The sequence below is a fragment of the Herbiconiux sp. 11R-BC genome (assembly GCF_049472555.1).
Lineage (GTDB): Bacteria > Actinomycetota > Actinomycetes > Actinomycetales > Microbacteriaceae > Herbiconiux.
Genome location: NZ_JBCEBO010000010.1, coordinates 1 through 56,700, shown reverse-complemented (window position 1 = coordinate 56,700; position 56,700 = coordinate 1). Strand labels below are relative to the sequence as shown.

The window sequence follows — 56,700 nt, the reverse complement described above, 5'->3', positions numbered from 1 at the left end:
CACCGGCGGCGCGACCAGCTCAACGAGTGGGGGGTGCGCATCCGCTGGGCCGGCCGCCGGCCGCGGCTCTGGGCCTCGGTGATCAAGGAGCTGCAGTTCGCCGAGCGGCTCACCGCGCACAACTCCACGCTCACCCTCACGATGTGCGTGAACTACGGCGGGCGCAACGAGATCACGGATGCGGTGCGCGCGATCGCCGACGAGGTCGCGGCCGGGCGCATCCGGCCCTCCGCGGTGTCGGAGAAGCTCATTCAGAAGCACCTCTACGTGCCCGAGCTGCCCGACGTCGACCTCTTCGTGCGGTCGTCGGGGGAGCAGCGCACCTCGAACTTCCTGCCTTGGCAGTCGGCCTACGCCGAGATGGTGTTCCTCGACCGGCTCTGGCCCGACTTCTCGCGCACCGACCTCTGGGAGGCGATCGAGTTCTACGCGGGGCGCAACCGGCGTTTCGGCGGGGCCGTCGATTCTCCGGCCGCGTCGGAATGAGCGGGCCCAGGCGTGCGTTGCACCTCGTGTGAGTGACGCCATCAAGATCGACATCTGGTCCGACATCGCCTGCCCCTGGTGCTACATCGGCAAGCGCAAACTCGAGAACGGCATCGCCGAGTTCTCGCTCGACGACGACGCGGTTCCGGTCGAGATCGAGTACCACAGCTTCGAGCTCTCGCCCGACACGCCGGTGGACTTCGCCGGGAGCCACGAGGAGTTCCTCGAGGCCAAGGGCTTTCCCGCCGAGCAGATCGGGCCCATGCTCGAGCGCGTCACGGGAATCGCCTCCTCCGTGGGCCTGGACTACGACTACCCGAACCTCAAGCACGCCAACACGGTGCTCGCGCACCAGCTCATCCACTACGCGAAGGCGCGCGGAAAGCAGCTCGAGGCCAAGGAGCGTCTGCTGAAGGCCTACTTCGTCGACGGCCGCTACGTGGGCCGCATCGAGGACCTCGCCGACCTCGGCGCAGAGCTCGGCTTCGACCGTTCGGACGTGGTGCGCTCGCTCACCGAGAACGAGTACCTGGCCGACGTTCGCGCCGACCAGCAGCAAGCGGTCGCCTATGGCATCCAGGGCGTGCCGTTCTTCGTGATCGAGGGCAAGTACGGGGTGTCCGGGGCTCAGGATGCGGCGACCTTCGCGCAGGTGCTGCGCCAGGTGGCCGACGAGCGGGTCGAGGTGGGGCAGTGAGCGGCGGCGTGGTGGCAACGGAAACCGACGGCGAGGGCGAGGGCGCCGGCGCGGTCTCGGCTTCACGGTCGGCGGAGCCCGTCGTGATCCTGCCCCGTAAGCCGCTCGTGCTGATCCCGGAGGCCGCCGCGGGCGCCGCCTGCGAGGGCGACTCCTGCGCGTTCTGAGCGTCGAGCCGCCCGTCCGTGCCGCTCCTCGGCGCGGAAGGCGGCTCGAGGTGACGGGTCGGGAGCCTGGCTCAGTCGCGCGGCGGGAGCGGGTCGCTGATGTCGGCGACCACCGCATCCAGGCCCCGCGCGAGGGCGTCGGCGTCGGCGAAAGCGCTGTGGCCGTGCTCCCCGGCGCCCATCGCGACCCGGCGGCCGCGGAACGACTCGTCGAGGTAGACGGGCCAGGCCGTCGTCGAGCCCAGCGGGGTGATCGTGCCGCGCTCGTAGCCGGTGGCCTCGAGCGCCACGTTCTGGTGGGGCATCGAGAGCCGGTTCACGCCCACGAGGGCGCGCAGCTTCGGCCAGCTGATCTGACGGTCGCCCGGGATGAGGGCGAAGAGGAAGCCGCCGTCGTGGCGCTTCACCACGAGGCTCTTCATGATGTCGGCGGGTTCGAGCCCGAGCGCCGCCGCTGCGGCCTCGAGGGAGCCCGCCGGGGGCCGCTCGACGATCTCGACCGGGATGCCGCGGGCGGCGGCATCCTCCTGCACCCGAGTGGTTCCGCTCTTGTCATTCACAGTGACGTCAACCTCCTTTCTCTCCACAGGATTCCCGCCGATGACCCGCCCTCTGCCCGCGTCTGGGAGAATTGACCCGATGTCCACTTCAACCCTCACCGCTCCCACCGCGGCCGCGACCGTGAAGAAGCTCGCGATCGGGCCCATCGAACTCGATGTGCCCGTCGTTCTCGCGCCCATGGCCGGCATCACGAACACGGCGTTCCGGCGGCTCTGCCGCGAGTTCGGCGCCGGGCTCTACGTGAGCGAGATGATCACGAGCCGGGCCCTGGTGGAGCGCACGCCCGAGACGATGCGGCTGATCGCCCACCACCCCTCCGAGACCCCGCGGTCGATCCAGCTCTACGGCGTCGACCCGGGCACGATGGCCCAGGCCGCACGAATCCTGGTGGAGGAAGACCGCACCGACCACATCGACATGAACTTCGGCTGCCCCGTGCCCAAGGTCACGAAGAAGGGCGGGGGAGCGGCGCTGCCGTGGAAGCTCGATCTCTTCCGCGAGATCGTGGAGCAGGTGGTGGAGGCCGCGGGCGACATCCCGGTGACCGTCAAGATGCGCAAGGGCATCGACACCGACCACCTCACTTACCTCGAGGCCGCCAAGGCGGCCGAGGGCGCCGGCGTCGCCGCCATCGCCCTGCACGCGCGCACGGCGGCCGACTTCTACAGCGGGCACGCCGACTGGTCGGCCATCGCGCGGCTGAAAGAAACCATCACGAGCGTGCCGGTGCTCGGCAACGGCGACATCTGGTCGGGTGAAGACGCGCTGCGCATGGTCGACGAGACGGGCTGCGACGGTGTCGTCGTGGGCCGGGGCTGCCTCGGCCGCCCGTGGCTGTTCGGCGACCTCGCGGCCGCGTTCCGGGCGCGCGACGGGCGCATCTCCGACGACGAGGCCGCTGCTCTCCGCGCCGCGCCCTCGCTCGGCGACGTGGCGCGCACCCTGCGCCGCCACACCGAGCTGCTCGCCGAGTTCTTCGGCGACGAAGACCGCGCGTGCCGCGACATCCGCAAGCACGTCGCCTGGTATCTCAAGGGCTACCCGGCCGGGCACGAGGTGCGCGCGGCGCTCAGCACCGTCACGAGCATCGCCGCGATGGACGAGATCCTCGCCACGCTCGACTGGTCGCAGCCCTACCCGGGCGCCGACGCCGAGGGCCCCCGTGGCCGCGCCGGCAGCCCGAAGAACCCCTCGCTGCCCGACGGCTGGCTGAATTCGCGCACCCTGGCGGGCGCGGGCCGTGCCGACCTGGCCGAGGCCGAACTGACGCACAGCGGTGGCTGAGGCGCTGCCCAACCTCTCGACCTTCACGCCCACCAAGGGCTACGCCGAGAGAGATGCTGAACGATACCTCCCCGAGGAGCACTACACGCGCCGCAGCGACTTCGCGCGCGACCGTGCGCGCATCCTGCACTCCTCGTCGCTGCGGCGGCTCGCCGCGAAGACCCAGGTGCTGAGCCCGGCCGTGGTGGCCGACTTCGCGCGCAACCGCCTCACGCACTCGCTCGAGGTGGCGCAGGTGGGGCGCGAGCTCGCGAACAGCCTCGACCTCGACCCCGACGTGGTCGACTCGGCGTGCCTCGCCCACGACCTGGGGCATCCGCCGTTCGGGCACAACGGCGAGCGCGCGCTCAACGAGTGGGCGGCCGACATCGGCGGCTTCGAGGGCAACGCGCAGAGCCTGCGCATCCTGACCCGGCTCGAGCCGAAGGTGATCGCCGAGAACGGCGACAGCCTCGGCCTGAACCTCACCCGGGCGAGTCTCGACGCGAGCTGCAAGTACCCGTGGTCGGCGGCCCAGCCGGTTCCGGATGCCAGTGGCCGGCTGAAATACGGCGTCTACGACGACGACGTGCCGGTGTTCGAGTGGTTCCGGGCGGGCGCGCCGGAGCGCACCCTCTGCGTCGAGGCCCAGGTGATGGACCTCTCCGACGACATCGCCTACTCGGTGCACGACTTCGAAGACGCCGTGCTGAACGGCTACATCGACGTGGCGGTGCTGGGCGACCGGGTCGACCACTCGGCGCTGATCGGGCGCATCCACGCGCGCGCCGGCGGCGACTTCGCGCTCGACGAGCTCACCGAGGCCTTCGAGCGGCTCGACTCGCTGAAGGTCTGGCTCTCGGAGTGGGACGACTCGCGGGGCGCCCATGCCCGGCTCAAGAACCTCACCAGCCAGCTCATCGGGCGCTTCGCCGGGGCGGCGACGCGCGCCACCCGCGAGGCGTTCCCCACGCCGAGCATCACGCGCTACGGCGCCGACGTGGTGGTTCCGCGCTGGGTGGAGGCCGAGATCGCCACGCTGAAGGGCATCGTGTCGGTCTTCGTGATGAGCAACGACGCCCGCCAGCCGCTCTACTCGACGCAGCGCGAGCTGCTCGGCGAGCTCGCCGATGCGCTCTGGGAATCCGACGGCCGAGCGCTCGACACGGCGTTCGCGAGCGACTGGCGCATCGCCTCCGACGACCGGGCGCGTAAGCGCATCGTGGTCGACCAGGTGGCGAGCCTGACCGATCAGACGGCGGCGGCCTGGCACGAACGGCTCTGCGCGAACGCCGGGCACGGGGCGCCTGTCGGCGCCCGGAACGTATCCTAGAGACATGGCAGGACTGATTCGCCGCGGCGACATCGACGAGGTCCGGTCGCGCACCAACATCGCCGACGTCGTGGGCGACTACGTCACCCTGAAGAGCGCCGGCGTGGGCTCGATGAAGGGTCTCTGCCCGTTCCACGACGAGAAGTCGCCGAGCTTCCACGTGCGCCCCCAGGTGGGCTACTACCACTGCTTCGGCTGTGGCGAGGGCGGCGACGTGTTCTCCTTCCTGCAGAAGATGGACCACGTCACTTTCTCCGAGGCCGTCGAGCGCCTGGCTGCGAAGATCGGCTTCCAGCTGCACTACGAAGACGGCGGAGCCGCCGCCGACCAGGGCAACCGGGCCCGGCTGCTCGCCGCGAACGAGGCCGCTCGCGAATACTTCGCCGAGCAGCTCACCATGCCCGGCGCCGACGCGGCCCGGGCCTTCCTCGGCCAGCGCGGCTTCGACGCCTCGGTGGCCGCGCACTTCGGCGTCGGCTACGCCCCCCAGGGCTGGGACAACCTCGGCAAGCACCTCAAGTCGAAGGGCTTCACCGAGGCCGAGCTCAGCGCGGCGGGGCTCCTGAGCTCCGGCGACCGCGGCACCTACGACCGCTTCCGCGGGCGGCTCATCTGGCCGATCCGCGACCAGACCGGCCAGACGGTCGGCTTCGGCGCCCGCCGGCTGTTCGACGACGACAAGGGCCCGAAGTACCTCAACACCCCCGAGACGATCGTCTACCACAAGGCGCAGGTGCTCTACGGGCTCGACCTCGCCAAGCGCGACATCGCGCGCGGCCGGCAGGTCGTGGTGGTGGAGGGCTACACCGACGTCATGGCCTGCCACCTCGCCGGCGTCACCACGGCCGTCGCCACCTGCGGCACCTCCTTCGGCGTCGACCACATCAAGATCATGCGGCGCGTGCTCTCCGACGACAGCGCCGGGCTCGGCGAGGTGGTCTTCACCTTCGATCCGGATGCGGCGGGCCAGAAGGCCGCGATGCGCGCGTTCAGCGAAGAGCACCGCTTCGCCGCGCAGACCTACGTGGCCGTGGCGCCCGACGGCCTCGACCCCTGCGACCTGCGCCTGGCCAAGGGCGACGACGCCGTGCGGCGGCTGATCAAGAGCAAGAAGCCGATGTTCGAGTTCGTCATCCGGCAGAAGCTCTCGGCCTACGACCTCGAGAGCGTCGAGGGGCGGGTGGCCGCCTTGCGCGACGCGGCGCCGATCGTGGCTGACATCCGCGACCCGGCCGTGCGCCCGGGGTACACCCGGCAGCTCGCGCGCATGCTCGGCATGGAGCTCGACGAGGTGCGGCGCGCGGTGGAGCGCAGCGGCCGGGCGTCGTCGGCCGGTGCCGGTGCAGCCGGCGCGAACGGCGCATCCGGTTCCCTGGCCGGCACACCGGCCGGTGGTCAGCCGGGTAGCCGATCCGGTTCGGGCCCGGACGGTACGCCCCAGCGCCCCGCGCACCAGCCCGCGACCCTCGGCGAGGGCGGTGGCACAGCCGTGCTCGAGGCGGCGCCCGCACCGCGCCCCCGGGTGTCGCTCACCCAGCTTCCCTCCACGACGGCCGTGCGCACCGAGCGCGACGCCCTGATGGCCATGCTGCAGGCTCCCACAGTGGTGGGTCGCGAGCTGCTCGTGCAGGCCAGCGGCTGCGGGTTCAACAACGGCGCGCTGGCCGCCATCCGCGACTCCATCGGCCGCAACGTCGAGCACTTCGACCGTCACGACTGGGCGAGCATCGTGCAGGCAGACGTTCCCGAGGAGTTCCGCTCGCTGGTGGAGCAGCTCGCGGTCGCGCCCCTGCCCGAGCGCCCCGAGAAGGCGCCCGAGATCTACCTGCGGCGCATCACCATCGCGCTCATCGACCGCCACCTGAGGCACCGCAAAGACGAGCTGCGCGGCCGGCTGCAGCGCACCGACGCCGTGGCGGATCCCGAGGGCTACCGCGAGGTGCAGCGCCAGCTCGTGCAACTCGAAGTCGACCGACGCGCCTTCCAGGCGGAATGACGGCGGGACACTTAGGCTCGAAGCCTATGGTTGATCGAAACGTACTCACCGCGTCGGACGTGACGATCGAATATCCGGCGCACAGTGTGAGCTCGGCCTACACGGCCGTCAAGGGCTTCACCCTCACCATCGAGCCGGGCGAGATCATCGGCCTCGTCGGTTCGAGCGGGTCGGGCAAGTCCACGCTCGCACAGGTGGCCTCGGGCCAGGCGGCGCTCCGCACCTCGCGGGAGAGCTCGCCGCGCATCATCGGGGGCAGCCTGGACGTGCTCGGTTTCGAGATGCGCGGCATCAAGCGCTCGAAGCTCGGCAAACTCACCCTCGGCGTGGGGTACGTGGCGCAGGACGCCGGCTCCAACCTCACCTCGAACATGACCGTGGCCGAGCTCGTGGCCGAGCCCCTGTTCCTGCGCGACAAGCGCTACGACCGGCACGCGGCCGGGCTCAAGGCGGCGACGCTGGTGGATGCTCTGCTGCTGCCGGTGGGCTCCATGCTGAAACTGCCGCACGAGCTCTCGAGCGGCCAACGCCAGCGTGTGGCGGTGGCGCGGGGCCTCATCCTCGACCCGGTGCTCCTGATCGCCGACGAGCCGACCGCCGGCGTCGACGTCTCGGTGCGCGGAACAGTGGTCGACGTCATCGCGGGTCTCCAGCGCTCGCGCGGGGCGAGCGCCCTGATCGTGAGCCACGACCTGGAGACGTTGCGACGCTCGGCCGACCGCATCGCGGTGGTGCACGAGGGCGTGGTGGTGGGTCTCGGATCGATCGACGACGTGCTCGGCGACCCGCGGCATCCCTATGTCGCCGGACTCGCCCGCGAGTTCTACGGGGCCGAGGCGGAGATCGATGAGGCGGACAGTGACGAGCCTCTGGGCGATGAGGCCGTGAGCGAAGAGACCGAGAGCGAAGGATTCGGAGACGCATGACCCCCCTGGATTTCACCGGCCGTCACCAAGCCGTGCTCGCCGTGCATCCGGTCGCCCTGCCGCTGGCGGAGCGCCCGACCCCGGGTCCGATCGCTGTGCTTCCCGACCCCGAGCCGCGCTTCGTGCAGGCGGTCGAGGAGGCCGGCGGCACGGTCGCGCCGCTCGGGCCGGACACAAGGGGCCTCGTGTGGCTCGAGTCGGGGCCGGCGGGGCAGTTCGCCCCGATCCTCGACGCCAACCCCCAGGTGCAGTGGGTGCAGCTGCCCTGGGCGGGCGTCGACGCCTTCGCCGAACAGCTGCGCACGGCGTCGCGGCCCGATCTCCTCTGGACCAGCGCGAAGGGCGCCTATGCGCAACCGGTGGCCGAACACGCGCTCGTGCTCACCCTGGCGCTGCTGCGCGAGCTGCCGATGCGGCTGCGGGCGCGCTCGTGGGGCCCGAAGTCGGGCCACACGCTCTACGGAGCCGAGGTGGTCGTCGTCGGCGCCGGAGGCATCGCTCTCGAGCTCCTGCGGCTGCTGGAGCCCTTCGGCTGCACCACCACCATCGTGCGACGCAGCGCCGAGCCCGTCGCGGGTGCCACCCGCACCGTCACGAGCGACCGGCTCGGCGAGGTGCTCCCGGCGGCCGACGTCGTGGTGGTCGCCGCCGCGCTCACCGGTGGCACCCGCGAGCTCTTCGGAGCGGCCGAGTTCGCCGCCATGAAGCCCACGTCCGTGCTCGTAAACATCGCCCGCGGCGGCCTGGTCGACACGGATGCGCTGGTCACCGCCCTGGAGGCCGGCGAGATCGCGGGCGCGGGCCTCGACGTCACCGCGCCGGAGCCCCTGCCCGACGGGCATCCGCTGTGGACGGCGCCGAACGTCATCGTCACCCCGCACTCGGCGGACACGCCCGAGATGATCGCCCCGCTGCTCGCGGAGCGCATCCGGCAGAATGTCCGTGCGTTCCTCGAGACCGGCGAATTCGCGGGGCGCGTCGACCCTGAGGCGGGCTATTGAACCCCCTCTCGGCGGTGGCGGCGGAGGTGCGTGTGACGGAACGCCTCCGAAATCAGTGATAGTGTATTGACGCTCATTCAGCAGCATTCCTCGATAGCTCAATTGGCAGAGCAGCCGGCTGTTAACCGGCAGGTTCTTGGTTCGAGTCCAAGTCGGGGAGCGAAGGCCTCGCGGCTCCACCCGCGGGGCCTTTTCTCGTCTCCGGGGCGTTTCCCGCCTCCGGCCGCCTTCCGGCCCGAACGCGACGAAGCCCGGTCGCGCGCGGGCACGACCGGGCTTCCTCTGCTCCGCGTGGCTCAGACCACGTCGACGAAGATGGGGTTCGCGTAGAACCAGAGGTCGACCCACGGGTTGCCGTCGCCCTTGGGGTGCGCCTGAGGGGCGTAAGCGTCGATCTGGGCGCCGAGCAGGCCGGTTCCGGTGCGCTTGCCGTCGCCCCCGCGCAGCCGGAGGTAGAACGACGACTGCACGTCGGTGATCGGGAAGGTGAGCGTGAAGGTGCCGCCCTTCGCCGAGACGTCCCGGTGCTCGACCACGCGGGTGTCGGGCGCCGTCCACTGCGTGCGGTCGGGGGCCGCTCCCGTGACGGCGCCGCGGATCAGGTCGACGTTCGCGAGCTTGGGCACGTCGCCGTTGAAGTTGGGGCGGGTCGCCGCCGTGATGGTGACCTGCAGCGTGATCGGCGTTCCCTTCGTCACGGTCAGGCGGCCGCCGAGAGTGACGCCTCGAGTGCTCTGGCCGTCGACGATCAGGCGTACATCGAGTGCATCGATCAGGTGCCCGTGGTCGACCCAGACCCGGCCGGTGCGCAGCGCGGCCATCACCTCGAGGTAGCCGAGCGACTCCACGCCGACGTGCGTGCGGCTGAACTGGCCGGGCCAGAAGTCGCTGCCGGGCTGGGGTGAATCGGTGAGCACGGGGTCGGCGAGACGACCGGCGGTGTCGAAGGTGAGCCCGGCAGGCATGGTGCCGTTGGCCCACTTGTCGAACACCACGCGGTGCACGTCGGAGTTGGACGTGATCCACCAGCCCTTGCCTTCGGAGAGCATCGCGTCCCACATGCCGCCGACCGTCGCGGTCATCCAGTCGAAGCCGCCGTAGGTCACGAAGGCCTCGCTCGGGAAGCCCGGCCAGGTCTGGGCGGTCGGGGAGTTCTCGTACTCTCCGCGCACACTGTTGCTGCCGCGCCAGCCCGGGATGGCGGCGCCCTGCGAGCCAGGAGCGCCCTCCATGCCGACCATGATGCCCGCCGCGGCGTCGCGCCAGTCGCGGATCTCTTCGGGGGAGTCGATGCCGAGGCGCGCGGGGTGATTCGCGAGCACGATCACGTCGTCGATCGTGCCATCGGCCTTGCGCGCCGCGAGCCACTGGAGCGCGGCCAGGGCGTGGGCGCGGTTGCGCGCGGTGTCGGGGTGACCCACGGAGCCCTCGGTGTAGCCGAGCAGCTTGCCGTCGAAGGCCAGCTCGAACGAGCGCAGGAGACGAGCCTCGCTGGGGCCTGGGGCCACGAGCACCGTGGCGTGCTCCGCGGCCGGGATGTACCACTCGAGCCCCTGGAACACGAGCATGCGCGGATTCTCGTTTCGAGCGGCCAGGATCTCGCGGTGCTCGTCGAGCGCACCGCCGGCGTTGGCGTGGCCCCAGTTGCTGTGCTCGGTGAAGGCGAGCCAGTCGAGTCCGTGGTCCTGGGCTGCCTTCGTGAGCTGGCTGAAGGAGTACTTCGCGTCGTGGCTGTAGACCGAGTGCACGTGATGGTCGCCCACCAGGTAGACGAGGGCAGGATCGTCGGTGGTGGAGCCCGCGGCCGCCGTTCCCGTGGATGCCGCGGCGAAGGCGGAACCGGCCCCGAACATCCCGGTGGCGCTGCCGGCGACCTGGAAGCCGACGCCGATGCCGAGCAGGCCCAGGCCCCGGAGAAGGCCACGGCGGGTCAGGTCTCGCGGTGAGAGCGATTCGTCGGCGACCGAGGGGTCGGCCCATTCGGGCGGCAGCTGATTCACAGGTGGCCTCTCTCACGGCCGGAAGGGGTGGGCCGTCGGATGATGCGGGACAGGATGACGCGTCGAACCTAGGTTCGGTTGGTTACCCGAATGTGGAGCGTGCGCGAACGGGCTGCGAACCCGTGGCGCCACGGGAGGTCTCACGGCCGCTTGCGCAGGAGCGCGTTGCAGGTGGTTCACGAAGTCGTCACCGGCCGTCTGATTCCGCGTCGGAAAGCGCCCATACGGTGACGCGTGCTGCCCTGCGGCAGTCCGCTCATCGCATCCCCTCGACGAAAGCCGCCTGTGAGAATCTCTTCGTTGCGTCGCCTCCTGATCCTCCCGGTCGTCGCACTGGCCGTGGCCGGGCCGGCGGTGCTGGCCCCGGCGGCGAACGCCGCGAGCGCGGGATCGCTGACCTTCCTCGACGGTCTCGGCCGGCTTTCCGAGCTTCTCGACGGCGGTGGCGTCGGCGGCCTGCCCGGTGGACTTCCACGACGCCACCCGCCTCGCTGTGGTGAACGGCGCTTCGACCATCGTGATCAGCAGCGTGCAGACGATCGCCGACGCGGCAGCGCCGGCCCGCGCGAGCCTCGACACACCATTGGCCGACTACTCGAGCGCCGGCGCCATCACTGTGCAGTTGCAGTGCCTGCGCTTCGAGAACGGCATCGGCGTCGCTTCGCCGAGCGCCTTCGAGTCGACCCTCTCACTGACGACCGGCACGAGCTACGCAGTGTCGCCCGCTCCGGTGATCACGAAGGTCACGGCCACCGCCGCGCTCACGGTGACACCGGCCGGCCCGGTGACCGAGGGCGACCCGGTCACTCTGACCGCGGCGGTGACCCCGGCCGCGGCCTCCGGTGAGGTCACCTTGACCGACGGGCCGATCATCCTGGCTCACGTTCCGGTGAGCAACGGAACCGCCGAGCTGGTGGTGAGCGATCTGCTGCGCGGGGACCATTCCTTCACCGCGAGCTACTTTCCCGCGGAGACGCTCTACTACGACCCCTCAGGGCCCAGCGCTCCGGTCGCCCTGACAGTGCTGGCGCCGATCGCCGTCACTCCGACGCCGACTCCCAGCGTGACGCCGACGCCGACGGCCGGAGCCACCGACTCCCCGACCGCCGAGCCCACCACGACGCCTTCGAGCACCGCGGTGGCCGCGGGACCCACCGGTGGGACGCCGGTCGAGCAGTTCCTCGCCAGCACGGGTTTCGCAGCAGGGGCGGTGGTGATCGGCGCACTGCTCGCCCTCGCCGCCGGAGTCGTGCTCGTGCAGGTTGTGCGGAGGCGCCGCGGCACGGCCGGTTAGCGCGATCGAACGGCGTCGTCCGTCGTCCGCCCGGCGGCGTTCTGCCATCATCGAGTGATGGCCGACGCAGCACCGGGTGACCCCGCCGACGAGCAGCCGGGGCGCGCAGTGCGCCCGATACGCCCGATACGCACCGGGCGGCGACCCCCGCGCACCCCGGCCGACACGGCCGCCCTGCGGGCCGGCCTCGCCGTCGGGCTCGCCACCACGGCCTACGGCATCTCCTTCGGCGCCCTGGCCACCCTCTCGGGCCTCGACATCTGGCAGACCTGCTTCCTCAGCCTCGTGATGTTCACCGGCGGCTCGCAGTTCGCCCTGATCGGCGTGCTCGCCTCGGGCGGCCTCTCGGCGGGCGGCGCGGCCATCACGAGCGCCGCGCTGCTCGGGACCCGAAACGTGTTCTACTCCATCCGCATGGCGCCGCTAATCGGACCCGGCTTCTGGCGGCGGGCCGCGGCGGCGCAGCTGACCATCGACGAGTCGGTGGCGGTCGCGACCGCGCAGCCCACGGCATCCGCTCAACGGCTGGGTTTCTGGGTGACCGGCGTCGTGATCTACCTCGGCTGGAACCTCACCACGCTGCTCGGCGCGCTCATCGGCGACCTGATCGGCGACGTCAGCGCCTACGGCCTGGATGCGGCCGCCGCAGCCGCCTTCCTCGGCCTGCTGTGGCCACGCCTCAAGGAACGCCAGACCCAGGCGGTGGCGGTGGGTGCGGCCTTCGTGGCGGCGCTGCTCACCCCGGTGCTCACGCCGGGGCTGCCCGTGCTCGTGGCCGCGCTCGTGGCGATCGTCGTGGGCGGCCTGAACCTCTTCGCGAAGAAGGCCGCATCGTGACGAGCTGGAACATCGTGATCGCCGCCTCGGTGATCTGCGTGGCCCTCAAGGCGGCCGGTTACCTGGTGCCCCCGCGCGCGTTCGAGCATCCGGTGGTGGCGCGCATCGCGAACCTGCTCACTGTGGCGCTTCTCTCGGCGCTCATCGCCGTGCAGACGCTCGGCGCGGGGCAGGGCGTGCAGCTCGACGCGCGGGTGCCCGCCGTGCTCGTGGCGGCCGGGCTCTACGCGCTCAAGGTGCCGTTCGTGGTGGTGGTGATCGCGGCGGCGGCGGTGGCGGCGCTGATCCGGCTGCTCACCTGAGGCGTGAGGCGCAACGGAGGAGATTCGGGGGTCACGTCTGCAATACGTCGACATGACCCCCGAATCTCCTCCGTTAGGGCGCCGTTCAGGCGTCGAGGTCGTCGACCCCGGGCAGCCAGGCGTTGCCCGGCACGCCCCAGCCCTTCTTGCGCTCGATCTTCGCGGCCGTGCGGGAGTAGGGCCGGTCGATGCGGTCGACGTAGAGCACCCCGTCGAGGTGGTCGAACTCGTGCTGGAAGATGCGCGCCAGCCAGCCGGACGCCTCGATCTCGTAGGGCTGCCCGTCGAGGTCGGTCGCGCGCAGGATCGCGGACTCGCCGCGGACGAGCGGGAAGCGCTCGCCCGGGAACGACAGGCATCCCTCGGACTCGGTGTCGGGGTCGGCCGGGTCGATCGAGGTCGGCGTGATGAACAGCGTGGGGTTGATGGCGACACCGCGGTGCGTCACCTCGTCGTCGTCGGTCCAGCCGAAGACGAACAGCCGCAGGCCCACGCCCACCTGCGGGGCGGCCAGGCCGACGCCGGGTGCGGCATCCATGGTCTCGAACATGTCGGCCACGAGCGAGCGCACCTCGTCGGTGATCTCGGCCACGGGCGCGGCGGGGGAGTGGAGAACGGGTTCTCCGGAGATGCGAATCGGGAGAACTGCCATTCGCTAAGCCTAACCGCGGCCGGGCGGGGGTAGGGTCGTCGGGTGCCTTCGGAACTGCTGCAACTCGGCGATCAGATCGCCCTCGATCCGAAGCAGTTCATCGGCATCCCGATCGCCCTCGTCGGCGCGGTGTTCCTGAGCTTCGGTGCGCAGTTCCAGCACCGGGGCGTCGCCAAGGTCGAGGCGAACACCCACGACGTGGAGAAGGGCCTGAGCGTGCGCCAGATGCTGGCGCTGCTCGGCCGGCCCTCCTGGGTCATCGGCACGCTGATGCTCGGGCTGGCGATCGTCTTCCAGCTCACGAGTCTCGGCTTCTCGCCCATCATCGTGGTGCAGCCGCTCGGAGCTGTCGCCCTCGTCATCACCGCGGTGCTCAACTCGCGGGTGAGCCACGTGAAGCTGAACCGCAGCTCGGTCGTGTCGGTCGTGCTCTGCGTCGGCGGCGTCGGAGCCTTCGTGCTGGTGGCGGCGTTCACCGCGGTCGACAAGCCGGTGACCACGCGCGACCTCGTCGTCATCCTGATCGTGCTGGCCGTCGTGCTCGCGCTCTTCGCGGTGGCGTTCGGTGTGCTCCGCAAGCGGTTCAAGGCCATCGCCTACATCGTCGGCGCCGGGGTGCTCTACGGCTTCGTGGCCACCCTCGCGAAGGTCGTCATCAGCCGTGTCTTCCAGGCCGAGATCGACTGGCTGGCCCTGCTCGCCCTGGCCGGGCTGCTCTCCGCCGCGGCGCTCGGCGGCTACTTCGTGCAGAACGCCTATGCCTCTGGCCCGCCCGACCTCGTGATCGCCGGACTCACCGTCATCGACCCCCTGGTCGCGGTGGCGATCGGCATCGTGGTGCTCGGCGAGGCCTCGCAGGCGCCGCCGTGGGCACTCGTGGCCTACCTCGCCTTCGGGGCTGTCGCGATCCTGGGCGTTTTCGGCCTGGCGCGTTACCACCCGCAGGCGCAGCGCTAAGGTAGGTTCTTCACAGGCGTCCCCGGCGAGAAGTGACGAACGCGGCGGATGCGCAGCGAACACAGAGAGAGCACGGTTTGACAGACCCCCGAGACGTGAACGGTCGAACGGATGCGACGGCTCAGGCCGACGCCGGAAGGCGACCTCTCCGGATCCTGATCGGCGCCGACACCTTCTCGCCCGATGTCAACGGCTCGGCGCGCTTCGCCGAGCACCTCGCCTCCGGACTCGCGTCCCGCGGTCATGACGTGCACGTGGTGGCACCCTCGGCGAAGCTGCCCGTCGGCACCCACGTCGAGGAGTTCGACGGCCAGAAGGTCACCGTGCACCGCCTCTACAGCTGGCGCTGGTACCCGCACGACTGGCTCACCTTCGCGCTGCCCTGGCGCATCAAGCAGAACAGCGCGCGCATCATCGACGAGGTGAAGCCCGACGTGGTGCACTTCCAGTCGCACATCATCGTGGGCCGCGGCGTGTCGACCGAGGCGCAGAAGCGCGGCATCCGCATCGTGGGCACCAACCACGTGATGCCCGAGAACATGCTCGCCTTCACCGGCATCCCGAAGTTCCTGCAGAACTGGGCGATCGGTCTCGCCTGGGCGGCGGCGCGGCGCTCGTTCATCCGGGCGGATGCGGTGACGGCCCCCACGCGCCGCGCTGCGGACTATTTCGAGAAGGCCACCGGCATCCACGACATCTATGCGATCTCGTGCGGCATCAACGCCGACCGCTACGTGCCCGACTTCAGCCCGAGAACCGAGAACCGCATCCTGTTCGTCGGCCGTGTGGCGGGCGAGAAGCACCTCGACGTGCTGCTGAAGGCGGTGCGGATGCTGCCCGCCGACCTCGACGTCAAGCTCGACATCGTGGGCGGCGGCGACCAGCTGCGCAACCTGCAGAACCAGGCGAACCAGCTCGGCATCGGCGACCGGGTGAACTTCACCGGCTACGTCACCGAGGAGGAGAAGACGCGGCTCTACACGCGCGCCTCGGTATTCGCGATGCCCTCCATCGCCGAGCTGCAGAGCATCGCCACCATGGAGGCCATGGCGAGCGGACTGCCGGTGGTGGCGGCCGACGCGATGGCGCTGCCGCACCTCGTGCACGACGGCGAGAACGGCTACCTCTTCACCCCGGGCAGCGCGGAGGACCTCGCGGCGAAGCTCGAGAAGGTGCTGCGCCTGCCTCAGGCCGAGTTCGACGCCATGAAGACGGAGTCGCTCTCGATCGTGGCGGCGCACGACATCACCCGCACGCTCAACACCTTCGAGCACCTCTACCGCGGCGAGCCCGTGACCGCGCCCGTCGTGGTGGTGCCCCCGGCCGAGCCGACCGAGGCGGAGTCCGAGGCGGCGGCGGAGGCGCGTGAGGATGCCACCGCCAAGGCCGACGAGGTCTCCTGACCGGCCGGGCGACGCCGAAGCGGTATCGTTGACCCGCGGTGGGCCCGGATTCCCGGGGCTGCCGCGCGATCGGGGCGGTAGCTCAGCTGGTTAGAGCATCGGACTCATAATCCGCCGGTCACGGGTTCAAGTCCCGTCCGCCCTACCATCTGTGTTTCACTCACTTCTTGGCCATGAGTCCGGCGCTGCCCCAGGCTTCCGCTGCGTTGCGCCTGGCTGGTAACCTGCCACGCAGGCGATAAGCCTTCGGGGAAGCGGCTGGAACCCGTGCCGTTCGCTCGACGATCGACGGCTCGACGACAACCGACTGTGATCCGTGCAAGGAGAACCTTGTGAGTGAGACCGCGCCCCGCAAGAAGAATGTCCTGCTGCCGGTGATCCTCGGCGCGATCGGAGTCCTGCTGCTCGCCGTGGTCGTGCTGCTGGCGTTGATTCTGTTCCGCCCGTCGACATCGTCCACGAGCGCGCCCGTGACCGCGTCGCCGACGAGCACGCGCACCTCCGCCTCGCCGACCGCGGTCACGACCGCGACGCCATCGCCGAGTGATCAGAACGATTCGGCATCCGGCTCGAGCTCGAGCTCAGGGTCCCACGATGCCGCGCCCAGCGACCCGACTCCGAGCTCGACCCCGGTGAAGAAGCCGTTGATGCAGGTGTTCAATACCCACGGAGTCCAGGTGGTCTGCGTTACGGGGACCGACGCCGTCCCCGCCCAACTGAATTTCGATCTCACCTTCGACTACTCGGCCCGAGACACCACGGCCGTCTATATCGGAATCGACACCACTGACCCCGTGGCCAACCCGTTCGAAGGTCCTCTGCCCGCGACCGGATCGGTCGTGGTGCCGTTCAGCTGCTATGGCCCGCACACCTACAGCTACGCGGCGATCGGCGCCGACGGCTCCCGCGACGAAGGCTCGGTCACATTCGTCAATCACGGTGACCCCGACCCCTACTCGAAGTAGCCAGCTGCCGGCGAACGGCGTGCGCAGCTTCTCAGGAGATTTCAAGCCGAGAGTACTTAGCACTCGGTCGGCAGGAGTGCTAAATTATCGGTAGTTGAGCGATGTGCGCTCAACTCCTCACTTCGGAAGGAGATTGATTCATTATGGCGATGTCTTTTGATCCTTTCAGCGAGCTGGACCGTCTCGCGTCCGGCCTGCTTCAGGCCCGCACGGGTCCGCGCGTGATGCCGGTGGATCTGTACCGCGATCAGGACCGCTACGTGCTGAACGCCGACCTGCCCGGAGTCGATCCGGGCTCGGTCGATATCGATGTCGACGGTCAGCTGCTCACCATCCGTGCGCAGCGGACGGTGGCCTCGGCGGAGGGTGCGAAGTGGCTGGCGCAGGAGCGCCCCGCGGGCAGCTACCTCCGCCAGTTCAGCATCGGCGAAGGTGTCGACACGGCGGGTATCTCGGCGTCCTACGACAACGGGGTGCTCAGTGTGATCATCCCGGTCAGCGAGAAGGCCAAGCCCCGCAAGATCCAGGTGCAGTCCCAGACGGCGACTGAGGGGCAGACGGCTCTGACCAGCTGACCCGGGTGCGGTCGTCGTCTCTGGTGGAGGTGATGATGGTGTCAGTGGCCTCTCCTCATCCACGAGGATGATCAGCGTGGGGCCCACCTGTGGGGCCCCACGCCTCTTCGCCACGAAGAGCCCTCCTGACTTATGAAGGTGTACCTGTGGCGACGCTCTCGGGAATCTCACCTGCGCGGTATTTGGGTAGCCGGCTGGCCGGGATGATGGCCAAGGCGCTGATGCCGGCCAGAGCGATCAGTCCGATCCGCAGTGCGCGGAGGCGCGCGTCTTCATTCAGGGCGATGGCGGCGTCGACTTGTGCCGGCGTGGCGTCCGTCTCGCTCAAGACGTCTCGGAGGCGGTCGTTGCTCACGAAATTCGTGTTGTCGAGGTCGACCTGGGACACGAGCGAGGGCGGGAGGTCGACGTTCGTGGCCAGGGCGGAGGCGACGTTCGCACTCAGGATCCCGACGAGGAGCGCACCGGCGATGGCGGTGCCGACAGCAGAAGCGAGGTTCTGGGTGGTTCCACGCACCGAACCGACATCGCCGGCAAGCTCCTTGGGCGAGGCCGTCACGAGCACGTTGAAGACCAGGGTCACGAGGGCGCCCTGGCCTACACCGAAGACGAACAGACCGAGGATGATCGGCACGGTCTCCCAGTTGTTGGTCACGACGAACGAAAGCCAGACCAGGGCGACGGTCGTCAGCACGAAGGAGAACATTCCGATGGTGCGGGGTGAGAATCGCCCGTAGAAGCGCACGACCAGTGTTGCGGTGACGAAGACGGTGAGGTTGAACGGCAGCATCGCCAGGGAGGTATCGAACGGGGTCCGGCCCTGCACGATTTGAATGTAGAGCGGCACAGTGAAGTTCAGGGCGGCCTCCATCAGGACCACGATGAACATCGCGTAGACCGCGGCTCGCTCCTTCGACGACCCGAAGACGCTCAGGCTCACGAGCGGCACCTTGCCCGCTTTGGTGCGGCGTCTCGTCCAGGCGAAGAAGAGCTGCACGAAGACGATACCCAGGACGATGAGCAGCGGTGCGGGCGAGAGCCCCGCAACATCGAACGGGGCGCCTGGCCCGGCTTGGAGCAGGCCCCAGCTGTTGAGATTGTTGACACCGAGCGTCAGCATGACGATTCCTGCGCCGATGATCACGGCCGCGACCACATCGATCTTGACGGCCGGATTTCCCTTCTCCGAGACCAGCCGGAAGCTCAGGATGAAGACCGCCACGGCGAGCACGAGCACGATGATGAACACCTGCCGCCATCCCACGAGGGTGGCAAGCGTTCCGCCGATGAGGAAGGCGCTGACTCCGGCCAGGGCTCGCGCTGATCCGAGGGAGCCGATCGCGGTCGCCTGCTGGGCGCCGCGGTAGTTCTCGGCGATCAGCGCCACGAGAGACGGGACGATGATGGCTGCGGACGCGCCGGCCAGGGCCTGCGCGACGATCACCCATCCGACCGAGGGGGCGAAGATCATCGTGAGGGCTGAGACGGCGAAGAGCGCCACCACCACCCGGAACACCGTGACCCAGCCGACCCGCTGCCCGATCTTCGCGCCGACCATGACGAGGGCGGCGACGACCAGACCATACGTCACGATGGCGGTGCTGACATCCGTGGGAGGGACACCGAAGTCGTGGACCATGCCACCGAGCGACACAGGAAGGGCGGAGACGTTGAACGACATGAGGATCTGGGCGAGGAAGAGCCCCACCATGGGCACCCACGATGCACGAGTGGCGGGCGCGACTTCGGGAACGGTCATGATGTGAGCCCCTCGGCGTCGGTGATCATGGGTGCGGTCGGCTGGTCGATGGCGGGAGTGCGAGCCTGGGGTGCGGAAGCGAAGATGTTCAATCCGAGAGCGCGGGACAGATAGGCGGTGGCGATCTGACCCCGCACGCTGTTCCCCGCGGAGTCGAGGCGTGGTGCATACGTCCCGACGCCGACCTTCCCGGGTGCGATCGTGACGAGGCCGCCCGCCACACCCGACTTGCCGGGTAGGCCGATCTCGAAGAGCCACTCTCCCGATCTCTCGTAGAGCCCGTTCGCGGCCAACACCGCAAGAGTGTCCCGGCACACGTCTTGGGAGACCACCCGTTCACCGCTCACCGGGTTGACGCCTCCGTCGGCGAGCGTCGCTGCCATCACGGCGAGGTCGGCGGCATCGACCGAGAGCGCGCATTGCCGAGTGTAGACATCGACGACATCGGCCGGATCGCGGTCAATGCGACCGTAGCTCTGGAGCAGCTGTGCGATCGCACGATTTCGCTGGTTCGAGTCCGATTCGGAACGGTAGACCTCGGCGTCGAGCTCCAGTCGTCGCCCGGCGAAGCGGGACAGCCCCTCCCGCACGGCCTCCCACTGAGCCTCGGCACTCCGCCCCGGCATCAGCGCGGTGGTGGCGATGGCCCCGGCATTGACCATGGGGTTCATCGGATGCCCGTCGTTCAACTCGATGGCGACGACCGAGTTGAAGGCGAGCCCGGTGTTGTTCACCCCGACCACGTCCAGAACACGCTGGTGGCCGAGCTGCTCCACGACGAGGGCGTAGACGAACGCTTTCGAGATCGACTGGATCGAGAAGCGAACCCCGGTGTCGCCGATCGAGTGACGCACGCCGTCGACGCCGGCCACGCAGACGCCGAATGCGTCAGGATCTGCCGCCGCGAGCACGGGGATGTAGTCCGCTACGCGCCCCTCGTGGTGGCGCTCAGCGCGCTCGTACGCTTGCTGGAGGATGTCGTCGACCTGGGGCGCCGGAGGCATCCGTCCGGTACTGACGGACTGAATCACATCGTCAGCATCCACGTCCATATCGGCCCCCTGATCTGTCTCTGCTCACCATAATGCGCCGGGTGCGGATGGCGAGCGGGCTGCTGGCGCCTTCTGGCGTGTGGGTGGCGCACAGTGAACTCTCCCGGTGCACCGAAACTTCCCTCGCCGATGACGTCTCGTTAACCTGCCGGCCGCGGCTGCTTCCGCTCCGAGCACCTGGGGTCGATAGCTTCTCTCGCGGCCCGCCAGACGACGCGTGGCCATCGAGAGGACACGAAGACCCGGATGAAGTACTCCACCAGAAGAACACTGCGACACCTGACCGCCGCCGCCGGAGCCGCCGCCCTGCTGCTGGGGCTTTCCGCCGCCCTGCCGACCGCATCCGCGGATGCCGCCCCCGAGGGCAGCACGGCGGCCGCGCCCGAGCGCTTCCTCGTGGAGAACGTCTGGGCCGCCGGAAAGGTGCTCGAGATCGGCAACCCGAAGGCGCAGACGACAGGACCCGGCGCCGCCTGGACTGCCGCCGCAGCGATCTTCGCCCGCGGCACGAACCCCGCCGACATCGCCGAGCAGGTCGTGCTGGCGTACCCGGTGGCCGGCAAGGCCTCCACCTACGTGTTCGCCAACGCGGCCGGCCAGGTGCTCGCCCGGCGTGCGAACGACGACAGCAACTACCGCTACCTCACGCTCTCGGCGAAGACCGTCGACGAGGCGGCATCCGACCCCTACGCCCAGTGGACAGCGGTCGACGCCGGCAGCGGGGCCGTCTTCCTGCAGAACGTGCAGCGCGACGGCAACGGCCGTACGGCGGCGCTCGACATGTACAACTGGATGACCGCCGACGGCTCCGAGATCCAGAGCTACGACGCCGGAACCGCGGATGTGCAGCGCTGGTACCTGCGCCCGCTCGCCCCCGAGATCCCGGCCTACTCCGGCCGCACCGACACCGGCGTCGCGCCGGCCCTTCCGGCCAGTCGCTCCGCTCGCTACAGCTGGGGCACCACCGTGACGGTGTCGCCCATCACCTGGAACCTGCCCGACGCGGCCGCGTGGAACACCGACGGCACCGTCACCGTGACCGGAACCGGCAAGGGCTACTTCGGCGAGGATCTCACCGTGACCGCCGAGATCGTGGTCGGCTCGCTCGGCGATGGCGCGGATGCGAGCCTGTCGACCTTCGCGGGCGTCACCCTGAAGCAGCTGCAGATGCTCGCGCCGGCCCGCGTCGAGCGGTCGGTCTCCGGATCCACGTCCACCGTGAGCGCGCCCGTCACCTGGGACTGGTCGGCCGTCACCGACGCCACCGCCTCGCAGCCCGGCATCTTCACGGTTCCGGCCGCCGCGAGCACGGGATTCGCGGCGAAGCTCGTGGTGACCGTCATCCCGGCGGACACGGTCAACATCGCGACCGGGTCGGGCATCCACACCGGCGCCCTGGGCGGTGACCCCGCGGGGCTGCGCGACGGCAACCGCAACGTCGTCGCTCTCTCCGACTGGCGCAGCGGCGGGGCCACCAACCGGGTGAACCCGAACCAGGCCATGTACTACTTCGATCAGCCGCGCCAGATCACCGGCGCCGCGGTGTTCGATCTCGGCACCGACGCGAAGCTCAACATCGGCACCGTCACCGTCCAGTACCGCGACCTGCTCGGCGGCTGGGTGAACCTGCCGGCCAAGAACCTCTCCTGGCCCTACACGAACAGCGGCGCCGAGCTGCGGCTGACCGTCGACAGCGACCCGGTTCTCGCCACCGGCGCGCGTGTGCAGTTCTCGAACAAGTCGAACGCCACCTGGATGACGCTGTCCGAGTTCGAGGTCTACGGGCCCGACGCCGCGACCCCGGTGCGCTGACCCCATGTTCCCCCACGCCGACAACTCCCGACCCTCGCAAGGAACCCCCATGCCTCCGCACTCTTCCCGGCGCACCGCGCGCCGGGTGCTCTCCGCCGCGGTCACCGCGGCACTGGCCCTCGGCATCACGGCCGGCGGCGCCGGCGTGGCCGTGGCCGCGACTCCGGCCGCGCCTGCCGCGCCTGCCGCGCCTGCTGCTCCGGCTGCGCCGGCAGCCCCCGCCGACACCACTCCCGCGCCCGCGGCGGACCGCTCGAGCTTCATCGTCCCGGTGCTGCCCGACACCCAGTTCTACTCCCGCTACAGCGCCTCTCAGTTCTACCCGAAGTACGGGACCAATCCCTTCGAGGTGCAGAACAACTGGATCATCGACAACAAGACCGAGCTCAACATCCCGTTCACCGTGCAGGTGGGAGACGTCGTCGACCAGCAAGGCGTGACCGGCGAATGGGACGCGGCCGAGAAGGCGATGGACATCCTCACGACCGGCGGGATGCCGTACTCGGTGCTCCCCGGCAACCACGATGTCTCCGACATGAACGCCCGTTCGTCGACCGCGATCTCGGGCAACTACCGCGCCCGCTTCGGCGCGGCGCAGATGGCCGACCAGGCTCAGAAGACCGGAAGCACGCTGCTGGGCACGTTCCAGGACGGCCTGTCGTCGGCCTACCTCTTCGAAGCGGAGGGGCACCAGTGGATGTCGCTCGCGCTCGCCTGGAACGCCTCCGACGACACCTTCGGCTGGGCCCAGGGCATCCTCGACCAGCACAAGAACGTGCCCGTGATCCTCTCGTCGCACTCCATCATCAACATCGCGCAGGACCAGATGTCCCCGACCTCCTGGTGGTGGGGCGAGACGCTGTGGGACAAGCTGATCACGAAGAACGACCAGATCATCCTCACCGTGAACGGCCACTTCCACGGCGCCACCCAGCAGACCCGCCTGAACGACTTCGGTCACCCGGTGACGCAGGTGCTCACCGACTACCAGATGGCGGCCGACGGGGGGAACGGCATCATGACGCTGTTCGAATTCGACCTCACGAACCAGAAGATCGACGTGGCGACGGTCTCGCCGTGGGTGACGGTGAAGAAGAAGGAGCTGCGAGCCTCGTCCGACACTCCGGTGCTCACCGGCCCGAACCAGTCCTTCAGCTATGCCTTCGACTTCAACGGCCGCTTCGGCTGGACCACGGATGCCGCGAAGGAGACCAAGCCCGACCTCGACGCGCTCGCGAAGCAGATCGTCTCGGTGGGCTGGGACGGCAGCACCGGCGGCGGAAGCGCCGCGGTGCCCGCCGGCTCGCAGGACGACTACCTCCCGGTCAGCGGAACCGTGGCGCACTGGCGCTTCGGCGAGGTGACCCCGGGTGTCTTCGACCAGAACTCGGTCGTGCCCGATATCGCCGGCGGCAGCCCGATGTACCGCAGTGCGATCGACAAGACGGATGCGCCGGAGCAGGTGGAGGACGTCAACGTCACCCACGAGAACGTGCCGCTGTACTCCGCCGACCAGGGTGCCGTCTGCTTCACCGGCACCGGCCCGACCGCGAACGGTGAGCGACTCTCCTACCTCACCACCGAGTACGGCGCGCCGGCGACCTTCGCCGACCTGAACTCCTCGAACGGGTACACCATCGAGACGTTCCTGCAGCTCGACGCGAACTGGACCGAGGCCGCGAACAAGTGGGGCGCGGCCCTGACCCGGGCCGGCACGCGCAGCTGGGTGGGCATCCACGACTCCTCCGATCCCGGTGCGGGCGTCTCGTGGCTCGGCATCTCGAGCTTGCGCGAATACCAGTACACGGCGGCAGACACGAAGACCGCGAACTCCTACACGCTCTGGTCGGGCGAGATCATGCCGAGCGCGTGGCATCACGTGGCCATCGTGAACGACCCGGTCGCGAACACGGTGATCATGTATGTCGACGGCGTTCCGGTGCTCCGCAACGCCTCCTCGGTCGGCGGAATGGTCGCTGCCGACTTCATGCCCTGGATCATCGGCGCGAACACCTGGAACAGCGAGCCGAACGGCGGATGGAACGGCTGCGTGGGCGAGACCCGCATCGTCGACCACGCCCTCAGCCCGAGCCAGTTCCTTTACAACCGCGTGAACATCGACGCGAACGGTGGGAGCTTCGCCGTCACGACCGACCTCGGAACGGTCCTCGCGCCGGACGCGGTCGTGTCGACGTTCAGCGGCACCGGTCACGCCGGCGCCTCGGTGCGCGTCGAGCGGGACGGCGTCGTGCTCGGCAGCACGGAGGTGGCGGCCGACGGAAGCTGGACGCTCGGACTCTCGTCGCCCCTCTCCGGTTCGGGTCACTACGCACTCTCGTTCGTGCAGTCGATCGGAGCCCGGGACGGCGCCCCGCTGGAGGCCGTGGTCGTCATCGGCGAGAAGACGGCCTGGACGCCGTCGGAGGCCGATCTCACCCCCGATCTCGAGGGCAAGGTGACCGTTCAGCCCAACCCGTTCCCCGCGGGCGACGACATCACGATCGGCCTTCCGGCCGGTCACGAGGGCCAGACGGCGTACGCCTTCGCGTTCTCGTCGCCGACGGCTCTCGGCACGGCCGTGGTGAGTGCGCGGTCTACGATCATGCTGACGACACCGTCGAGCCTCCCGGTGGGCGGCCACCGGATCGCGCTCTACACGGCTGAAGGCGCACTGCTCGGCTGGCAGAGTGTGACCGTCCTCGCGGCGCCCGGTGCCGGCGGGGGCGTCACCCCGGTCGTCGAGACGCCGGGCGCGGGCGACTCCGGCGGCTCCGACGGCTCGACAGGCGGGGACGCCGGGTCGACGCCGGCGGCCTCGGAGCAGACCGCTCTCGCCGTGACGGGCTTCTCCGTTCTCGCAGGCATCCTGCTCGCCGGAGCCCTGCTCATCGGAGGCCTGGTGCTCCGGGCGCGCCGCGCGCAGCGGTAGCGGAGCGCACCCTCAGGGGGCCTGGTGGGCTAGGGCCCGCCAGGCCCTCTGCCGTGCGCCGCCATCGCGAACGGCAAGCGGGCGAACTGCTCGGTTCCGCGGTTGGCCGTCTGATCACCGACGGAGCCCTCGAACTGCTGCTGGATCGGGTCGTCCCCGGGCCCGGTTGCCCGTCGCCCGTGACGCGCACGATAACGGGCAGATGTCGGGCATCCCCTCTTTTCCGTGGTTCCAGCACCGCCGTGTCCGAAGGGCCGGGCCCTAGCGTGAAGGGGTTGGTCACGGGGGACCACATCCCACCCGTGGGACTCTTCGGCCGGCATCGCGGACCGCGCAGCGAGTCGATCGCCGCGCGGTCCGTGAACCCCGTGTCCTCCTCCCGATATCCAGCCCGAATGCAGAGGGAGCCTCGATGACCGTGTCGCAATCCGAGTCCGTCACGCCGTACGCGGCCCGCAGGTTCGGCCGGCGCGCCCGGCCCCGGCTGGTGGGCGTCTACGCCGGAGCGGGCGGGTGGGCCGCCCCGCCGGAACCCGGCCGGCTGACGCGTGAGTCGGCCGTCGAGCTGATCGCGCTGGGGTACACCATGGTGCGCGTGCGCTGGCGCTGGCGCACCCACGAGATCATCCTTCGACGCTACCTGGGGAGATAGACGGCCGTGAGTGAGAAAGAGCCGCGCGCGAAGCGGCAGATCGACTACTTCTACCTGGCGAGCGGCGCCATCGGCATCGGGATGGTCGCCTTCCTGACCATCTGGACCATCCAGGCCACCGGCACCCACTGACCCTGCGGCGCCGAGCGCCGAACGCCGAACGCTTCAGGCCAGCTCGGCGGCGTAGCGCAGCAGCAGCGGCGCGAGCTGGTCGGGCCGGCTCAGGGCCGCCAGATGGCCCGTGTCGATGATGTCGGGCGCGATGCCGAGGCGCTCGCGCGAGAGCCGCTGCTCGAACTCCAGCGGGAAGAGCCGATCGTTCCGTCCCGCCACCACACGGATCGGCACGGCCGGCCACTCCTCGGCCTCCCAGACGGTCGCGAAGGCCGCCGCCGACGGCTGACCGGCGGGATGCCCGGCCCCGGCGGCCATCACCTCGGCGGGGATGTCGTGGAAGAACACGACGTCTTCGTCGAACGGCGCATCCGGATCGCGCCCCTCCGTCACGGCGAACGCCCGCATGGCCGCCTCCGCCCCGGTGGCCCCGAACCACTCGCCGGCCGACTCGCCGGGCCGCGGGATCATCGCCGCCACGAAGACGAGCATCGCCGCACCGAGCCGCTCGCAGGCCATCGCGGCCGGGAAGGCGCCCATCGACAGCGCGACCAGCACGATCGCATCCGTGGCTCCGGATGCGTTCCGCGACTCGGCGACGGCCCGCTCGATCTCGTCGACATGGCGTTCGAGCCCGGCCGCCGGGTCGCTCCACGGCAGGTCGACCGCGACCACGTGATCGCCGGCCGCCTCGAGCACCGGGATCACGCGATGCCACGACCAGGAGTCGGCACCGGCTCCCGGCAGCAGGACGAAGCTGGTCATACGCCCACCGTAACCCGCAGACGGCTCTCGCGGATGTCGGCAGGGGCACCTATCGTGGAGAGCACGCAACGATGCGACCACCATCCACGACCGCGAGGAGACGAGTGCGCGACACGACGAGCGAGCGGGAGTACGACTCCCGCTTCGACCCCGCCTTCCAGCCCGGTTTCGAACCCGCGGACGACGACTTCGCCGGCCTCTTCGCCGCGCCGGGCCCCGACGAGGCGCCCGAACTCGCGGTCGCCGAGGTGCGGCGCCGGCTCGTCGACCGCTTCGTGGTGGTGCTGTGGGTGGTGGGTGGCGTGCTCGCCGTGGGTGGGGGAGCGCTCCTGGTCAACTCCATGGGGGGCTTCCTCCGCGCGGATTCGTCCAGCTCGTTCACATTCGAATATCAAATGCTGGTGATGCTGTACCAGCTGTCGCCGTACCTGATCACGGTGGGCCTGGCGACCCTCGTCGGCACCCTGTTCCTTCTCGCCGTTCGTTGGGAGCGCCGTTCATGACCTCCGAATCCTCCCTCTCGCCCGCGCCGTCGGCCGGATCCGGCGGCACCGGGGCACCGCTCTCGCTGGCCGAGTTCCAGGAGCTCACGGGCGCCATCATGCAGAACCTCGAGAGCGTCATCGACGGCAAGACCGAAGCGGCGACCCTGGCGCTCGTCGTGCTGATCGCCGAGGGGCACCTCCTGGTCGAAGACGTGCCCGGGGTCGGCAAGACCACGCTCGCGAAGGCTCTCGCCACGAGCGTCGGATGCTCGGTGAGCCGCATCCAGTTCACTCCCGACCTGCTGCCCTCCGACGTGACGGGCGTGTCGATCTACAACCAGTCCGATCACGCCTTCGAGTTCAAGCGCGGCGCCGTGTTCGCCAACATCGTCATCGCCGACGAGATCAACCGCGCCTCGCCGAAGACCCAGTCGGCCCTGCTGGAGTGCATGGAGGAGGGCCAGGTCTCGCTCGACGGCACCACGCATCCGCTCGACCCGCCGTTCATCGTGGTGGCCACGCAGAACCCGATCGAGATGGAGGGCACCTACGCCCTGCCCGAGGCGCAGCGCGACCGCTTCATGGTGCGCATCTCGATGGGCTACCCGGATGCGGCGGCCGAGCTGCAGATGCTGCACCAGCGCGAGAGCGGCAGCCCCCTCGACAAGCTCACCGCCGTGGTCGACAAGCAGCAGCTCGCCGCCATGATCGAGACGGCGCGCGCGGTGTACGTCAGCCGGGCGGTGGAGTCGTACGTGGTGTCGATCGTGCAGGCCACCCGTGTGCATCCCGAGTTCCGGCTCGGCGCGAGCCCGCGCGGCACCTTGCACCTCGTGCGGGCCGCGAAGGTGCTCGCCGCGCTCAGCGGGCGCGAGTTCGTGGTTCCCGACGACATCAACGAACTCGTGGTCCCGGTTCTGGCGCACCGCATCGTGGCCACCCGGCGCGCGGCGAGCGATGCGCGCGGCGGCGGAACCCAGGCCATCGCCGACGCCCTGCGCGCGATCGTGGCGTCCACTCCGGTTCCCCTGAATCGTTCGCGGGCGGTCTGAGCGCCGCATGGCCGAACCCCGGGCCTCCCGCAACCTGCCCCGTCTCACGGTGCGCGGGTGGGGGCTGGTCGCGGCCTCGCTCGTCGCGTTCGTGCTCACGCAGGTCTTCCGGCGCCAGGAGATCGCCTACCTGGCCTGCTTCCTGCTCGCCGTTCCGGTCGCCGCGTTCGTCTGGGTGGCCGCGCGCCGGGTCGCGCTGAGCGTGCGCCGGCGGTTCACGCCGGAATCGGGCTCAGTGGGTCAGGCCATCACGGCGACGGTGTTCGTGCAGAACTGGGGCACCATGCGCACGCCCGCCGCGGTGTGGGTGGAGCGGGCGGATGCGCCGCTCCGGGCGAGCGAACCGGCTCCGCTTCCGCCCCTGCCGGGCTATTCCTCGTCGACCATCGATGAGCCGGCGCTGAGCCTGCTGCGCTACCGGCTCGACACGCGATTCCGCGGGGCGCACCCGATCGGCCCGTTCGAAGTCACTCTCACCGACCCGTTCGGCTGCGCCGTGCGCCGGCTGCGGTTCGGCGACCTGGAGACCGTGCTGATCACCCCCACGGTCTACGAGCTCGCCCGCATCGACCTGCGCCTGTCGACGGGCGACGGCGCCGAGCAGATGTCCCGCCGGCTCGTCGGGGCGGGGGAGCAGGACGTCATCGCCCGCAAGTATCTGCCCGGCGACTCGATCCGGCGCGTGCACTGGCCGGCCACGGCGAAGCACGGCGAGCTCATGGTTCGGCAGGACGACCAGCGCAACGATCAAGACGCCGTGATCCTGCTCGACGCGAGTTCGTTCGCGGCCGCCGCCGAGGCTGCGGGCGCTGCGGGCGCTGCGGGCGGGCATGCCGCGAACGCGGAGTACGACCCGGCGTTCGAGTGGGCCGTGAGCGCCGTCGGCTCCGTCGCCGTGCACCTCATGAACGAGGGCTACGGCGTGCGACTCGTGGGCCACAGCGCGGTGGGGGAGCACGACGACGAGACGGTGTTCACGGCGCCGCACGGCGCATCCCTCGTGCTCCGCTCGCTCGCCTTCGCCCGGAGCGACGCACTGCACGATCCGCTCGACTTCCGCGCGGCGGTCGAGCAGGCCTCCCTGACGTCACCGGATGCCCCGCCCGTCTTCGCCTTCGTCGCCGCCATTCCCGGGGCGGCGGAGAGGGTGCGGGAGCTCGCGGGCATGTCGTCGCATCCGGTGGCGTTCGTGGTCTCCGAGCCGAGACGATCGGGTGGTCGTGAGGGAGGGCGTGCGAAGGCCGCCGCCGCCTCGGCGGTCGCCGCGGAGCTCCGGGCCTCCGGCTGGACGGCACTCGAGTGCGGCGCCGACGACGCCCTTCCTGCGCTCTGGAAGGCGTTGGGCGACGCACGGGGCATCTCATGAGCGCCCCCACGGCCCTGCGCCCACCCGCTGCGCCGCCGCCGGCGCGCGGCGGGCGCCCGCCATCCGCAGGCCGGACGCCGGATGGCAGCCGCCCCGCCCTCAGCTCCTTCGCCCGCCGCCGCGCGGTGAGGACAGGGGCCTGGAAGAGCACCCTCGCAGTCGCGGTGAGCCTCGGCGTCGCGCTGGCGGGCCTCGCGCCGCTGCTGCAGGGCGGCGCCTGGTGGCTCGCCACCATGTCCATGGTCGTCGTCGTGCTCGCCGTCGGCGCCGTGCTTCGCGGCCGGGGTGCCCCGGAGGTCGTGGTGGTGTCGGTGTCGGCCTTCGTCTGGGGCGGCCTCGTGGTGCTGCTCTACGCCGGCAGCACGCTGTGGTTCCTGCTGCCCACGCTCTCCACGCTCACCGACATCTCGGGCGATCTCGCGGCCGCGCGCCAGGCCATCGCGGAGCAGGAGATCCCCGCCGATGCCGGCGGGGCCATCACCCAGCTCATCGTGATGTCCGTCGGGCTCATCGCCATCGTGAGCGACGAGCTCGCCACGGGCCTGCGCACCCCGGTGCTGAGCGGGGCCGGCCCGCTCGCCGTCCTGGCCATCGCTCCGCTCGTGAACCGCACCGATCCGGATGTGCCCGTCTACGTCCTCGCCGCCGCCGCGTTCCTGCTCGTGGTCTGGTGCAGCTCGCGCATCGGCGCGGAATCCGGCCGGGAGCGGCCGTGGTCGCATCCGGGGCGCAGCCGCGTGCGCGGAGGCCGCAATCCCGGGCTCGCCGTCGGCATCGCCGCCCTCGCCGTCGCCGCGATGGTCGCCTTGCCGGCGGTGACCCCCGGCCTCACGGCGCAATCGCTCGCCGACGATTCGGCGTCCAGCCCGTTCTCCTCGGTCTACGGTGCGGGCATCGATCCCACCATCCAGCTCGGGCGCGATCTGCGGCGCAACGATCCGCTGCTCTCGCTCTCGTACACCACCTCGGCGTCGCACGGCCTCTATCTCAAGATGGTGAACCTCAGCGACTTCTCCACGGGCATCTGGCAGCCCGAGACCCCGCAGGGGGCCGAGAGTTACGTCGGGCAGGATTTCGGCACGCCGCAGGGCCTGGCGGCCGACGTGTCCACCGCCGAGGTCACCACCTCGATCTCCATCGCCACGCTGCGCGCCGACTGGTTGCCGCTGCCCTATCCCACCCAGAGAGTGGCCGGCCTCAGCACCCCCTGGGTGCTCACTCCCTCCTCGCTGACCGTCACCAGCGACCAGGCCGCCACCCAGGGCCAGAACTACGAGGTCACCGGTCTCTCGGTGGAGCCGACCGCGGAGCAGCTGGCGGCAGCGGGCTCAGTGATCCCGGATGCACTGAGCGGCTTCCTCTCGCTGCCCGCCGATCTGCCGGCCGTCATCTCCGACACCGCACGGCAGGTGGCGGGTGCGGCGGCGACCCCCTACGACAACGCGGTGGCACTGCAGCAGTACTTCCGCTCGGGCCAGTTCAGCTATTCGCTCAACGCCCCCGACTCCTCCAGCTACAGCGGTGACAACACGCAGATGATCGCCGCGTTCCTGCAGGACAAGACCGGATACTGCGTGCACTTCTCCGCGGCGATGGCCGTGATGGCTCGCAGCCTCGGCATCCCGTCCCGGATCGCCGTCGGCTATGCGCCAGGCCAGGGCGCGAACAGCGTGTCGAACGGCGCAGCGGTCTACGACGTCTACACGAACCAGCTGCACGCCTGGCCGGAGCTCTACTTCGAGGGCATCGGCTGGCTGCCCTTCGAACCCACGCCGGGACTCGATTTCACCCCGCCCGACTACAGCCTGCCCGACTACGCGCAGGCCGGTGTCTCGGGCACCACCGGATCGACCCGGGCGGCGAGCACCCCGTCGGCCGACCCGAACGCCGCCCGCGATCCCGGCCAGAGCGTCTCGGGCACACAGACGCCGGAGCAGGCGGCGCTGGGACAGGTTCGCGGCTGGGGGACCGCGGCGGCCGTGCTCGGCGGCATCGCGGCGATCGTCCTGCTGCCCTGGATGCTGCGCGCTCTGCGCCGTCGTTCCCGGGTGCGCCGGATCGCCGCCGACGAGCGGCCGGCCACCCTCGCCTGGACGGAGTTCGAAGACACTCTCGACGACCATCGGGTGCAGCGCTCGGCAGGCGACACGCTGCTCGATCTCGAACAGCGTGTGCACGAGTCCGTGACGCTGCCGGCGGCAGTGGTCGACCGCCTCCGGCGCGAGGTGGAGTTCGAGCAGTACGCCGCGCCCGGCTCGGCCAGCGCGCAGACGCGCGCGAGCATCCGGGGCGATCTGCTCGAGCTGCTGGCGGCGCTCAGCTCCGGGGCGAGCTCGCAGCGGCTGTGGCTCTCGCGGCTGTTGCCGGTGTCACTGCTGCGCCGGCGCCGGGCGGCGGCCCCGACGCGGACGCTCGTTCCGTAGCGGCACCGCGAGAGCGCGCAACCCGCCCGGTGCTGCCCCGAGCTCGTCGAGCCAGGCGAGCGCGGCCTCCGCCAGAAGACGACGGGCACGGGTCGCGGGTGCCGCCGCCGACGCCTCACCATCGTGCGCCGACCGGCTCCAGGCCGCGCGGTGCGCCGCCAGGAGCGCCGGGGTGGCGGCGCCGAGGCTGGTGGCCAGCAGCAGCTTGAAGGTGAATTCGCTCCAGGCCGAGGGGGAGTCCACCTCGGCGTCGGCCAGCCACTCGGCCGCCGTGCGACGGCCCTCTTCGGTGACGTCGTAGAGCGGCAGGCCGTCATCCGTGGTCCCGGATGCCTGCACGAGGCCCGCGGCCTGGAGCCGGTCGAGCGTGGAGTAGATCTGGCCCACATTGATGCGACGATCGGTGCGCTCTTCGAGTTCGCCGTGCAGCTGCAGGCCGTAGGCCTCGCCTTCGGCGAGCACGAGGAGGATGCCCGAGCGAATCGACATCGGCAGCCGCCCTTCCGCTGGAAATTACTCACTCAGTATAGGTCTGAGAGTTCCCGAACCGCGGATGACACCGTTGTGATTCCGCGGGACCGTGCGGCATAATGTGATCACAACTGCATAACGTCATGGCAATCCATTCACAGGTCGTTGGGGAAGACGTACCTCACGAATGGAGAGAAAAATGGCGGCAACCGTTGCACGCGGAGTGGTCTACGTCCACTCCGCTCCCCGCGCGCTCTGCCCCCACGTCGAGTGGGCCGCAGGTCGCGCTCTTGGTCGTGCAGTGAACTTCGACTGGATCGATCAGCCCGTGCTGCGCGGCGCTCAGCGCGCCGACTACTTCTGGGAGGGCGCGCCCGGCACGGGCGCCGCCATCGCTTCGGCTCTGCGCGGCTGGGAGCACCTGCGCTACGAGGTCACCGAAGACGCGAGCGAGGGCACCGACGGCGGCCGCTGGATGCACACGCCCGATCTCGGCATCTTCTACGCCCAGGTCGACAACGCGGGCAACACGGTGATCCCGGAAGACCGCATCCGCAACGCCATGGAGGCGGCCGGCACCAACGCGCTCGAGCTCCACCGCGAACTCCGCCTCGCCCTCGGCCAGGCCTGGGACGACGAGCTCGAGCCCTTCCGCTACGCCTCGGACATGTCCCCCGTCATCTACCTCCACCGCGGCGTCGGCTGACGCGCTGTTCGCGACTCGCCAAAAAACGCCCCAAAACCAGCGGTTTGGGGCGTTTTTTGGCGAGTCGCGACGAGGTCAGTACGTCTTGAAGGCGACGACGGCGTTGTGGCCGCCGAAGCCGAAGGAGTTCGAGATGGCCAGGAGCTCACCGGCGGGGAGGGCCCGCGGTTCGCGCACCACGTCGAGGGGGATGTCCGGGTCCTGCTCCTGGAGGTTGATCGTCGGGGGAGCGGTGCGCTCGTGCAGGGCGAGGATCGTGAAGATCGCCTCGATGCCCCCGGCCGCGCCCAGAAGGTGACCGGTCGACGCCTTGGTGGCCGACACCGGGATGTCGTGCAGCCGGTCGCCGAAGACGTGCAGCAGAGCCTTGTACTCGGCGATGTCGCCCACCGGGGTGGAGGTGGCGTGCGCATTGATGTGGGCCACGTCGTCGAGCGAGTAGCCGGCGTTCGCCACGGCCGCGAGCATCGCCCGCGCCGCCGCGGAGCCCTCGGGGTCGGGAGCGGTGATGTGATACGCGTCGCTCGTGACGGCGCCGCCGAGCAGTTCGGCATAGATCTTGGCGCCGCGCGCCAGGGCGTGCTCCTCGGTCTCGAGCACGATCGCCGCGCCGCCCTCGCCGAGCACGAAGCCGTCGCGGGTGAGGTCGTAGGGGCGGGATGCCGTGGCCGGGTCGTCGTTGCGCTTCGACAGCGCCTGCATGGCCGCGAAGGCGGCGAGGGGCAACGGGTGGATGGCCGCCTCCGAGCCGCCGGCGACGATGATGTCGGCGTAGCCGGCCTGCAGGTGGTCGTAGGCGTTCACGATCGACTCGGTGCTCGAGGCGCAGGCCGACACCACGGTGCGGGCACCGGCGCGGGCGCCGAGCGCCATCTCGACGGCGGCGGCCGGGCCGTTGGGCATGAGCATCGGGACGGTCATCGGCAGCACACGGCGCGGGCCGCGCTCGCGCAGGGTGTCCCAGGCGTCGAGCAGTGTCCAGACGCCGCCGATGCCGGTGGCCCAGTCGACGCCGAAGCGCTCCGGGACCACGTCGGGGGAGCCGGCATCCGCCCAGGCCTCGCGGGCCGCGATGAGCGCGAATTGGCTGCCCGGGTCGAGGCGCTTGGTCTCGATGCGCTCGAGCACCTCTGAGGCGGGGACGCGGGCCTGAGCCGCGAAGGTGATGGGCAGGTCTCGCTCCGCCACCCAGTCCTGCTCGAGGGTGCTGGCCCCGGACTCCCCGGCGAGGAGGTTCTTCCAGGACTCGGCCGCCGTGCCGCCGAGGGGGGAGGTCGCGCCGATACCGGTGACGACGATCTTCTTCGTGCTCATGGTGAAACTTTCTGTGGGTGGTCAGTCCAGGCGCCGGGATGGCGCAGTGCGGCCGACAGGATCACGCGCGTGGTGCGAGATCCTGTCGACCAGCCGCAGGGGTGTTGCCAGGTGGAGCGGGGTGCTGCAGCAGGCGTCAGGCCTGAGCCGCGACGATGAAGGTGACGGCGTCGCCGACGGTCTTGAGGTTCTTGACCTCTTCGTCGGGGATCTTGACGTCGAACTTCTCTTCGGCGTTCACGACGATCGTCATCATCGAGATCGAGTCGATGTCGAGGTCGTCGGTGAAGGACTTGTCCAGCTCGACAGTGTCGGTCGCGATGCCGGTCTCGTCGTTGATGAGCTCAGCCAGTCCGGCCAGTACTTCTTCGGTGGACAATGCCATTGTTCTTCTCCTTGGGGTGTCGTTTGACCGAGACTTAGTTTAGTCAGGCTGCGGGCCGCCCTACGGCAGCACCACGACCTGTGCTCCGAACACGAGGCCGGCGCCGAAGCCGATCTGCAGGGCGAGTCCGCCCGAGAGCTCCGGATGCTCGGCCAGCAGCCGGTGGGTCGCCAGCGGGATGGAGGCGGCCGAGGTGTTGCCCGTGGTGGCGATGTCGCGACCGATGAGCACCGACTCCGGCAGCTTCAGCTGCTTCGCGAACTCGTCGATGATGCGCATGTTCGCCTGGTGCGGAATGAAGGCGGCGAGGTCGTCGACCGTCACTCCGGCGGCCTCGAGGGCCTGGTTCGCAGCCTTGACCATCTCCCAGACGGCCCAGCGGAACACGGCCTGGCCGTTCTGGCGCAGCGTCGGCCACTCGGCCTCCTGGTCGCGGAACTCGATGCTGGTTCCGGTCATGTAGATCTCTTCGCGCTTCGTGGCGTCGGATCCCCAGATGGTAGGGCCGATGCCGGGCGTCGCGCTCGGGCCGACCACGGCGGCGCCGGCGCCGTCGCCGAGCAGGAACGAGATCGAGCGGTCGGCCGGGTCGACGTACTCCGAGAGCTTCTCGGCGCCCACCACGAGAACGTACTCGGCGAGGCCCGCGCGGATGAGCGCATCCGCCTGCCCGATGCCGTAGGCGTAGCCGGCGCAGGCCGCGCTGATGTCGTAGGCGGCGGCCGCGGGGGCGCCGATGCGCTGTGCGAGCAGGGTGGCCATCGACGGCGTGATCACGGGGTTCGAGATGGTGGAGATGAGGATGGCGCCGATCTGCGAGGGCAGGATGCCCGCACCCTCGATGGCCTCGAGCGAGGCCGACTCGGCGAGGTCGATGGCGAAGACGTCGTGCGAGGCGCGCTTGCGCTCGATGATGCCGGTGCGCTGGCGGATCCACTCGTCGGAGGAGTCGATCGGCCCGACGAGGTCGTCGTTCGGCACCGAGAGGTCGCCGCGCGCGGCGCCGATGGCGTGGATGCGCGTGAACTCGGGGCCGGTCTTCTGCTTGAGGGTGGGCTGCGTCATGACGGTTTTGAGGCCTTCCGGGCGGGTTCGGGTAGGGGCGAGTCGGGTGCGGTCGCTCAGGCGGCCTGGTCGAGGAGCTCGAAGGCGGCCGGCAGGTCGTCGGGGGTCTTCACGGCCACGGCCGGAACCCCCTTCAGCCCGCGCTTGGCGAGACCCGTGAGAGCGCCGGCGGGGGCGACCTCGATGAGGCCGGTGACGCCGGCGGCGGCGAAGGCCTCCATGTCGAGGTCCCAGCGCACCGGCGAGGAGACCTGGTCGACGAGGAGCTCGACGAAGCGCGAACCGCTGGCCACCAGGGCGCCGTCGTTGTTGGTCCAGATCGGCAGCGTCGGGTCGGCGGGTGTCAGCGTGGCGGCGACGCTAGCGAGGTGCTCGACGGCGGGAGCCATGTAGTGCGTGTGGAAGGCGCCGGCGACCTGCAGCGGGATGACCCGCACGCCACGCGGGGCGTTCTCGGCCAGGCGGCCCAGCGCATCCGGAGTTCCGGCGACGACGATCTGACCGCCGCCGTTGTAGTTGGCGGGGATGACCCCGAACTCGTCGAAGAGCGCGAGCAGCTCGGCCTCGACGCCGCCCACGACGGCGCTCATCCCGGTCTGGGTCTGAGCGGCGGCCGCGGCCATGGCCCGGCCGCGTTCGCCCACGAAGCGCATGGCGTCGGCGTTCGAGAGGATGCCCGCCCCGGCTGCCGCGGTGATCTCGCCCACCGAGTGGCCGGCGATGCCGCCGACGCGGTCGCGGCGCCCGTCGGCGAAGAGCGCGGAGAGGGTGAGGATGCCGGCGGCCACGATGAGCGGCTGCGCCACGGCGGTGTCGCGGATCGTCTCGGCGTCGCTCACGGTGCCGTGGGCCACGAGGTCGACGCCGGCGGCCTCGCCGAGCTCTCCGAGGGTGTCGCGGAACGCGGGCTCCGCGATCCAGGGCTCGAGGAAGCCGGGGGTCTGCGACCCCTGGCCGGGGCAAACGACGACGATCATTGCTTCAGTCTCCCAAGAGTTCGGTGATCCAGTGTGTCGAACGCGCGCAAGAGATTCGCGGAATCATTGTGCGTGTTCCATAAGAGCGTGCGTCAGCGGCGTGGTGCCGGGCTGTCATGGTCGTTCATCGAGCCGAGGATGAGGGCGGACTGCAGGATGAGCGCCTCCCGGGCTCCCGTGGCATCCCAGCCGATCACCTGGGTCACGCGCTTCAGCCGATAGCGCACGGTGTTCGGATGCACGAAGAGCTCGCGGGCCGTCGCCTCGAGCGAGCGGCCGTTGTCGAGGTAGCACCAGAGCGTGGTCATGAGCTCGGGGGACTGGTCCTGCAGCGGGCGGTAGACCCGGTTCACCAGCGTCGACCGGGCGAGCGGATCGCCCGCGAGGGCGCGCTCGGGCAGCAGGTCGTCGGCGAGCATCGGCCGCGGGGCGTTGCGCCAGGCGCGGGCGACGGCGAAGCCGGCGAGGGCCGCCTTGGCGCTCCGCGAGGCGTCGACCAGACTCGGCACCTCGTGCCCGAGCACCAGGTATCCCGGGCCGAAGCCGGGTTCGAGCTGGGTGGCGATGTCGAGGAAGGAGAGCAGCGGGCCGGCGGCCGCGAGGGCCTCCTCATCGGCGGGAGTGCCGTCGACGCCGTTGCCGTTGGCCGGATGTGCGCGGCCGATCACGAGAACGAGCCGCCCGCCTTGAACACCGATCAGCAGGTCGGCGTTCAAGTGCCGGGCGGTGCGGCGCAGCTGGTCGACGTCGAGCTGGCGCGGGGTCGTGCCCACGAGCACGCTGACCTCGCCGTGCCCGTGCCAGCCGAGGGCCGCGATGCGGCTCGGCAGCTCGTCGTCGTACTCTCCGCTGAGGATGCTGTCGACCACGAGGGCCTCCAGCCGGGCGTCCCACAGCCCGCGCGCCTCGGCGGCCCGGGCGTACACGTCGGCGGCGGCGAAGGCGATCTCGCGGGAGTAGAGCAGGATGGCCTCGCGGAGCGAGGCATCCGTTCCCGTCACGCGCTCCTCGACGACCTCCACCACCACGCGGATGAGCTGCAGTGTCTGCTGCAGGCTCACCGAGCGCAGCAGCTCCCGGGGAGCCGAGCCGAAGACGTCGGCGGCGATCCAGGTGGTGGTGGTCGGGTCGTCGTACCACTGGATGAACGACTTGATGCCCGCCTGCGCGACGAGCCCCACGGCCGAACGCCGGCCCGGGGGCATGTCGCCGTACCAGGGCAGCGTCTGGTCGAGACGCTTGATCGTCGCGGTCGAGAGCTCGCCCGAGATGGTGCGCAGCCACTGGAGCGTCTGCTCCTTGGTCTTAGGCACGGTGCTCCCTCGCTGATGCGCCCCCGACCGCGATCGATCGTTCGTTCATGCTGTGAAGTGTCGTCAGCTCTCGCCGCCCGCCGAACCGGAGGTCCCGGCCGTCACGTCGTAGAGACGGTACTTCTCGATCGCCCACGAGGGGGCGTTCTGGTCGACCTCGCCGCGGGCCGCGAGCTGCTCGAGCACGCGCACCACCACCGAGGGTCCGTCGATCTTGAAGAAGCGACGGGCCGCCGGGCGGGTGTCGGAGAAGCCGAAGTCGTCGGCGCCGAGGGTGGCGTACTCGCCGGGGACGAACTGGCGGATCTGGTCGGGCACCGCGTGCATGTAGTCGGTGACGGCGACGAACGGGCCCGGAGCATCCTGCAGCTTCGACGTGAGGTACGGCACGTGCCGCTCCTCGGTCGGGTGCAGGAAGTTGTGCTCCTCGGCGCGGAGTCCGTCGCGGCGCAGCTCCGTCCAGGACGTGACCGACCAGACGTCGGCCGAGACGCCCCAGTCGTTGGCCAGCAGCTCCTGGGCCTCCAGGGCCCACGGAACCGCGACGCCGGAGGAGAGGATCTGGGCCTTCGGCCCCTCGATCCAGCCCGACTTGAGGCGGTAGATGCCCTTGACGACGCCGTCGACGTCGAGCCCTTCGGGCTCGGCCGGCTGCACGTGCGGCTCGTTGTACACCGTGAGGTAGTACATGACGTTGGGGTTCGGGTGCGAACCGCCGTACATCTGCTCGAGGCCCGCCCGCACGATGTGGTTGAGCTCGTAGCCGTAGGCCGGGTCGTAGCTCTGCACGGCCGGGTTGGTCGACGCGAGCAGCAGCGAGTGGCCGTCGGCGTGCTGCAGGCCTTCACCCGTGAGGGTGGTGCGGCCGGCGGTGGCGCCGATCACGAAGCCGCGCGCCATCTGGTCGCCCGCCGCCCACAGGGCGTCGCCCGTGCGCTGGAAGCCGAACATCGAGTAGAACACGTAGATCGGGATGAGCGGCTCGCCCTGGGTGGAGTAGCTCGTGCCCACCGCGGTGAACGCCGCGAGGGCGCCCGCCTCGTTGATGCCGACGTGGATGATCTGGCCCTGGGGGCTCTCCTTGTAGGCCAGGAGGAGCTCCCGGTCGACGGAGGTGTAGGTCTGGCCCTTGGGGTTGTAGATCTTGTTCGACGGGAAGAAGGCGTCCATGCCGAAGGTGCGCGCCTCATCCGGGATGATCGGCACCACCCGGTTGCCGAAGTCTTTCGCCCGGGTGAGGTCTTTCAGCAGACGCACGAAGGCCATGGTGGTGGCGATCTCCTGCGTTCCGGAGCCCTTCTTGAGCGTCTGGTAGGCCGAGTCGTCGGGCATCGTGAAGGCCGTGTGCTTCGTGCGGCGCTCGGGGAGGTAGCCGCCGAGCGCGCGACGGCGCTCGTGCATGTACTGGATGGCCTCGTCGTTCTCGCCCGGGTTGTAGTACGGCGGGAGGTAGGGGTTCTCCTCGAGCTGCGCATCCGTGACCGGGATGTGCATCTGGTCGCGGAAGGTCTTGAGGTTGTCGAGCGTCATCTTCTTCATCTGGTGGGTCGCATTGCGGCCCTCGAACGCCGGACCCAGGCCGTAGCCCTTGATCGTGTGCGCCAGGATGACGGTGGGCTGGCCCTTGTGCTCCGATGCGGCCTTGAACGCCGCGTAGACCTTGCGGTAGTCGTGGCCACCGCGCTTGAGGTTCCAGATCTCGTCGTCGGAGTAGCTCTCGACGAGCTTCAGGGCGCGCGGGTCGCGGCCGAAGAAGTTCTCGCGCACGTAGGCGCCCGACTCGGCCTTGTAGGTCTGGAAGTCGCCATCCGGCACCGTGTTCATGAGGTTCAGCAGGGCGCCCTCGGTGTCGCGGGCGAGCAGGTCGTCCCACTCGCGCCCCCAGACCACCTTGATGACGTTCCAGCCGGCACCGCGGAAGAAGCTCTCGAGTTCCTGGATGATCTTGCCGTTGCCGCGCACCGGGCCGTCGAGGCGCTGCAGGTTGCAGTTGATGACGAAGTTCAGGTTGTCGAGGCCGTCGTTCGCCGCCACCTGGAGCTGGCCGCGGCTCTCGACTTCGTCCATCTCGCCGTCGCCGAGGAACGCCCAGACCTGCTGGTCGGAGGCGTCCTTGATGCCGCGGTTGGTCAGGTACTTGTTGAGCTGGGCCTGGTAGATCGCGTTGATCGGGCCGAGACCCATCGAGACCGTGGGGAACTGCCAGAACTCCGGCATCAGGCGCGGGTGCGGGTAGGAGCTCAGGCCGCCGCCGGCGTGCGACTTCTCCTGCCGGAAGCCGTCGAGCTGATTCGCGTCGAGACGGCCCTCGAGGAAGGCGCGTGCATAGGTGCCGGGGGAGGCGTGGCCCTGCACGAAGATCTGATCTCCGCCGCCCGGGTGGTCCTGGCCGCGGAAGAAGTGGTTGAAGCCGACCTCGTAGAGGGCGGCGCTCGAGGCGTAGGTGGAGATGTGGCCGCCCACCGCGATGCCGGGGCGCTGCGCCCGGTGCACGAGCATGGCCGCGTTCCAGCGGATCCAGGCGCGGTACTTGCGCTCGAGGTTCTCGTCGCCGGGGAATTCCGGCTCGTTCTCGGGAGCGATGGTGTTGATGTAGTCCGTCGTCGGAACCATCGGCACGTTCAGGTGCAGTTCTTTCGAGCGCTTCAGCAGGCTCAGCATGATGTCGCGTGCGCGCTCGTGCCCCTGGGCTGCGACGAGGGCGTCGAGGGATTCGTTCCACTCCGCGGTCTCGTCGGGATCGGAATCGATGTGGCCCGCCGAGTAGGGGTCCTGGTCGTTGACAGTCACCGTCGACCTTTCTGTTGATTACAGATCGTTTAGTGTCGGGCATGCACCCCCGGGATCGTGGGGACGGAACGCCACAGATCAGCCTAGTGAGTTTTGCCGGGTGCGCCGTTCTGGAGGCATTCACAGCCCGTTCCCACCCTCGTTTGGCCGAACGGATGCGCGGGTCTAGTATGGGGGCGCTTTTGCCGGTGAGACGCCCGGCTGTGAAAGGAAGCCTCATGGCTTTGGAGAACGACACGCTTGCACCCGACTTCGAACTGCCGAACCAGTACGGAGAGCGCATCCGACTCAGTCAGTTCCAGGGAAAGAAGCCCGTCGCGCTCGTCTTCTTCCCGCTCGCCTTCTCGGGCGTGTGCACGAGCGAGCTGTGCCAGCTCGAAGACAACCTCGCGCTGTTCAAGGATGCGAACGTCGAACTGATCGGCATCTCGGTCGACTCGAAGGCGACGCTGCGCGCCTGGGCCGAGAAGGAGGGCTACGACTTCACCCTCGTGGCCGATTTCTGGCCGCACGGCGACGTGGCGAAGGACTACGGCGTGTTCCTCGAGGAGAAGGGCTTCGCCAACCGGGCGACCTTCGTGATCGACGAGAACCGCATCATCCGGGCCTCCTTCATCACGGCGCCGGGGGAGGCGCGATCGATCGCGGCCTACCGTGCGGCGCTCGAAGACCTGGCGCCCGCGCGCGTCTGAGCCGGCCCGCGAAAGACTTCTGCATTTGTAGAAAGCTATGAGTCGGCCAAGAACGACCGATGACCAGGCTCTATTTCGGCTTTGCGCAGACTTTGCATTTGCCAGGAAAAATCGGAGAAATACCTTCGAAATGCCAATGTAACAATCGACTCCTACGGTGACCCGACGGGCAACGACTGCCCGCACCCGATCACGAGGAGTCGTCTTGAGAGCATCACGCTCGGCGCGTTGGCGCGCGCTTGCCGTTGTTCCACTGGTTCTAGCCTTACTCGTTCCTGCAGCTCCCGCGCTGGCGTCGTCCGCGCCCGGTGCCGCTGTCGGAGCCCCTGCCCCGGCGGCGCTTCCCGACCCGATGGAACGCGGGCCCTACACGATCACCACCGTGCAGGAGGCCAAGCTCGGCACCGTCGATCTGCAGGAGCCCAACTCCTCCGGCACCGCGCCGACGGCCGGCACCGCCCAGGCTCCGGAGACCTTCGAGATCCGGGGCAGTCTGACCTACCCGGCGAACCGCACGGTGCCCTCGCCCGTGGTCGTGTTCGTGCACGGCAACCACGGCTCCTGTGACAGCGGCCAAGACTCCACCACCGCCACCTGTGCGCAGTACAAGCGCAACGAGGCGGGTTACGCCTACCTCGCCGAGAACCTGGCGAGCTGGGGCTACACCACCTTCTCGGTCTCGCAGGACCAGCTGATGATGCGCCAGGACAACAGCACCGGCAAGGGCATGCATCAGCGCCGCCTGCTGATCGCGGCCTCGCTCGACGCGCTGACGGCGGCGACCACCACCGGCCTCACCCTCGACGCGCACACCACCATCGGCACCGAGCTCCTCGGCAAGCTCGACATGACGCGCATCGGCCTGATGGGCCACTCGCGCGGCGGTGACGCGGTGACGAACTTCATCGACTACAACCGCGAGCGCACCGACGGCACCCGCTACCCGCTCCGCGGCGTCGTGGCCCTCGCCCCGGTCGACTACGAGCGCAAGGCGCCCACGGGTGTGCCTTTCATGACCGTGCTTCCCTACTGCGACGGCGACGTGTCGAACCTGCAGGGTGCGCGCACCTTCGAGCGCAGCCAGTACGTCGACGGCTCCAACCCCTTCCCGTCGATCCAGGTGACCCACCAGGGCACGAACCACAACTGGTACAACTCCGTGTGGTTCGCCGACAAGGCGCAGGATGGAAACGCCAACGGAGATGCGGCGTGCGGTAACACCGACCCGACGACCCAGGCCAACCCTGCCCAGGCCAACATCGCGCCGAACAACATCCGTCTCACGGGTGCCGCGAGCTACGGTTCGCCGTGGTCGTACGTCGTCGACAACTCGGACACCTACAACCCCCTCGTCAACACCAAGATCTCGGGTGACCCGGCGCGCATGGGTGACCAGGAGAAGCTCGGTCTCGCCACCATGTCGGCGTTCATCCGGCGCTACGTCGGTGGTGAGGGTGCTTTCGAGCCCTACATGACCGGTGAGCTGTCGAACACCGACTCGCACCTGCAGGTTCCGGCGTCGGCCTGCCCCACGAGCGAGACCGGACTGCGCCTGCCGTGCTCCGCGCGCGTGGCGACGACCTACTTCGCGCCGTCGTCGGAGCGGGTGGACCTCATCCGTCCCGAGGTGGAGAACCCGCTGACGCTCAACGCCCTCGGCGGCGGCCTCGTCGGCACCGGTTTCACGAACCCCTACGTCGACAACGGCGCCGTCACCCCGCTGCCGGCCACGACGGCGCAGGGCTTCGACTGGTGCAACCCGGAGCCCGACGACTTCGCGACGAGCATCCTGGGCAAGTCCACCCAGCCGACCGGGGCCAAGGCCTGCCCGCTGCCGGCCAAGGCCGAGCTCGGAGGCCAGAACGCCACCCGTGAGAACTCGCCGATCAACCACTCCTACGGCCGTCAGCTCTCGCTGGCCTGGGAGCCCGGATCCTCGGCGTCGCTGACCGCGGACATCCCGGCGGCCTCGTCGGACCTGAGCGGCCTCAAGGCGCTCGCGCTCGATGCCGACGTCAACTTCTTCGACGCCCCCACCCCGGCGGTGGCCCGACCCGCACGGTCGACACGCCCACCGCCTACAACCCGCTCGCCTCGACGCAGGACTTCAAGATCGTGCTCACCGACACGGCCGGTCATTCGGCCTCGGTGAACGCGGGAGACCCGCGCTGGGGCAACGCACTGCACATGTCGACCGGTACCGTGACCCCCTCGACGCACATCGTGCTCGAGCAGATCCGCGTGCCGCTCACGGAGTTCGCCGGCGTCGACGTCTCGTCGCTCGCCTCGCTGCAGCTGCAGTTCGGCGTCGACGGCACCCCGGCATCCGGTTCCATCCAGGTGGCCGACGTGCGCTTCCAGGAGAAGGCGACGGATGCTCCGCTCATTCTCTCCGACGGAACCGCGCTCGACCAGGGCGCCGGCTACGGCCCCCCGGCCACCGGCCCGAACCCGGCCGACGTGCTCGCCGCGGTGAACGTCACCCCGGGTGAGTACCAGCTGGCGGACACGACGGCGAACCCGTGGTCGAACACGACCCTCGTGGTGGACGACGACAAGCAGCAGTGCCCGAACGCCGGGTACACGACCATCCAGTCGGCCGTGGACTTCGCGGCGCCGTGGGACACGATCGTGGTCTGCGACGGCACCTACCAGGAGCGTTCGACGCCGGTCAACAGCCCCCGCGTTCCGGTGGCTCCCGGGGCCCTGAACGGGCTGACCATCAACAAGCCGCTGAAGATCAAGGGCGTCGGGGCCGATCGCGTGACGATCATGCCCGACCAGACGCTCGCGACCCTCGCCGGCACCACGCCCTACCTGCGCGACGGCGGCGGCAACGTCATCACCGTCTCGCGGCAGTCGCTCGGCTCGACCGACACCAACGAGATGTTCCTCGACATCTCCGGCGTCACCGTCACCTCGGGCAGCACCTTCGCCGAAGCGGGCATCGCCTTCTTCAACACGGCAGGGCGCGTCTCGAACAGCGTCGTCGGACCGCTGCGCACCGCGCAGGACCCGACGGAGCTCGCGGCGAACCCGCACGGCTGGGGCATCGTGAAGGCGGGCTTCCTGCGCGGGGCGGGCAAGGGAACGGTCTCGACCGAGCTCACCGTTGCCAACAGCCAGGTGTCGGGCTACCAGTCCGGCGGCATCCTGTTCGACGGCGGGTACGGCGCCGACGGCGCGGCGGGCAACACCGACCGCGCCGGGCTGATCCAGCACGGCTACGTCTCCGGCAGCGTGATCGCGGGCTCCGCGAGCTCGCTGTTCCCGCAGGTGGGGGTCTCGTACACCGAGGGCTTCGACGGGTTCATCGCCGACAGCGCCATCACCGGCAACGTCTCGGCGGCGGCCCCGGCCTCCTCGGTGGGCGTCAAGCTCAGCGATGCGGCCACGGAGACGGCCAAGAGCGTGGAGATCCGCAGCTCGGCGATCACCGGCAACGGCATCGGCGTGGCGAACCTCGACAAGACGTCGACGGCGCCGCGTGAGGCCGCTCCGGTCACCGTTCGCGGCAGCTTCGTGAACGGCACCTCGTCTGCGTTCAGCGGCGTGGACAGCACGAGCACGCCCTCGGTGCGCACGCTCGACCCGGTGCTCTCGGCACCGGCCTCCGTGCCCTCCGCGGCCGGGTCGGTCACCGACGCGGCGCCGAGCTCTCAGGTGGTCGACCCGGGGGCAGGCCTCACCCTCGAGGTGGGCGACACGGTGAAGCCGCTGGTCAAGGCGCGTGACGACTTCGCGGTGAAGTCCGTGACGCTCCTGGCCGACGGGGTCGAGGTGGCCACCAACGCGGTGTCGCCGTACACCTTCGAGTGGGCTGCGGGCGAAGCGGATGCGGGCAAGACCGTCTCGCTGACGGCGGTCGTCACCGACGCTTCGGGTCAGACCACCGAGTCGGACCCGGTCGATGTCGCGGTCGCCGCGATCGACGTGCCGCCGACGACGCCGCCGACCACGGAGCCGACCGCGCCGGCCACCGTGGAGCCGACGACGCCGGCCACCACCGCTCCGGTGGCGACCGACGGTGCCGAGCCGCCGGCGGCCGCCGCATCCGGTGACCTCGCCAGGACCGGCGCGGCCATCACGAGCGTCGTGGTGATCGGTGCGCTGCTGCTGTTCGGTGGCGTGCTGCTCGTGGTGCTGCGACGGAGGAAGCAGCGGGCCTAGGCTGCAGGCCGGCCGGGGGCCGGATGCGACAGGGGGTGCTCCCCGTCGCATCCGGCCCTCGGCCTTTCCGGGGCGGGTCGTCTGTCACACGCCGGAGTCTTAGCCGGTATGCTCGTTCTCGCCCGTCAGGGCAGGGGGCCTTTAGCTCAGCTGGTAGAGCGCCACGTTTACACCGTGGATGTCATCGGTTCGATCCCGGTAGGGCCCACCGTCTGCGTGTCATCGTCTGCCCGGGGTGGTGCTGTGTCTGCCCGTTACCGGGACCAGAGGCAATAGTCCCTTTCGTGCCGGCTCAGCGGAGGGCCAGGCGGGTCTGCGTGTGGGTTGCTCCGCCGTCGTTCTTCAGGCTGCGCAGCAGTCGATCGAGGGCGGCGGTGTCGCCGACACGGATGCGCAAGAGGTAGTCGTATGCCCCCGTCACATGAACGGCATCGCTGATCTCCGGGATGCGCCGGGCCCACAGCAGGAATCCCTCCGAGTCGCGCGCCGGATCGAGTCGCACGTCGACGAACGCCTCCAGGCCCCCGGCCGGATCGGCGACGTCGGAGCTGAGGACCACGCGGTAGCCGAGGATCATGCCCGTCTTCTCGAGCCGGCGCACCCGAGCCGCCGTCGCGTTCGTGCTCAGCCCGACGCGGCGACCGATCTCGCTGAACGATGCCCGGCCATCTGCGCGGAGAACGTCGATGATCTCGCTGTCTGTCGCATCCATGCGGACGATTCTCTCAAACGACTGACCGATCGCACTGCCTTTCGGAGGCGATGCCCCAGAGTCGGGTCATGGACGCACTTTCCTCGTTGCTCTCCGGCGTTCTCGCGGGACTCGCTCTGGCCGTGCCGCTGGGAGCGATCGGCGTGCTCCTGATCCAGGAGGGGGTCACGCGCGGGCTGCGCCAGGGCCTTCCCGGCGCAGCTGCGGTGGTGACCGTGGACATCCTGTACTGCACTGCCGCCGTCGCCGTGGGCGCGCTCGTCGGCCCGATCGTCGGCGGATGGGCGCCCTGGCCGCAGATCATCGGCGGGTCGGCCCTCGTCGCGCTCGGGGCGCACGGATTCCTGACGAGCCGCGGCACGGGGCCCGGCGGCGACCCGACGCTGTCGCATTCGGGAACATCCCGCCGCCGCTATGCCCTCTTCCTCGGGCTGACGGCACTCAACCCGGCCACCCTGGTGTACTTCAGCGCCGTCCTCACCGGGCTCGGTCGGATCGCGGAGTCGCCGCCGTCGGCGATCGCGTTCATCACGGGCGTGGGCGTCGCGTCGCTCGCTTGGCAGGCCCTGCTCGTCGCGCTCGGAGCGGGACTCCGGCACACGACGGGACACCGGTTCCAGCGCTGGACCTCAGCCGTCGGAAACGGACTGGTCGCGTTGCTCGGCGCCGTTCTCGTCGCCCAGACGGTCATCGGCGAGTTCGTCATCGGCTGATCGAACGTCACAACACGTCATAGCTCGCCGGCGCGCGGCTCCGGGGAACAGAATCTGCGGATGGAGATCGAGCAGCTCGCGCACGAAGTCGAAGAGGTCTCGGCGGTCTACGCGGCGAACAACGGAATCGACCGCACCGACGACTGGCTGATCTTGAAGCTGAACGAAGAAGTGGGCGAACTCACTCAGGCGTATCTCGCTCGATCGGGGCAGGCCCGCGACAAGGGGCTAGCGGCCGCTGAGCTGGACGCCGACTTTCGGGCCGAGCTCGCCGACGTGCTGTCGCACGTCCTCCTCCTCGCACACCGTTTCGAGGTGGATGTGGTGCGCGAGGTCGAGAACAAATGGCTGGTCTGGAGACCGCGGTAGGAGCGACGGGCCTCGAGGACACGCGGACGAGGCCGTCGAACTCGGGCGTGCGCCCGTCAGGAGCCCGATCGAGGAGACTGCGGCAGAAGCGGAACCGGAACCGACTGCCGCCGACGGCTGAGCGCGAGCACGCAGACCGCGATCACGGCGGCGAGGACCAGGCTCACCAGACCGGTGCCGATGCCGAGGCCGCCGCGCTCGGGGCCGACGCCCAGCCAGTCGGCGAACGAGGCCCCGAGGGGGCGGGTGAGGATGTAGGCGGCCCAGAACGCGAGAACGGCGTTGAGGCCGAGGAACTGGTAGGCGACGGCCGGAATGCAGATCGCCGCGAGGAACAGCAGGCCCGAGGCGAAGTAGCCGAGCCCGAGGACGTGCGCGGTCCAGTCGCCGGTCGCGGTGCCGAGCGCGAACGTCGTCAGCACGGCGGCCCAGTAGAACGCCTCCCGGCGAGGGGTGTCGATGGCGTGGATCGACAGGGTGTGCTCGATCCGGTACCAGAGAAGGAACACGGCGGCCAGGATGACGGCGAACCCCGCCGTCGACACCTCGTAGGGCACTCCGAACTGCACGTGCACGACGTCGGCGGCCATCGTGCCGAACACGCTGACCAGCACGACCGTGAGCCAGTACACCCACGGCACGTACCGTCGGGTGCGGAACTGCAGCACGAGGGCGCCCGCGAGGAGTGCGAAGGCGATCGCCACGCCGATGACCGGCTCGATGGTCTGCACCACGAAGTCGGAGGTGGTCTCGCCCATCCCGGTGGTGAGGATCTTCGTCACCCAGAACAGGGCCGTGATCTCCGGTACCTTGCTCGCGAGGGATGCTCGCGAGACTCCGGCCGCGGTCGCGCTCACGGCTTTCCGGCCCGGATGATCCCGGCGCGGTGCGCTGGGGGATCGAGCAGGCCGCCGGATTGCCTCAGCACGCGGTGGAACTCCTTCGATATGTGGGCAAGAGATCTTCCTTCACGTTATGCGCACGACATCGCGCCACCATCACAAGCCGCAGCTCAGATGATGGGAGTGCTCTCAGAGTCGCGGAGAGGCCTGGGTGGCCCGTCATCCGCGCCGGCCGGGCCGCCTGGTCAGCGCCGCAACGCCTTGCGCGCCAGGAAGCTGCCGAGGAACTGCGCGGCCCGCACGATGAGGATGATGACGATCACGGCCGACCAGGTGACCACGGGGTTGAACTGCCGGCGGCGTCTTCGTGCGCGAGAGGGATGGCTCAGGCCTGTTCGCCTGCGTTCGCGCCCGCGCCCTCGTTATCGTTCTCGATGTCGAGAGCGAGGCGGTACACGAGAGGCGCCGGCGCATCCGGAGCATACGGCTCGACCGGCCGGTCGGTGAGACGGTCGAAGCCCGTGCGCTCATAGAGGCGCTGGGCCGCCGAGTTGAGCGAACCCGTGTCGAGCACGACGGCGTTCGCACCCCAGCGGCGCGCCTCGGCGATGCAGGCGCGCACGAGAGCGGCCCCGGCACCCGAGCGCTGCCTCGACGGATCGACCACCAGCAGCCGCAACTCGGCCTCGCCGGTGGTCGCCAGGCGGGACTCCGGCGTGCCGGGGCGCACCAGGGTCGCCGATCCGACGACGGCGCCGTCGGCGTCCACCGCGACGAGAAGCGCTCCGGAGCGGGCGCGCGCACCGGCGTCGCGCTCGAGGCGTTCCCGCTCGGGGGATCGGGCGAAGTGGCCGTAGGGCCCGGCGGCGAAGGACCGCTCCGTCAGCGCACCGACGAGCTCGTACTCGGTGGGGCGGGCGTGCCGCAGGATGAGGCCGGGCGCGCTGTCGGCGTCGGCTTCCGGACTCACGACCGCGCTGGTTCCGATCGAGGATCCAGCCGGCGGCTCGGTGTTCGCGTTCGTCTGGATGCCGGTCATCGATGTGTGCCTCGTTCCTCTCGGTGCCTCCACCGTACGAGGCGCGCTCGACCGTTCGCGAAACACGGCGTCATGATGTGACGCGAACGCGACGCGGCTGCGCCGGTCCGGACGGACACCGTCCACCGCACACCGGCAGGAGTGCCGACCGAGCTCCGTGCTGATCGCTAGTCTGGAAGGCTTCGCTGCGTCCGCGACCCTCGCGGAACGGAAAGGATCATCGTGGGCGAACCCCGGGCCCAGAGCGCCCTGCTGGCCGAACTGCTCCCGCGCGTCGCCGCGGATCCGCGCGTGCGAGGCGTCGCCGTGGGTGGTTCGCTCGCCGCCGGAACCGCCGACGAGCACTCCGACATCGACCTCGTGGTGGTGATCGAAGACGAGGACTATCCACAGGTGATGGCGGAGAAGCGGGAGCTCGTGGCGGCCTGGGCCCCCGTGCTCGTCTCGTTCACCGGGGAGCACGTGGGGGAGCCGCGGCTCATCATCGCCCTCACCGCGCCGCCGTTGCTGCACGTGGACCTCACCTTCATGCGGCTCGGCGACGTGGCCGGGCACTTCGCCGGACTCCGGGTGGCCTGGGATCGCACGGGAGCCGTGGCCGAGGCGCTCGACGGCCGCGCGCATCCGGACGACCACCCGGCATTCGACGCGCAGTGGGTCGAGGACCGGTTCTGGGTGTGGATCCACTACGCCGCCACGAAACTGGCCCGCGGCGAGCTCTACGAGGTGCTCGACATGCTCGCGTTCCTGCGGAGCACGGTTCTCGGACCGCTCGCGGCGCTGCGCGCGGGGCTCGAGCCCCGCGGCGTGCGCCGGCTCGAGCGCGCCGTGCCCGAAGCCGCTGCCGCCCTGGAGGCGACGGTGGCCCGATACGACGCGCGGGAGAGCGGAAAGGCACTCGTCGCCGCGGTGGAGTTGTACCGCCTCTGGATGCGCGCAGAGGCCGTCGAACGGCGCATCGCCGCGGAGGAGGCGGCGGTGGCCTTTCTCGAACAGACTCTCAGCCGATGACCCCCTCGGCGGTCGCGGCATACCTGCTCGGCCGGCGTCGCAACCCGAGGCGCTGAGCGAACCCGGCGCCCTCGGCCGCGCTCGCCCCTGGGAGGGAATCTCCTGTGCGGGCGAGCTCGTCGCCGAGTTCCTGGAGGACGCGGGGCAGGGAATCCGGCGACACGGCGAAAAGCAGCAGCAGGGTGTGCGCCCCCGAGCCCGACTGGAGCCGGAGTGCAGCCTCCCGCACCGTGCCGACGATCTGCGCTCCCTCGTTCACCTCCACGCGCTCGAGTGCCGTGCCGGCGAGCTGATGGCCGGGCACCCCTCCGGTGTCGGCGAGCCGGGCGGCCGAGGCACCGTCGCCATCCGCCACGAACACCGGCGGAGCGCCCTGGGGAGGGCGTGGTGTGATGAGCGGGCCTTTCACCCGGAACCAGCGACCGTCGTGGTCGATGTGATGCACGCGGCTGTTGTCGACGTAACGGCCTGAGGCCACTTCGCGCAGCTCGGCGCCGTCCTCCCAGGAGTCCCAGAGCTCCCCGACGACCGCCACGAACTCGGCCGCCTGCTCGGCGAGCTCGACGGCGTCGAGGGACGCGCTGGAGGGATGGAGCGCGTCTCCGAAGGAATCGGAGCCGGGTCGCACGAGGAGACCTGCGCGACCGGCGCTCACGAAGTCGAGCGTGGCGATCTCCTTCGCCACATGGAAGGGCTCGGCGTAGTGGCTGCGTGCCGTGGCCAGCAGCCCCACCCGGCGGGTTCGGCGTGCGAGGAAGGCGAGCGCGTCGACGGGGGAGAGCAGTGCTCCTCCGGCCGGCCGACGATCGGGGGAGTCGTCGAGCGAGACCACGTCGAACCCGAGGGTCTCTGCGCTCCGGGCGGCCGCCGAGAGCTCGTCGCCACCGCCGGACCCGGAGGCGCCCACGCCGTCGAGGGCGAGGCCGGCGAGCACGCGCGGCGGCACGGGCCCCGCCTCCGGTGCGCTCATACGGCCGGCTCCCGACCGGCGTCGACGCGCCCCCAGTGCGACTCGCCGATCCGCTGCAGCCGCGTGCGCACCTCGTCGCCGGCCACCTGACCGAGCACGCCCGCCTCGAAGAGTCGCCGCGGGTCGGCGCCGGCAGACCGGGCGAAGGCGTGCTCCCGGGCGAGGTCGGTGCCGAACATCGCCGGGTCGTCGGTGTTGATCGTGACCGGCAGGCCGAGCTCGAGCAGCCGGGGCAGAGGATGTGCCTCGAGGTGCGGCACCACCCTGGTGCGCACGTTGGAGGTCGGGCACACGTCGAGCACGATCGCGCGATCGAGCAGCTCCGCCACGAGCGCCGGGTCTTCGACGGCACGGAATCCGTGACGGATGCGCGCAGCCCCCAGCAGATCGATCGCCTCCCGCACGGAGCGTGCGCCGTCGTCCTCCCCGGCGTGCGGGACGGCCGCCAGCCCGCCGTCCCGCGCGCGGGCGAACAGTTCGGCGAACGCGTGGGTGGGCGCTGAACGCTCCCGACCGCCCAGGCCGACGCCGACGACACCGCGGTCGCGGAACCGGATGGACTCCTCGACGATCGCTCGACTGCTCTCCGGCGGCCGGTTGCGGTCGATGTCCGGCGTAAGGCGCACGATCACGCCCGTCTGCTCCCAGGCGTCCTGGATGCCGTCGGTGAAGCCCTCGAACAGCTCGCGGGCTTCGATGCCCCGGCTGAGATACTGCCCGGGCGAGAAGATGCCCTCGAGGTAGACGGCACCGAATCCGGAGGCCTCACGGGCGTAGTCGACCACCACCTGCCGGAAGTCGGGGGCGGTGAACAGCACGTCGGTGGTGACGTTCCACACGTCGATGAAGTGATCGAAGTCGCGGAAGTCGTAGAAGCGCTCGAGCTCCGGGAGCGTGTCGACCGGGAGCGCCACGCCGTTCTTGCGCGCGAGCGCGAACAGGGTGGCCGGGCGCACCGCCCCCTCGAGGTGCACGTGCAGCTCGATCTTCGGGTAGGGCGCCACGTCATCGTGGGCGCGCGCGCGGTCATCAGCGGCCATGGGTGCTCCCCTCCTGGAGGTGGTCGTGGATCGTGCGGCCGGCGTATTCCGTGCGGAACACGCCGAGCTCCTGCAGCTCCGGCACAACACGGTCGACGAACTCGGCCAGCCCGCTCGGCACCACCGAGGGGTTCACGACGAAGCCGTCGGCCGCTCCCGACTGCACCCAGTCGTTGATCTGGCCGGCCACCTGGGCCGGCGTGCCCACGAAGTCGCGGCGAGCACGCACCCGGCCGAGCAGCTGCCGGGCGGAGAGCCCTTCCTCGGCGGCGAGCGTGCGCCATCCGTGGATGAGCACCCGCGCATCCCGCTCGCCTCCCACCTGTCCGCGGGCGAACGCCTCGGCGTGCGCCCAGTCGGGATCGGCCTCCGGCAAGGGACCGTCGACGTCGAATCCCGTGAGGTCGATTCCCCACACCTCCTCGAGCAAGAAGACGGCCACGCGGGGTGAGAGCTCCATGGCCTGCCAGTCCCGGGCCCGTTCCTCGGCCTCGGCGGGCGTGTCGCCCAGCACGAACGCGGTGCTCGGCATGATCACGACCTCGCCCTCGCGCCCGAGCGCGCGGCGGCGCGAGCGGATGTCGGCGCAGAACGCCCGCGACTCGTCAAGGCTGCGACGGCCCGCGAACACGACGTCGGCGTGGGTCGCTGCGAGATCGCGCCCCTCGCCGGAGCCCCCCGCCTGCACGATCGCCGGGCGGGCTCCGATGATCGGCGCGAACGTCGCTCCGGGACGAACGCCGTGCCAGAGTCCGTCGACCTCGCGGATGAAGCCGTCGGCCTGGCGGTAGCGGTCGGCATGTGCCACCATCCGGCCCGGCCGGAAGTTGGCCGAGGCCCCGACCCCGAAGCTCGTGTGGGAGGTCACGACGTTCCAGCCCGCCCGCCCGCCGGAGAGGTGGTGGAGGGCGGCGAGCCGCCGTGCCACGTCGGGGGCATCGGTGAAGGTGGTGCCCACGGTCGCGACCAGCCCGATGGACTCCGTCTCGGCGGCGAGCCCGGCGAGCACCGTGAGGGGATCGGGCTTGTCGAGGATGGCGTGGTCGATCACCCGGCCGCGGTGCTCCTGCAGCCAGTTCGCCTCGGCCAGGAACACGAAGTCGAACAGGCCCCGTTCCGCGCTCTGCGCGAAGCTCCGGAACGCATCGAACTCGATCTGGCTCCCGGCCTCGGGATGCTGCCAGAGGGTGTGGTGGTGGTCGTTGGGGTAGAACGCCCCGAGGTGCACCTGGCGAAGACCGTCGTTCATGTCGGTACCCGAGCCTAGGAGGCGCGGGCGCCAGGGCGATCGATCGTGTCCCCGTGTGACGGGGTATGACGTGCCAGGCGGATGCGGAGGGCCGGTCGGCCAGGATGGAGACGTGTCGAGACGAGCAGCATGAGCATCCCGCTGTCGGTTCTCGACCTCGTGCTCATTCCCGAGGGCGGCACGGCGTCATCGGTGCTGGCCGACTCCGTGCTCCTCGCCCAGGCTGCCGATCGCGAGGGGTACGCGCGCTATTGGCTGGCCGAGCACCACCTCTATCCGGGTGGCGCCGGAGCGGCGTCGTACATCCTCGCGCCCACGCTCGCGAAGGCGACCGAGAGCATCCGCGTCGGCACCGCCGTGATCGTCGTCGACAACCACTCACCGCTCCAGGTGGCGGAGATCGCCGGCACCGTCGCCGCCCTCACCGGCCGGGGCTTCGATCTCGGCATCGGTCGCGGCGGGCCGTTCGCCGCGCAGCGCGAGGCGGCGCGCAGCACCACCGCGCAGCTGGCCGCGGGCGAGTTGCAGGCCGGCCCGGTGGCGCCCGCCCGGGAGATCGACGGGGTGGTCGTCCCGGCGCGCACGGTGCTCCCGTTCGCCGAGGTGCGCGCGGAGCTCAACGACCGGTTGCTGTCGCGTTCACCCGGGGATCCGGCCGACTTCGGCGGTCAGGTCTCCGACATCCTCGGCTTCCTGCGCGGGGGCGCACAGGACCCGGCCGGCCACCCGATCGTCGCCACCCCCGCTGAGGGCGCCGACGTCGAGGTCTGGGTGCACGGCAGCTCCGCAGGAGTGAGTGCCGAGGTGGCGGGCCGGAACGGTCTCCGCTTCGGCGCGAACTACCACTCGCTGCCGCAGAACGTGTTCGAGACCGTCGCCGCCTACCGGGCGGCGTTCGTGCCCTCGGCCGACCTCGACCGCCCGCACCTGGCCGTGTCGGCCGACGTGCTGGTGGCCCCGACCGACGCGGAGGCTGAGGAGATCGCTGCGCCGTTCGCCCTCTGGCTGCACACTCTCCGCACGGAGTACGCCGCGCAGCCCTTTCCGAGCGCGGCGACCGCGGCCCGCAGGCCGTTGGACTCCGCTCAGCAGGCTCTCGTGGCCGATCGCCTCGCGAGCCGTATCGTCGGCTCTCCCGAGACGGTGCGGCGCCGCCTCCGAGCGCTGGCCGACGCCACCGGGGCCGACGAGCTCGTGATCACGACGCAGGCGCACCGGCTGGAGCACCGCATCCGCTCCTACGAACTGCTCGCGAGCGCCTGGACCTGATCGAGCGCGGCCGGCGGTCGGATGCCGGCGGTCAGCGTCCGCTGCCGACGGCGATGCCGGCCTTGATGTAGCGCTGTGCGGCGAACACGACGAGCAGGGCGGGCACGCTGGCCACGAGCGAGGCGGCCATGACGGCGGCCCAGCTGGTGACCTGCGAACTCGTGAGGGCGTAGACGAACACCGTCATCGGATACATCTGGTCCTTCGTCACGAGCGTCAGGCCGAAGAGCAGATCGCCCCAGCTGAACAAGAAGGTGAACACCCCGGCGGTGATGATGGCGTTGCGCGAGAGGGGCACGACGATGCGCAGCAGGCTGCCGACCGGCCCCAGGCCGTCGAGCTTGCCGGCCTCCACGATGTCGTGATCCAGGCGCAGCATGAACGCTCGCAGCACGATCACGGCGAACGGCACTCCCGCGGTCGAATCGGCGAGGATGAGGCCGAGGTAGCTGTTCAGGATGCCCCAGGAGTTGAACATGGCGTAGAACGAGTTCGCGAGCACGATGCTCGGGATCATCTGGGCCAGGAGCAGCAGCACCAGGGCGACCCCCACGGTGCGCGACCGGATGCGGCTGAGCGCGTAGGCGGCGGGCACGGCGATCACGAGAGTGAGCAGCACCGAGCCGAGCGCCACGATCAGGCTCACCGACAGACTGCGGAGCCCGCTGTCGAACACCGTCTTGTACCCGTCGAGCGCCGGAGCCGAAGGGACCCACTCGATGTTCGCGGACGTCACGCCGGGCTGCAGCGAGGCCGAGAGCATCCAGAAGATCGGGAAGAGGTAGACCACGAGGATGGCCACGCTCGCCAGAGTGAGCAGCCAGCCGCCGAGGCGGCGCCGGCGGCGGGTCCCCGCGGTCACGACTCCTGCCGTTCGCGACGGTTCGAGAGCCAGGTGTACACCGCGGCGAAGGCGAGGCTGATGACGAGCAGCACCATGCCGTACGCGCCGGCGTCTCCGAACTGGAACAGCTGGAACGCTGCGCGGTAGGAGAGGAGTCCGAGCGTCACCGTGTTGTCGGCGGGGCCGCCCTGGGTGAGCACGAGCACCAGGTCGACGATGAGCAGGGTGTAGATGACGCTCATCACGACGAGAACCGAGATGACCGGCCAGATCGCCGGGATCACGATGTGCCGCAGTCGCTTCCAGGCGCCGGCGCCGTCGAGCTGTGCGGCCTCGAGCTGCTCGTCGGGCACCTGCTTGAGAGCGGCGCCGAGAATGGTGACCCAGTACGGCAGTCCACCCCAGATCGACACGGCGATGACGGCCCAGAGCGCCGTCGAGGGGTCGGCCAGCCAGGCGTTCGTCGGCAGCCCGAGGGTGTGCAGGATGTCGTTGACGGCGCCGTCGCCGGACAGCAGCCACTTCCAGATGGTGCCCACCACCACGGCCGGCAGCAGCCAGGGGATGAGCAGCAGCATCGAGAGCCAACGGCTGCCGGGGAAGCGGCGGTTGAAGTGCAGAGCGAGGGCGAAGCCGACCACGAGTTCGACCACCACCGACACCACGGTGATGACCAGGGTGTTCACGATCGCCTTGCCGAGCAGGGGATCGGCGAAGATGGCGGCGAAGTTGTCCAGGCCCACGAACGGCGCCTTGCCGGTGAAGAACGTGCCCGTGGTGAAGTCGGTGGTGCTCATGTAGACCCCGTAGCCGAGCGGGAACACGAAGCAGAGTGCGAAGAACACGATCGCCGGAACGAGCAGCCCCCACTGCTCGGCGCGGGTGCGGCCGGCGAGCGACAGGCCGCGCCGGCCGGAGCGCGAGGGCTCCGGCCG

At 70.1% G+C, this 56,700-nt stretch carries 52 protein-coding genes and 3 tRNA genes (1 of these 55 only partly in view); 34 read left to right on the top strand and 21 right to left on the bottom strand.

The annotated features are described in order from the left end of the window. The 3 genes in view from VD659_RS18830 to VD659_RS18820 are tightly spaced (at most 28 nt apart) and all read left to right on the top strand, a layout consistent with a single transcriptional unit that may run on beyond the window. On the top strand, positions 1 to 486 hold the 3' portion of the coding sequence (locus VD659_RS18830; RefSeq protein WP_423262573.1) for an isoprenyl transferase. Its footprint begins 324 nt before the window's first position; 486 of the gene's 810 nt are visible here — the last part of the coding sequence; the start codon falls outside the window, past its left edge; the stop codon is at positions 484 to 486. Between the two features lie 28 nt (positions 487 to 514). Then, positions 515 to 1,183: a DsbA family oxidoreductase gene (locus VD659_RS18825; protein ID WP_137837337.1), complete on the top strand. Its 669-nt coding sequence runs from the start codon at positions 515 to 517 to the stop codon at positions 1,181 to 1,183. Positions 1,184 to 1,191: 8 nt separating this feature from the next. Next, positions 1,192 to 1,350 (top strand): hypothetical protein, encoded by a 159-nt coding sequence (locus VD659_RS18820; protein ID WP_423262572.1) that lies wholly within the window; start codon positions 1,192 to 1,194, stop codon positions 1,348 to 1,350. Positions 1,351 to 1,421: 71 nt separating this feature from the next. Here VD659_RS18820 and VD659_RS18815 read toward each other — a convergent pair whose 3' ends face one another. Further along, on the bottom strand, positions 1,422 to 1,910 hold the full coding sequence (locus tag VD659_RS18815) for an aminoacyl-tRNA deacylase (protein ID WP_423262571.1): 489 nt from the start codon (positions 1,908 to 1,910) through the stop codon (positions 1,422 to 1,424). A 79-nt stretch (positions 1,911 to 1,989) separates the two neighbouring features. Here VD659_RS18815 and dusB point away from each other — a divergent pair, with 79 nt between their 5' ends. The 6 genes from dusB (at position 1,990) to VD659_RS18785 (ending at position 8,590) form a co-directional block, all read left to right on the top strand. Then, complete coding sequence (gene dusB, locus VD659_RS18810; RefSeq protein ID WP_423262570.1) at positions 1,990 to 3,195, top strand: tRNA dihydrouridine synthase DusB; 1,206 nt, start codon at positions 1,990 to 1,992, stop codon at positions 3,193 to 3,195. Continuing rightward, positions 3,188 to 4,507, top strand: a complete 1,320-nt coding sequence (locus VD659_RS18805; RefSeq protein WP_423262569.1) for a deoxyguanosinetriphosphate triphosphohydrolase — start codon at positions 3,188 to 3,190, stop codon at positions 4,505 to 4,507. The genes dusB and VD659_RS18805 overlap by 8 nt, the downstream gene beginning before the upstream one ends. 4 nt (positions 4,508 to 4,511) lie before the next feature. Beyond that, the gene (gene dnaG, locus VD659_RS18800; RefSeq protein WP_423262568.1) at positions 4,512 to 6,503 is read left to right on the top strand and encodes a DNA primase; all 1,992 of its coding nucleotides are present in this window, start codon (positions 4,512 to 4,514) and stop codon (positions 6,501 to 6,503) included. A 26-nt stretch (positions 6,504 to 6,529) separates the two neighbouring features. After that, positions 6,530 to 7,429, top strand: a complete 900-nt coding sequence (locus VD659_RS18795; RefSeq protein WP_423262567.1) for an ATP-binding cassette domain-containing protein — start codon at positions 6,530 to 6,532, stop codon at positions 7,427 to 7,429. Beyond that, positions 7,426 to 8,430: a D-isomer specific 2-hydroxyacid dehydrogenase family protein gene (locus VD659_RS18790; RefSeq protein ID WP_423262566.1), complete on the top strand. Its 1,005-nt coding sequence runs from the start codon at positions 7,426 to 7,428 to the stop codon at positions 8,428 to 8,430. The genes VD659_RS18795 and VD659_RS18790 overlap by 4 nt, the downstream gene beginning before the upstream one ends. A gap of 87 nt (positions 8,431 to 8,517) precedes the next feature. Then, positions 8,518 to 8,590 (top strand) — tRNA-Asn (locus VD659_RS18785). 136 nt (positions 8,591 to 8,726) lie between these two features. On the opposite strand, the gene VD659_RS18780 is transcribed toward VD659_RS18785, so the two are convergent. Continuing rightward, complete coding sequence (locus tag VD659_RS18780; protein ID WP_423262565.1) at positions 8,727 to 10,430, bottom strand: PHP domain-containing protein; 1,704 nt, start codon at positions 10,428 to 10,430, stop codon at positions 8,727 to 8,729. 463 nt (positions 10,431 to 10,893) lie between these two features. Between VD659_RS18780 and VD659_RS18775 the strand changes: the two genes are divergently transcribed. From VD659_RS18775 to VD659_RS18765, 3 genes are read left to right on the top strand one after another with little or no spacing between them, the layout of a single operon-like run. Next, complete coding sequence (locus tag VD659_RS18775; RefSeq protein ID WP_423262564.1) at positions 10,894 to 11,724, top strand: Ig-like domain repeat protein; 831 nt, start codon at positions 10,894 to 10,896, stop codon at positions 11,722 to 11,724. 57 nt (positions 11,725 to 11,781) lie between these two features. Further along, positions 11,782 to 12,561 carry an AzlC family ABC transporter permease gene (locus VD659_RS18770; RefSeq protein ID WP_423262563.1) on the top strand — a complete coding sequence of 260 codons (780 nt, stop codon included), beginning with the start codon at positions 11,782 to 11,784 and terminating at the stop codon, positions 12,559 to 12,561. Then, positions 12,558 to 12,863, top strand: coding sequence for an AzlD domain-containing protein (locus VD659_RS18765; RefSeq protein WP_423262562.1), 306 nt, complete (start codon positions 12,558 to 12,560; stop codon positions 12,861 to 12,863). Before VD659_RS18770 ends, VD659_RS18765 begins: the two co-directional genes overlap by 4 nt. A gap of 85 nt (positions 12,864 to 12,948) precedes the next feature. Here VD659_RS18765 and def read toward each other — a convergent pair whose 3' ends face one another. Further along, a complete protein-coding gene (gene def / locus VD659_RS18760; RefSeq protein ID WP_423262561.1) occupies positions 12,949 to 13,515 on the bottom strand; it encodes a peptide deformylase in 567 nt (188 codons plus the stop codon). A 42-nt stretch (positions 13,516 to 13,557) separates the two neighbouring features. On the opposite strand from def, the gene VD659_RS18755 reads away from it, so the two are divergent. From VD659_RS18755 to VD659_RS18735, 5 genes are all read left to right on the top strand, one after another. After that, positions 13,558 to 14,472: a DMT family transporter gene (locus VD659_RS18755; RefSeq protein WP_423262560.1), complete on the top strand. Its 915-nt coding sequence runs from the start codon at positions 13,558 to 13,560 to the stop codon at positions 14,470 to 14,472. A gap of 77 nt (positions 14,473 to 14,549) precedes the next feature. Further along, positions 14,550 to 15,875, top strand: a complete 1,326-nt coding sequence (locus tag VD659_RS18750; RefSeq protein ID WP_423262559.1) for a glycosyltransferase — start codon at positions 14,550 to 14,552, stop codon at positions 15,873 to 15,875. Between the two features lie 71 nt (positions 15,876 to 15,946). After that, positions 15,947 to 16,023 (top strand) — tRNA-Ile (locus VD659_RS18745). Between the two features lie 184 nt (positions 16,024 to 16,207). Beyond that, positions 16,208 to 16,840, top strand: a complete 633-nt coding sequence (locus VD659_RS18740) for a hypothetical protein (protein WP_423262558.1) — start codon at positions 16,208 to 16,210, stop codon at positions 16,838 to 16,840. Between the two features lie 143 nt (positions 16,841 to 16,983). Further along, on the top strand, positions 16,984 to 17,415 hold the full coding sequence (locus VD659_RS18735) for an Hsp20/alpha crystallin family protein (protein ID WP_137837325.1): 432 nt from the start codon (positions 16,984 to 16,986) through the stop codon (positions 17,413 to 17,415). 130 nt (positions 17,416 to 17,545) lie between these two features. Here the strand turns inward: VD659_RS18735 and VD659_RS18730 are convergent, their stop codons facing one another. Both VD659_RS18730 and glsA read right to left on the bottom strand, forming a co-directional pair. Then, entirely contained in the window at positions 17,546 to 19,174 is a 1,629-nt protein-coding gene (locus VD659_RS18730; protein WP_423262557.1) for an MFS transporter, read from the bottom strand. Then, positions 19,171 to 20,226 carry a glutaminase A gene (glsA, locus tag VD659_RS18725; protein WP_423262556.1) on the bottom strand — a complete coding sequence of 352 codons (1,056 nt, stop codon included), beginning with the start codon at positions 20,224 to 20,226 and terminating at the stop codon, positions 19,171 to 19,173. Before glsA ends, VD659_RS18730 begins: the two co-directional genes overlap by 4 nt. A gap of 246 nt (positions 20,227 to 20,472) precedes the next feature. Here glsA and VD659_RS18720 point away from each other — a divergent pair, with 246 nt between their 5' ends. The 4 genes from VD659_RS18720 (at position 20,473) to VD659_RS18705 (ending at position 25,751) form a co-directional block, all read left to right on the top strand. Beyond that, complete coding sequence (locus tag VD659_RS18720; RefSeq protein ID WP_423262555.1) at positions 20,473 to 22,038, top strand: RICIN domain-containing protein; 1,566 nt, start codon at positions 20,473 to 20,475, stop codon at positions 22,036 to 22,038. A 49-nt stretch (positions 22,039 to 22,087) separates the two neighbouring features. Next, the gene (locus VD659_RS18715; RefSeq protein WP_423262554.1) at positions 22,088 to 24,967 is read left to right on the top strand and encodes a LamG-like jellyroll fold domain-containing protein; all 2,880 of its coding nucleotides are present in this window, start codon (positions 22,088 to 22,090) and stop codon (positions 24,965 to 24,967) included. A gap of 412 nt (positions 24,968 to 25,379) precedes the next feature. After that, positions 25,380 to 25,619 (top strand): hypothetical protein, encoded by a 240-nt coding sequence (locus VD659_RS18710; protein WP_423262553.1) that lies wholly within the window; start codon positions 25,380 to 25,382, stop codon positions 25,617 to 25,619. A gap of 6 nt (positions 25,620 to 25,625) precedes the next feature. Then, the gene (locus VD659_RS18705) at positions 25,626 to 25,751 is read left to right on the top strand and encodes a hypothetical protein (RefSeq protein ID WP_423262552.1); all 126 of its coding nucleotides are present in this window, start codon (positions 25,626 to 25,628) and stop codon (positions 25,749 to 25,751) included. A gap of 33 nt (positions 25,752 to 25,784) precedes the next feature. On the opposite strand, the gene VD659_RS18700 is transcribed toward VD659_RS18705, so the two are convergent. Next, positions 25,785 to 26,498, bottom strand: coding sequence for an alpha/beta fold hydrolase (locus tag VD659_RS18700; protein WP_423262551.1), 714 nt, complete (start codon positions 26,496 to 26,498; stop codon positions 25,785 to 25,787). Positions 26,499 to 26,602: 104 nt separating this feature from the next. On the opposite strand from VD659_RS18700, the gene VD659_RS18695 reads away from it, so the two are divergent. The 4 genes from VD659_RS18695 to VD659_RS18680 are packed head-to-tail and all read left to right on the top strand — an operon-like array spanning position 26,603 to position 31,824. Then, complete coding sequence (locus VD659_RS18695; RefSeq protein WP_423262550.1) at positions 26,603 to 27,001, top strand: hypothetical protein; 399 nt, start codon at positions 26,603 to 26,605, stop codon at positions 26,999 to 27,001. Continuing rightward, complete coding sequence (locus VD659_RS18690) at positions 26,998 to 28,035, top strand: AAA family ATPase (protein ID WP_423262549.1); 1,038 nt, start codon at positions 26,998 to 27,000, stop codon at positions 28,033 to 28,035. The genes VD659_RS18695 and VD659_RS18690 overlap by 4 nt, the downstream gene beginning before the upstream one ends. 7 nt (positions 28,036 to 28,042) lie before the next feature. Continuing rightward, positions 28,043 to 29,401 carry a DUF58 domain-containing protein gene (locus VD659_RS18685; RefSeq protein ID WP_423262548.1) on the top strand — a complete coding sequence of 453 codons (1,359 nt, stop codon included), beginning with the start codon at positions 28,043 to 28,045 and terminating at the stop codon, positions 29,399 to 29,401. Further along, entirely contained in the window at positions 29,398 to 31,824 is a 2,427-nt protein-coding gene (locus VD659_RS18680) for a transglutaminaseTgpA domain-containing protein (protein WP_423262547.1), read from the top strand. The genes VD659_RS18685 and VD659_RS18680 overlap by 4 nt, the downstream gene beginning before the upstream one ends. On the opposite strand, the gene VD659_RS18675 is transcribed toward VD659_RS18680, so the two are convergent. Then, on the bottom strand, positions 31,771 to 32,313 hold the full coding sequence (locus VD659_RS18675) for a PadR family transcriptional regulator (RefSeq protein WP_423262546.1): 543 nt from the start codon (positions 32,311 to 32,313) through the stop codon (positions 31,771 to 31,773). The genes VD659_RS18680 and VD659_RS18675 overlap by 54 nt on opposite strands. Before the next feature lie 181 nt (positions 32,314 to 32,494). Here VD659_RS18675 and VD659_RS18670 point away from each other — a divergent pair, with 181 nt between their 5' ends. After that, entirely contained in the window at positions 32,495 to 33,001 is a 507-nt protein-coding gene (locus tag VD659_RS18670; protein ID WP_423262545.1) for a DUF3145 domain-containing protein, read from the top strand. A 75-nt stretch (positions 33,002 to 33,076) separates the two neighbouring features. Here the strand turns inward: VD659_RS18670 and VD659_RS18665 are convergent, their stop codons facing one another. The 6 genes from VD659_RS18665 to aceE form a co-directional block, all read right to left on the bottom strand. After that, entirely contained in the window at positions 33,077 to 34,315 is a 1,239-nt protein-coding gene (locus VD659_RS18665; RefSeq protein WP_423262544.1) for a beta-ketoacyl-[acyl-carrier-protein] synthase family protein, read from the bottom strand. A gap of 136 nt (positions 34,316 to 34,451) precedes the next feature. Then, on the bottom strand, positions 34,452 to 34,700 hold the full coding sequence (locus VD659_RS18660; RefSeq protein ID WP_137837315.1) for an acyl carrier protein: 249 nt from the start codon (positions 34,698 to 34,700) through the stop codon (positions 34,452 to 34,454). 60 nt (positions 34,701 to 34,760) lie between these two features. Beyond that, positions 34,761 to 35,765: a beta-ketoacyl-ACP synthase III gene (locus VD659_RS18655; RefSeq protein ID WP_423262543.1), complete on the bottom strand. Its 1,005-nt coding sequence runs from the start codon at positions 35,763 to 35,765 to the stop codon at positions 34,761 to 34,763. Between the two features lie 56 nt (positions 35,766 to 35,821). Continuing rightward, a complete protein-coding gene (locus tag VD659_RS18650; protein ID WP_423262542.1) occupies positions 35,822 to 36,742 on the bottom strand; it encodes an ACP S-malonyltransferase in 921 nt (306 codons plus the stop codon). Positions 36,743 to 36,834: 92 nt separating this feature from the next. Continuing rightward, the gene (locus VD659_RS18645; RefSeq protein ID WP_137837312.1) at positions 36,835 to 38,055 is read right to left on the bottom strand and encodes a helix-turn-helix domain-containing protein; all 1,221 of its coding nucleotides are present in this window, start codon (positions 38,053 to 38,055) and stop codon (positions 36,835 to 36,837) included. A gap of 63 nt (positions 38,056 to 38,118) precedes the next feature. After that, on the bottom strand, positions 38,119 to 40,845 hold the full coding sequence (gene aceE / locus VD659_RS18640) for a pyruvate dehydrogenase (acetyl-transferring), homodimeric type (RefSeq protein WP_423262541.1): 2,727 nt from the start codon (positions 40,843 to 40,845) through the stop codon (positions 38,119 to 38,121). 218 nt (positions 40,846 to 41,063) lie between these two features. Between aceE and VD659_RS18635 the strand changes: the two genes are divergently transcribed. The 4 genes from VD659_RS18635 (at position 41,064) to VD659_RS18620 (ending at position 45,915) form a co-directional block, all read left to right on the top strand. Beyond that, on the top strand, positions 41,064 to 41,537 hold the full coding sequence (locus VD659_RS18635) for a peroxiredoxin (RefSeq protein WP_423262540.1): 474 nt from the start codon (positions 41,064 to 41,066) through the stop codon (positions 41,535 to 41,537). A 352-nt stretch (positions 41,538 to 41,889) separates the two neighbouring features. After that, positions 41,890 to 43,689, top strand: a complete 1,800-nt coding sequence (locus VD659_RS18630; RefSeq protein ID WP_423262539.1) for a hypothetical protein — start codon at positions 41,890 to 41,892, stop codon at positions 43,687 to 43,689. Next, positions 43,653 to 45,707 (top strand): Ig-like domain-containing protein, encoded by a 2,055-nt coding sequence (locus tag VD659_RS18625; protein WP_423262538.1) that lies wholly within the window; start codon positions 43,653 to 43,655, stop codon positions 45,705 to 45,707. The genes VD659_RS18630 and VD659_RS18625 overlap by 37 nt, the downstream gene beginning before the upstream one ends. A 135-nt stretch (positions 45,708 to 45,842) precedes the next feature. Then, positions 45,843 to 45,915, top strand: a tRNA-Val gene (locus VD659_RS18620). Between the two features lie 84 nt (positions 45,916 to 45,999). Here VD659_RS18620 and VD659_RS18615 read toward each other — a convergent pair. Then, a complete protein-coding gene (locus tag VD659_RS18615) occupies positions 46,000 to 46,419 on the bottom strand; it encodes an Lrp/AsnC family transcriptional regulator (protein ID WP_423262537.1) in 420 nt (139 codons plus the stop codon). A gap of 68 nt (positions 46,420 to 46,487) precedes the next feature. On the opposite strand from VD659_RS18615, the gene VD659_RS18610 reads away from it, so the two are divergent. Both VD659_RS18610 and VD659_RS18605 read left to right on the top strand, forming a co-directional pair. Further along, positions 46,488 to 47,132, top strand: coding sequence for a LysE family transporter (locus VD659_RS18610; RefSeq protein ID WP_423262536.1), 645 nt, complete (start codon positions 46,488 to 46,490; stop codon positions 47,130 to 47,132). 60 nt (positions 47,133 to 47,192) lie between these two features. Beyond that, the gene (locus VD659_RS18605; protein WP_423262535.1) at positions 47,193 to 47,501 is read left to right on the top strand and encodes a pyrophosphatase; all 309 of its coding nucleotides are present in this window, start codon (positions 47,193 to 47,195) and stop codon (positions 47,499 to 47,501) included. A gap of 56 nt (positions 47,502 to 47,557) precedes the next feature. Here VD659_RS18605 and VD659_RS18600 read toward each other — a convergent pair whose 3' ends face one another. Further along, a complete protein-coding gene (locus VD659_RS18600) occupies positions 47,558 to 48,358 on the bottom strand; it encodes a hypothetical protein (RefSeq protein WP_423262534.1) in 801 nt (266 codons plus the stop codon). A gap of 370 nt (positions 48,359 to 48,728) precedes the next feature. Next, positions 48,729 to 49,382 carry a GNAT family N-acetyltransferase gene (locus VD659_RS18595; RefSeq protein ID WP_423262533.1) on the bottom strand — a complete coding sequence of 218 codons (654 nt, stop codon included), beginning with the start codon at positions 49,380 to 49,382 and terminating at the stop codon, positions 48,729 to 48,731. A gap of 222 nt (positions 49,383 to 49,604) precedes the next feature. Between VD659_RS18595 and VD659_RS18590 the strand changes: the two genes are divergently transcribed. Next, positions 49,605 to 50,393, top strand: coding sequence for a nucleotidyltransferase domain-containing protein (locus tag VD659_RS18590; RefSeq protein ID WP_423262532.1), 789 nt, complete (start codon positions 49,605 to 49,607; stop codon positions 50,391 to 50,393). Here the strand turns inward: VD659_RS18590 and VD659_RS18585 are convergent. Genes VD659_RS18585 through VD659_RS18575 form a run of 3 tightly spaced genes read right to left on the bottom strand, consistent with a single transcriptional unit; the run spans position 50,383 to position 53,652 of the window. Further along, positions 50,383 to 51,363, bottom strand: a complete 981-nt coding sequence (locus tag VD659_RS18585) for an LLM class flavin-dependent oxidoreductase (protein WP_423262531.1) — start codon at positions 51,361 to 51,363, stop codon at positions 50,383 to 50,385. The two genes, VD659_RS18590 and VD659_RS18585, sit on opposite strands and share 11 nt — an antisense overlap. Next, on the bottom strand, positions 51,360 to 52,403 hold the full coding sequence (gene add, locus VD659_RS18580) for an adenosine deaminase (protein WP_423262530.1): 1,044 nt from the start codon (positions 52,401 to 52,403) through the stop codon (positions 51,360 to 51,362). Before add ends, VD659_RS18585 begins: the two co-directional genes overlap by 4 nt. Continuing rightward, positions 52,393 to 53,652: an LLM class flavin-dependent oxidoreductase gene (locus VD659_RS18575; protein WP_423262529.1), complete on the bottom strand. Its 1,260-nt coding sequence runs from the start codon at positions 53,650 to 53,652 to the stop codon at positions 52,393 to 52,395. Before VD659_RS18575 ends, add begins: the two co-directional genes overlap by 11 nt. Positions 53,653 to 53,781: 129 nt before the next feature. Here VD659_RS18575 and VD659_RS18570 point away from each other — a divergent pair, with 129 nt between their 5' ends. Beyond that, entirely contained in the window at positions 53,782 to 54,921 is a 1,140-nt protein-coding gene (locus tag VD659_RS18570; protein ID WP_423262528.1) for an LLM class flavin-dependent oxidoreductase, read from the top strand. Between the two features lie 31 nt (positions 54,922 to 54,952). Here the strand turns inward: VD659_RS18570 and VD659_RS18565 are convergent, their stop codons facing one another. Then, positions 54,953 to 55,783: a carbohydrate ABC transporter permease gene (locus tag VD659_RS18565; RefSeq protein ID WP_423262527.1), complete on the bottom strand. Its 831-nt coding sequence runs from the start codon at positions 55,781 to 55,783 to the stop codon at positions 54,953 to 54,955. Beyond that, the coding region (locus VD659_RS18560) for a carbohydrate ABC transporter permease (protein ID WP_423262526.1) at positions 55,780 to 56,700 on the bottom strand (921 nt) is incomplete at its 5' end. The genes VD659_RS18560 and VD659_RS18565, both read right to left, overlap by 4 nt.

What these genes read in the sequence shown, in the direction of transcription:
- VD659_RS18575 (WP_423262529.1), bottom strand. Translation starts at nt 53,652, where the DNA reads ATGAACGACGGTCTTCGCCAGGTGCACCTCGGGGCGTTCTACCCCAAC.
- VD659_RS18670 (WP_423262545.1), top strand. Translation starts at nt 32,495, where the DNA reads ATGGCGGCAACCGTTGCACGCGGAGTGGTCTACGTCCACTCCGCTCCC.
- VD659_RS18790 (WP_423262566.1), top strand. Translation starts at nt 7,426, where the DNA reads ATGACCCCCCTGGATTTCACCGGCCGTCACCAAGCCGTGCTCGCCGTG.
- VD659_RS18630 (WP_423262539.1), top strand. Translation starts at nt 41,890, where the DNA reads ATGGAACGCGGGCCCTACACGATCACCACCGTGCAGGAGGCCAAGCTC.
- VD659_RS18770 (WP_423262563.1), top strand. Translation starts at nt 11,782, where the DNA reads ATGGCCGACGCAGCACCGGGTGACCCCGCCGACGAGCAGCCGGGGCGC.
- VD659_RS18635 (WP_423262540.1), top strand. Translation starts at nt 41,064, where the DNA reads ATGGCTTTGGAGAACGACACGCTTGCACCCGACTTCGAACTGCCGAAC.
- VD659_RS18570 (WP_423262528.1), top strand. Translation starts at nt 53,782, where the DNA reads ATGAGCATCCCGCTGTCGGTTCTCGACCTCGTGCTCATTCCCGAGGGC.
- dnaG (WP_423262568.1), top strand. Translation starts at nt 4,512, where the DNA reads ATGGCAGGACTGATTCGCCGCGGCGACATCGACGAGGTCCGGTCGCGC.
- VD659_RS18650 (WP_423262542.1), bottom strand. Translation starts at nt 36,742, where the DNA reads ATGATCGTCGTCGTTTGCCCCGGCCAGGGGTCGCAGACCCCCGGCTTC.
- VD659_RS18615 (WP_423262537.1), bottom strand. Translation starts at nt 46,419, where the DNA reads ATGGATGCGACAGACAGCGAGATCATCGACGTTCTCCGCGCAGATGGC.
- VD659_RS18685 (WP_423262548.1), top strand. Translation starts at nt 28,043, where the DNA reads ATGGCCGAACCCCGGGCCTCCCGCAACCTGCCCCGTCTCACGGTGCGC.
- dusB (WP_423262570.1), top strand. Translation starts at nt 1,990, where the DNA reads ATGTCCACTTCAACCCTCACCGCTCCCACCGCGGCCGCGACCGTGAAG.
- VD659_RS18715 (WP_423262554.1), top strand. Translation starts at nt 22,088, where the DNA reads ATGCCTCCGCACTCTTCCCGGCGCACCGCGCGCCGGGTGCTCTCCGCC.
- VD659_RS18660 (WP_137837315.1), bottom strand. Translation starts at nt 34,700, where the DNA reads ATGGCATTGTCCACCGAAGAAGTACTGGCCGGACTGGCTGAGCTCATC.
- VD659_RS18690 (WP_423262549.1), top strand. Translation starts at nt 26,998, where the DNA reads ATGACCTCCGAATCCTCCCTCTCGCCCGCGCCGTCGGCCGGATCCGGC.
- VD659_RS18665 (WP_423262544.1), bottom strand. Translation starts at nt 34,315, where the DNA reads ATGAGCACGAAGAAGATCGTCGTCACCGGTATCGGCGCGACCTCCCCC.
- VD659_RS18710 (WP_423262553.1), top strand. Translation starts at nt 25,380, where the DNA reads ATGACCGTGTCGCAATCCGAGTCCGTCACGCCGTACGCGGCCCGCAGG.
- VD659_RS18730 (WP_423262557.1), bottom strand. Translation starts at nt 19,174, where the DNA reads ATGACCGTTCCCGAAGTCGCGCCCGCCACTCGTGCATCGTGGGTGCCC.
- VD659_RS18605 (WP_423262535.1), top strand. Translation starts at nt 47,193, where the DNA reads ATGGAGATCGAGCAGCTCGCGCACGAAGTCGAAGAGGTCTCGGCGGTC.
- VD659_RS18655 (WP_423262543.1), bottom strand. Translation starts at nt 35,765, where the DNA reads ATGACGCAGCCCACCCTCAAGCAGAAGACCGGCCCCGAGTTCACGCGC.
- VD659_RS18795 (WP_423262567.1), top strand. Translation starts at nt 6,530, where the DNA reads ATGGTTGATCGAAACGTACTCACCGCGTCGGACGTGACGATCGAATAT.
- VD659_RS18700 (WP_423262551.1), bottom strand. Translation starts at nt 26,498, where the DNA reads ATGACCAGCTTCGTCCTGCTGCCGGGAGCCGGTGCCGACTCCTGGTCG.
- glsA (WP_423262556.1), bottom strand. Translation starts at nt 20,226, where the DNA reads ATGGACGTGGATGCTGACGATGTGATTCAGTCCGTCAGTACCGGACGG.
- VD659_RS18585 (WP_423262531.1), bottom strand. Translation starts at nt 51,363, where the DNA reads ATGAGCGCACCGGAGGCGGGGCCCGTGCCGCCGCGCGTGCTCGCCGGC.
- VD659_RS18610 (WP_423262536.1), top strand. Translation starts at nt 46,488, where the DNA reads ATGGACGCACTTTCCTCGTTGCTCTCCGGCGTTCTCGCGGGACTCGCT.
- add (WP_423262530.1), bottom strand. Translation starts at nt 52,403, where the DNA reads ATGGCCGCTGATGACCGCGCGCGCGCCCACGATGACGTGGCGCCCTAC.
- VD659_RS18735 (WP_137837325.1), top strand. Translation starts at nt 16,984, where the DNA reads ATGGCGATGTCTTTTGATCCTTTCAGCGAGCTGGACCGTCTCGCGTCC.
- VD659_RS18680 (WP_423262547.1), top strand. Translation starts at nt 29,398, where the DNA reads ATGAGCGCCCCCACGGCCCTGCGCCCACCCGCTGCGCCGCCGCCGGCG.
- VD659_RS18675 (WP_423262546.1), bottom strand. Translation starts at nt 32,313, where the DNA reads ATGTCGATTCGCTCGGGCATCCTCCTCGTGCTCGCCGAAGGCGAGGCC.
- VD659_RS18595 (WP_423262533.1), bottom strand. Translation starts at nt 49,382, where the DNA reads ATGACCGGCATCCAGACGAACGCGAACACCGAGCCGCCGGCTGGATCC.
- def (WP_423262561.1), bottom strand. Translation starts at nt 13,515, where the DNA reads ATGGCAGTTCTCCCGATTCGCATCTCCGGAGAACCCGTTCTCCACTCC.
- VD659_RS18720 (WP_423262555.1), top strand. Translation starts at nt 20,473, where the DNA reads ATGAAGTACTCCACCAGAAGAACACTGCGACACCTGACCGCCGCCGCC.